This is a genomic window from Pedobacter sp. AK017 (assembly GCF_014200825.1).
Classification (GTDB): Bacteria; Bacteroidota; Bacteroidia; order Sphingobacteriales; family Sphingobacteriaceae; genus Pedobacter; species Pedobacter heparinus.
Map to the genome: position 1 here is coordinate 288,358 of NZ_JACHCW010000004.1, position 57,671 is coordinate 346,028.

Below are 57,671 nucleotides of genomic sequence, written 5' to 3' on the forward strand. Positions count from 1 at the left end.
CATCGGCCAGCTCCTGGTAATCGGTTACTTTATAGTTTTTTGTACCGCAAGTAGCCGCTGCCGCCAGTGCGAGGTTCTCTATGCCGGCCTGCTGAGGGCTATAATTCATTACCCCACCCCTGAAGTACATGCTCATGCTGACCGTTTCTTTTTGCGTTTGCCTGAGAATAACTTTTAGTCCGTTTACCTCAAATGAAACAGCTTTGTGCTGTGCTTTAACGTTGAATAGGAAAAAGATAAGGCAAATAGATAATATATAGAATTTTGTCATGGGTTTAATTGGTTGATTTAAAGAATTCCTGGGGCTTCACCGTAACAGCATTGTTTTTATGGATCAATAACCCTGCACAGTAAGGTTTGTCCTTGATATACCTTTTAACGTAATCGAGCAGGTCTTTTCGGGTAACTTTGTTTAAATTTTCTTCGTAATGCGTATAATAATCTATAGAAGCAGATGCCCACCAGAAAGAAAGAGTATGCGCATAATCTGCAGCTACTTCACGGCGTTCTATTGCATCAATGGAAAGCAGGCGTTTTGCACGCTCTATCTGAAGGTCGGAAAGGTAATCGTCTTCATCCCAAAGTGCAATCTGTTTTAAAGCTTCTTCATAACAGTCTTTGACTCTGGCTGGGTTGGGGCTAATCATCAAGCTGATGGGACCGGTATATTTTTGTGTATAATAGTTTACCTCTGCTACCTGTGCCAGGCCTGAATTGATCAATGCTTGTTTCAGTTTTGAACCATTCTGGTTTACAATGAAGGAGAATACATCGGCAATATAGGTTCCGGGGATATCATTTCTGGTATCTGGCCCATGCCAGCTGAACAGCATATAGGGCACCTGGGTCTTATCTGTTTCGAGGATGTAATAATCGTTTTTAAGGATAGGCTTAAATTCAGGGATAGGCCATTTTTTAAAAGGATCGAATGGAGAGGCTTTCCAGCTGCTGAAGATTTCATCTACTGCGTTAAAAGTTTCGTTAACTTTTACATCGCCGACTATAACCAGTACAGCGTTGTTGGGCCAGTAATATTTATTTTTAATGGAATCCATTTTGGATGGTGTGGCCGACAGGATCACATCGTGGTTCCCGATTATGTTTTTCCGTGAATAATCGGCACCCCACATGTGTTTTTTGTTGGCATCTATTAGTGCAAACATTGGATTTGACTCCTGGCGTGTAAATTCAGCATTTACCACTTCATTCTCCATCTGCATATCTTCTTTATTAAATTTAGGATAACGGATGGCTGAATTCATAAATTTTAATCCCGGTTTCAGATTGGCAGAGGGAAGGGTAAAAAAGTAATTGACCACTTCTTCACGTGTAGTTGCATTTGAGTTAATATCCAGTTCATTGCTCTTTTTGTCGAAACTTTGATAATCCGGATAATCTTTATTGGCCTTAAAGAAGAGGTGTTCATAAAGATGGCTTAAGCCATTGAATTGGTTAGTTTCAGTAAATGAACCATTTCTGCAGGCAATTTCGATGGTCGCCATAGGGATGGTATTGTCTACCACCACTAATACCTCAAGTCCGTTTGGTAATTTCTTGAAGTACATGTTCTCATCAAGTTTCTGTTGGGGGAAGACTGTGATGGAATGCAGGAGCAGAGCCAGTATAAAAAACGGTGTAGTGCGCATCATATAGTTGCTGAAGTTTGTTTGGTTATACAAATAAGCGCTATTTTTTTATTTAAGCAAATAAAAATTGGCAATGATGAAATAATATTTCATCATTTGGAATATTGTATGGTTACTTTGTTTTATTTTGAGCTTATTGTCGGATTATTTGTATTGTTTGTAAACTTTAGTTTGGGCTTTCTAAATTTGGATCGTATTAATTAGCTGTGTAATTATAAGGAAAAGGTAATAAATAATTCATTGCACAGCGTTAAGCTATAAACTTGTCATTTCTAGGTGGATATGATAAAAATTAAGTTTAAAGTTTTAATCGGGACAATCTGGATAGATGTCCCGATTTATGTATAGCTTAAGATTCGTGCAGTCGCAATTGTTTTTTGAGATCCCGGATTTCTTCCTGCATCTGGTTGACCTTTTGGAGCAGGTGAAGGATGGCATCTATGCCTTCGATATTGATCTGAAGGTCATAATGAAAATGGACATACTTTTCCAGTTCGTTAAGCTGTGCTAAACTGATGTATTTTTCGGTATTGATAATGGTAAGGGTAATGATACCCGATTCTTCCAGCAGGTTAATAAAGGTAGGTTCAATATTGTAATTGATACAGTACTCTGTTATGGTGATGAATTCAGTTTCCATAGCTGCTTATTTTTGATCCAGGTTTTGTAATTCTTTAAACAGTTCTTTTTGCTTTTCGGTAAGTTGTGTGGGAATTTTTATGGTATAGGTAATAAAGAGATTGCCGAATTCGCCATCCTTTTTATATAAGGGAAAGCCTTTGTTTTTTAACCTGACTTTAGTTCCGTTTTGTGTTCCGGCGGGCACTTTTAATTTTACTTTTCCATCAAAGGTTGTTGTTGTTACCTCGCCACCAAGCACAGCTGTATACAGGTCTAATTCCTGGTTGGCATACAGGTCATTGTTCAACCTTTTGAAAACGGGGTGTTCAGCAATATTAAAGGTAATGTACAGATCGCCGTTGGGGCCGCCGTTTTTACCCGGGCCGCCCTGTCCCCCCAACTTGATTACCTGTCCGTCTGCTATACCTGCCGGAATGGTGATGCGCAGATTTTTACCATTTACAGTTAAGGTTTGCTTGTGGGTTTTGTATGCATCTGTAAGATTAAGCTTCAGTTCGGCCTGATAATCCTGTCCTTTATACTTGATGTCAGTCCGGTTTTGCCGGCCCCCGCTTCTACCAAACATGGATTCAAAGAATTCAGAAAAATCGCCTCCACCAAAATCTTCCGCAGTGTAAGCTCCAGAACCAGCTCCGCCAAAAGGATTTTGGGATCCCTGATAACTATGTTGTTGCGACCGGGACTGTTTTGCCTGTTCATATTGATCGGCGTGTTTCCAGTTTTCGCCATATTCATCGTATTTTTTTCGCTTCTCGGGATCACTTAGCGCTTCGTTAGCCTCGTTGATCTGCTGAAAAAGTTTATTTGCCTCCTTGTCGTTGGGATTTAGATCGGGGTGGTATTTCCTGGCCAGCTTACGGTAGGCTTTTTTAATCTCATCCTGAGATGCTGTTTTATCTATGCCGAGTGTTTTGTAGTAATCGATGAATGCCATAGTAAGATAAACGTGTTTAAAATAATATGAATGTTAAAAGAAGACACATAAAATAGGAAAATATCGCTGTTGTATTTGTTATTTTAATGTTTAATAGCTCTAATATTAAAATATAAATTTATTAAGTATTAATAATTATTATGTTTTTTATATTATTATAATAAATTTGAAAAAGATAAAATTTGTTACCGTACACGATTTAAGTGTTCTGGCAATTTGATTTGATTTATCAATTTTATTTAATATTACAGTCTATATAGCCAGATTGTTTTACTCTTACTGAGTATTAAATAAAAATTATGATTAAACCTGAATATACACACAAATCATATATGAAACCTAACCAACCAAACTCACGAAGAGATTTTATTAAAAAGACTGCGGTAGGAGTGGCCGCATTTACCATTGTTCCCCGTTACGTTCTTGGCGGACAGGGGTTTATTGCCCCAAGTGACAAGTTGACCAAGGCCGTTATAGGTGTTGGCAGCATGGGTCGTAACCATTTTGCCTATGACGGCACACAGGTAGTGGCCATCTGCGATGTAGATAAACGACATATTGCCAAAGCATTGCCTATGTTGGATAAAGGTGTAAAAACCTTTAGTGATTACCGTGAATTGATTAAGCTGCCGGAAGTGGATATTGTACACATCGCAACTCCGCCACACTGGCATGGTATTATGGCCGTTGATGCTGCAAATGCAGGTAAAGATATCTGGTGTGAAAAGCCAATGACGCATACCATCGGCGAGGGAAAAAGGGTAATGGAGGCGGTACAACAAAATGGGCGGATCTTCCGTCTGAATACCTGGTTCCGTTTTAAAGATAATTTTTATGGTTTGGGAACTACCGTAAAACCGGTTAAGAAATTGGTTGACAGTGGTTTGTTAGGTTGGCCATTAAAAGTTACGGTGAGCCGGCATACCGGGTACGACTGGAAATTTTTCTGGGTAGGCAAAGATAATTTACCTCCGGAACCAGTTCCGGCAGAGCTGGATTACAATGCATGGCTGGGTCCTGCGCCTTATAAACCTTATAGTACACACAGGGTGCACCAGACTTTCAGGGGATATTGGGATTATGATGGTGGGGGGTTGAGTGACATGGGGCAACATTATATTGATCCCATTCAGTACTTTTTAGGAAAGGATGACACCAGTCCGGTCTCTGTTGAAATTGATGCCCCTCAACAACATCCCGATGCCGTAGGGACATGGCGTAAAATAACTTATACGTATGCTGATGGTTGCCAGATTGTTTTAGATGGTGAGGCGAAAGATGCCAACGTAGCTTATATAGAAGGACCGAAGGGTAAATTGTATCCTGGATTCAAATCTGATATTCCGGATCTGGAACGTAAACTGGCAGCATTTCCTGATCCTGCCCCACAAATGACGGATTTTAGTGAGGCCGTAAGAACCAGACAGCAATTTGCTTTAAATGAGCAAAATGGACACCGTTCCTGTAACATCATTAATATTGGCCTTGCGGCTTTACGTTTGGGCCGTAACCTGAAATTTGATCCAATTAAGCAGGAATTTATTGATGATGAGGGTGCAAACAGATTAATTAATCCGGTAATGCGTGCCCCTTTTACCATTTAACTTCTTTTAAAATAATTTAAATAACATCTTATTCTTACTATAATGATCAAAAAGATATTCTTTATTCTGATTGCTGCGGTAATGCTGCAAAGTGCTGCTTTTGCACAGGATAAAACAGACCAGCGTACCGTTACGACCAGGATTGCAGATTTGCTGGCGCAATTACCTGCAAGGGATGCCAAGCAATTGAAGGCCAATATGCTGGAAATTGCGCAGATAGGTGAGGATGGTTATGTAAGCCTGATTACCGGGCTTACTGCTCCGGGTAAGGGCAATAACGCCTTGCTGGAATATGCGATAGGCGGATTTTCAGGCTATGTTAGCCAGACGGGACAGGAAGCCTGGAGAAAAATGAGTGTAAATGCTTATTGTAAGGCATTAAGCAAAATAACCGATAAACAAAATAAATCATTTGTGATCAGCCAGCTTGAACTGGTTGGTAAAGATGATGCCATAGCTTGTCTGGAGCCTTATTTAACAGATGCACAGCTGGCTGATCCTGCTGCACGTGCCCTGGTAAAAATCAATTCAGCTGCGGCCAAAGCGGCCTTATTAGCGGCATTGACTAAAACCAGCGGCACCGCTAAACTTTCAGTAGTAGAGGCGCTTGGAGACATCAGGGCTAAAGATGCCGCAAAACCTATTGCTGCTTTAACAACAGGTGACAATGACCTGGCCAAAATGTCTTTATACGCCCTGGCTTATATTGCCGATCCTGCTTCTGAAGTTGTAATGGCTGCAGCCGCCGAAAAAAGTGGATTTAAGTATGAAAATACAAATGCTGTTGCGGCTTACCTGATCTATGCTGAACAGCTGATGAAAAATGGTAATAAGGAGCTTGCCAATAATATTGCAAAAAAGATACTTGAAAAAGCAACTGCCGACGAGCAGGTACATGTGCGTACAGCTGCGTTGAAGATTGTTTCCGGTTTTAGTGAAGCCCAAAGTAATGAATATTTACTGGGCGCAATGGATGATAAAAACTTTGAATACCGTGCTGCTGCATTAAAATTTGCTTTACCAACCCTTACTCCTGCAACAGCTGAGCTTTGGGCCGGAAAAGTTACCAAAGCTGATCCTGCTACTCAGGTGGCCATTATCAATATGCTGGGCAAGAGCAAAACTCTTTCGGTACTACCTTCAATAACTAAATTGTTTAAAAATAAGGACCAGGGGGTAAGAGCAGCTGCAATTGCAGCTGCCGGCAACATTGGCCAGGAACAGGCACTGGAAGATTTGCTTAAAATAATGGGAAAAGGTGATGCAAATGATATTGCTGCAGTTTCCAATGCAATTTTAAGAATGAAAGGAGAGGGTATCAATGCAAAAATTGCCGCTTTTATCCCCAAAGCAAAACCAGAGGTTCAGGTAGCTCTGATCAATGTGCTCGCTTCGAAATCGGCAAATGGACAGTTAAACACCATATATAGCTTGCTGAAAAGTAAAAAGCCTGAAGTTAGGCAGGCTGCTTTTGCTGCTTTAAAGCAAACGGTGGCCAGCGATAACCTGCCGCAGTTGTTTACTTTACTGAATGAGACAAAGGATCAGACGGCCCTGGTTAATGTACAGGAGGCAATTATCTCAGCCCTGAAAGGCAGTAAAAATAAAGATGAACAAGCTGATATGGTATTACAGCAAATGGCTGCTGCTCCTGGAGATAAAAAAGATCTTTTTTATAAAATACTGGGCAGCATAGGTGGTAACAAATCATTAAAAGCAGTTTCTGAAGCGTTTAATACCGGTAATGAAGAAACTAAAAAGGCTGCAATTGTGGCTTTGTCGTCATGGACAGATACCGGTTCAATACCTGAACTGATCAGGATCAGTCGCCAGCCCAGCAATGTTGCTTACCTTGATCAGGCAATTGAGGGCTACCTGAATTTGGTAAGGGCTGCAAAATATAAACCTGAGCAGCGCTTGTTGGTGCTGCGCGAAGCCATGATCGTAGCTAAAACACCAGTACAGCAACAGCAAATATTAAAAGATGCCGAGCAGGCAAAGTGTTTCAATACTTTATTATTTGCGGGTAGATACCTTGACAACCAGACTTTGCAGCAGGCCGCTGCCAATACTGTAATGAATGTTGCGCTGGCTGATAAATCATACAGGGGAACCATTGTAAAAGACCTGCTGAATAAAGCGATTGGTACAATAAAAGGAGGTGACAGCGAGTATCAGAAGGAAGCCATGCGTAAATACCTTGCAGAAATGCCTGCAGGAGAAGGTTTTGTATCGATGTTTAACGGAACTGACCTGAGCGGATGGAAAGGTTTGGTGGAGAATCCGATAAAAAGATCGAAAATGGATGCCAAGACCCTGGCCGATGCACAGGTAAAGGCTGACGCCGAAGCAAAAGAAAGCTGGAAACCGATGAGTGGTGAACTGCATTTTATGAGCCATGGAAATAACCTGGCCACTGTAAAGCAATATGGTGATTTTGAAATGCTGGTAGACTGGAAAATTATAGATGACAAAAAAGGTAACGGAGATGCTGGTATCTATCTTCGTGGTTCGCCGCAAGTACAGATCTGGGATACTGCCAGGGTAAAATCCGGAGCACAGGTAGGTTCCGGTGGATTATACAACAATAAAGTATATGAGAGCAAACCCCTTAAGGTTGCCGACAATAAGCTGGATGAATGGAATACCTTCCGTATTTTAATGAAAGGTGATAGGGTTACCGTTTATTTAAACGGAGAACTGGTAACGGACAATGTGATTTTGGAGAATTACTGGGACAGAAATCTTCCAATCTTTGCAGAAGAACAGATAGAACTGCAGGCACATGGATCGCCTGTGGCCTATCGTGACATATACATCAGGGAAATTCCCCGTGTAAAACCTTTTGAATTGAGTGCCCAGGAGAAGAAAGAAGGTTATAAAGTACTGTTTGATGGTACCAATATGCACAACTGGACCGGAAATACAACAGATTATATCATTGAAGATGGAAACATTTCCATTCGCCCGAGACCAGGAAAAGGATCTGGAGGTAATTTATTTACCAAGGAAGAATTCAGTGATTTTATATTCCGCTTTGAATTTCAGTTAACACCTGGTGCAAACAATGGGTTGGGGATCAGGGCACCACTGACAGGGGATGCTGCTTATCAAGGTATGGAGCTGCAGATACTTGACAATGAGGCACCGATGTATAAAAACCTGCATGTTTATCAGTACCACGGTTCTGTTTATGGAACTCTCCCTGCAAAAAGAGGTTTTCTGAAACCTGTTGGCGAGTGGAATTATGAAGAAGTTGTAGTGAATGGGCCTAAAATTAAGGTGATCCTGAATGGAACTGTGATTTTGGACGGGGACATTACTGATGCAAGAAAAAATGGTGCGGCTGATGGAAAGCCACATCCGGGTTTGTTACGTGAAAGCGGACATATCGGTTTTCTGGGACATGGTTCACCGGTACAGTTTAAAAACATCAGGATTAAGGACCTGAGTAAAAAGAAATAATAAATATTGTAATTATAAACAGATTATGACTGTAGATAAAAAAGATTTAACAGCAGGTAATTCAAGACGAAATTTTATCAAGACCACTGCACTGGCGGCAGCAGGATTTATGATTGTGCCCCGGCATGTATTGGGTGGTAAGGGTTTTTTAGCGCCCAGTGACAGGTTAATGGTTGCAGCTGTTGGTGTTGGAGGAAAGGGACAAAGTAATATTGCCAAAATTTATAATGGGGGTAAATCTGAAATTGCATTTCTATGTGATGTAGACGATGCAAGGGCTGCTACTACGGTTAAGAACTTTCCAAAAGCGAAATACTATAAAGATTACAGGGAAATGCTGGACAAAGAAGGAAAGCGTATTGATGCTGTAGTAGTTTCTACTCCGGACCATAACCATGCCCTGATTGCGATGGCTGCAATGCAGCTGGGCAAGCATGTTTATGTGGAAAAACCTTTGACACATGATATTTATGAAGCGCGTAAACTGAGAGAAGCTGCTGAACGGTATAAGGTAGTTACACAAATGGGAAACCAGGGTTCATCTGGTGAAGGTGTGCGTCAGCTTCAGGAATGGCTTGATGCCGGTGTAATCGGTAAAGTACATACAGTTTATTGCTGGACCAACCGCCCAACATGGCCTCAGGGTTTACTTTGGCCATCTACACCTGGTGTAATTCCTTCAACACTGGACTGGGACCTGTGGCTGGGGACTGCGCCGTTTAAACCTTATATAGAAAAGCTTGTTCCGTTTAACTGGAGGGGCTGGTGGGATTATGGTACCGGTGCAATAGGAGATATGGGCGCGCACCTTGTTGAACCTCCTGTTAAGGTACTGGGGCTGGGTACTCCGCTGGATGTACAATGCAGCGTGGGAACCCTGTATCTGGACGAATTTAAGAGAGGTTATTATCCGGATAGCTGCCCTCCTTCAAGTCATGTGATCATGAACTTTGAGAAAACAAAAAAAACAAAAGGTAACCTTAAACTGCACTGGATGGATGGTGGCATTAAACCTGAAAGGCCCGAAGAGCTGTCGCCAAACGAAACATTTGGCGACAACGGGGTGCTTTTTGAAGGTACTAAAGGAAAAATGATGTGTGGGGTATATGGGGCAAACCCTAAATTATTGCCGTTATCACGCAACGATAAGGTTCATACCAAAAAGACACTTGCACGTGTTCCGGGCGATGTTGATGGGCATTATACACAATGGGCCGAAGCGGCTATTGCCGGTTATGGTAAAATAGAGCTAAGTTCTCCGTTTGATATTGCCGGGCCACTCACAGAAACCCTTTTGATTGCCAATCTGGCTATCAGGGGTACTGACGTTCCCAGGCCAAAAGCTGATGGTAAAATTGCTTATCCGGGCAGGGACATTAAGCTGATCTGGGATAAAGAAAATTTAAAGGTTACAAATTTTGATGAAGTAAACCAGTACGTGAAACGCGAATATCGTAAGGGCTGGAGTTTAGGTATATAACTGTTATTTAGAAGAAATGTCGTTAGAAACAAAAAGCCTTAGGGTGCTGGTAGTAGGATGTGGAAATATGGGTGCGTCCCATGCCACTGCATATCATTCACTCGAAGGATTTGAAATATGTGGTATTGTATCAACTGGGAACAGCAAGGTGGTACTGAATGAAAAACTTGGAGGTGGTTATCCGCTGTTCAGTGATTATTATGAGGCTTTGGCACATACCAAACCAGATGCTGTTTGTATTTCTACTTATCCGGATACGCATGAAGCTTTTGCCATCAAGGCGATGGAAAGTGGGGCTCATGTATTTATAGAAAAACCATTGGCAGACTCTGTTGAAGGTTCTCAACGTGTGGCAGATGCGGCTAAAAAATATGGCAGAAAATTACTTGTAGGTTATATTTTACGGTATCACCCGTCATGGGAGCGTTTTATAGAACTTTCATCAGGTATGGGCAAGCCCCTGGTGATGCGGATGAACCTGAACCAGCAAAGTCAGGGTGCCAAATGGATGGTGCACCGTAACCTGATGAAGAGCCTGAGCCCGATAGTAGATTGTGGTGTACATTATATTGATGTGATGTGCCAGATGACGCGCTCAAAGCCGGTTCAGGTTAGCGCTGTAGGCGCAAGGCTGACGAATGATATTCCGGAATGGAATTATAACTACGGACAGCTGCAGATTCGTTTTGAGGATGGTTCTGTAGGCTGGTATGAAGCGGGTTGGGGGCCAATGATGAGCGAGACCGCCTTTTTTGTGAAAGATGTGATCGGGCCGAAAGGTTCAGTTTCTATTGTAGCTAAAGAAGCAGGAGCAGCGGGAAAATCGGATGAAGTAGATGCACATACGAAAACAGAATCTATCAAAGTTCATTATGCAGGTCTGGATAGCGAAGGAGGTTTTGCAAAACCTGATAGCTGGGTTGACCTGAAAGATGAGCCGGACCATCAGGAGCTCTGTAACAGGGAGCAGCGGTATTTTCTGAAAGCAATTCTTGAAGATATTGATCTGACCAATCCTACAGATGATGCCATAAACAGTTTAAAGATTGCTTTTGCCTGTGATGAGTCGGTAAAAACGGGTAAGATTGTACAGCTCTGATAATTTTGAATATCCATAAACTTAATCCCCGGCTTTTAATTAAAGCCGGGGATTTTTATGTAAGACTTAATGAATTCTTAACAGGGAGTTAGGGTTAAGGTTATCGATTTAAGCTAGGTTTGCAACATAAAAAAATAAAGGTTTTAAATTATTTTTCTTAATATTGATATGCTGTTTAAAACCAATGAAACTAACCAGATTTACTTAGCAGTAACATTGTTTTACATAAACTAATGAATGATGTTTAAAGACTCAGATAGAAATTTATGGACTTCATTCATTGATGGTGATGCGAATGCTTTGAATTTGCTGTATAAACAGTTTGCAGATGCTCTGTATGCTTTCGGTCTTAGGTTCACAGAGGATACCGAGCTGGTTAAAGATGGTATTCAGGATTTGTTTGTAGACCTTTTTAAATACCGGAAGACACTTGCCCCCGAAGTAAATGTAAAATCATATCTCTTTACCTCATTAAAGCGTAAAATTTGTTTGGTATTGAAAAAGAAGGCAGCAGAAGCAAATCATAGTTTTGAAGTGCCTTTTTTACTTTCTTCCAGTATTGAAGAGCAGATCATAAGTGATGAGCAGCAGTCTGAACTTTTGTTAAAACTAAACAAACAGCTGGAATTGCTGCCCAGCCGCCAAAAGGAAGCTTTGTACCTTAGGTTTAATGCAGAGCTGGACTATGAGGAAATTGCTGTGGTTATGAATGTTTCCTTAGAGACCTGCCGTACACTTGTATATAGGGGGGTAAAACAATTACGGGAACGCATGGTTGTGAACCATCTTTATAAAATACTGGCATAAAGTCTTTTAAATATTATTTGCATTATTTTTAATTTACGCGTCTATAAAATATAAGTTCTTCACTCTGTAAGATACTATTGAAAGTATAAATGGATTCGAAGAATAATTATAAAGCCGAGGATTTTTTGTCAGACCGTGTTCCGGAAGATCAGCAAAAATTCATTTCCGACAGTGAACGTGAGCTTGCCCATGAAATAAAAGCTACTGTGAAGGCTGCGGGCCGGGAAAAAATACCTGCATTAGAGGCTGCCCAGCTTTGGGAGCGGATTGAGGAGCAGACGGCTGCCAGACCTAAAATATACAATTGGAAAAAGTTTCTGCAGGCAGCAGCGGCGTTGCTATTTGTGCTGGGCATAGGCGTATGGCAGTATGAAAAGAATACACCTACCCATAGATTACTGGATTTTGCAGCACAGAATGTGAGCAAAAAGAATGCAGGCAGTGGTAAGCGGTCTTTACAACAGCATACCCCTGGTCTGGAGTCAGCTGTAAATGAGGAAGAAAATATCATTACCGCAAATGATTTCAATACACTTGTAGTTGGCAATGCCCAACGCTCGGTAATTAAACTCCCGGACGGTACGAAAGTATGGCTGAACTCCGGATCCAGATTAATTTATCCGGTTGCATTTTCTGGCGATAAGAGAGAAGTTTATCTAGAAGGAGAAGCTTATTTTGATGTTACGCACGATAAGGAACACCCGTTTTTTGTACATGCAGACAAAATGGACATTAAGGTGCTGGGAACTGAATTTTATGTAAGCTCCAATACGGACAGCACCGATAATTACGCAGTGCTGGTTCATGGAAGTATTGCTTTTTCGACTGGAAACTGGCTAAATAAGGTAGAACGTAAACTGGTTCCGGGCCAACGGATCAATTACGACCTTAAAGCCAATAAACTTTCAATATCGGAAGTTAAGACGGGGGAGTTCCAATCCTGGAAAGATGGTTTTGTGAATGTGAACAGTGAACCTTTAGATGTGATCGTACAGCGGGTAGCCAGGTATTACAATATAGCGATCAGCACACAGGGGCTGGATCTGTCTGATGAAAAATTTACCGGACCACTTTATTTTCAGCGCAGTGCTGATGACGTATTGAATATTTTATGTGAGGGAACACCATATATATACAACGGTGTAGAAAGGAGGTTGGAACTGAAGAAACGCTAACTATGGAACAAAAAAGGAGATGCGCCAACATCTCCTTCAAACAATAACCAATTCAAGCTATTATTTAACTCATTAACAAAAATATGAAAAAACTTCATGTATGTGAACCTCATGCATCGTATTTAAGGCTCAAAACTAAAATAATAAGAACTATGAAAGTTACGGTGGTTTTATTATGGATGGGAATGATGACCACTTATGCAAATACATACGCTCAGCTCCGGATGAATATAGATCTTATAAAAGGCAACTTACCTGAGCTGTTTCAACAAATTCAGAAGCAAAGTGATTATCTCATCATTTATAAAGATGATTTCATTAAATTAAATAAGTATGAAGAGCTGAACCTGAAACTAAACAACAAGACTGTTAAAGAAATTTTAGATAAAGCACTTAAGGATAGTGGTTTGTCGTATACCATTTCGGGGAGACAGATTGTTATCGTTTCCAAAGAAAGGGGGGAGAGCAATGTTCAGGATAGTTTATTAACCATTCGGGGGCGTGTATATGATACACATGAACCACCAAGCGCACTACCAGGGGTAAGCATCCGGATTAAAGGCTCTACTACCGGTACTTCGACAGATGGTGACGGCTATTTTACCATTCAGGCAAAGAAAAACGATATACTTGTTTTTTCTATGATCAGCTTTTTAAGCTATGAATATACCGTTTTAAAAACAGACCGAAGCCTTAATATATCATTGAAGGAGAATGTTTCGGCCCTCAATGAGATTGTTGTGGTTGGTTTAAATGAACAGCAGAAGAAGCATATAGCAAGTTCTGTTGCTTCATTAAATGTAAAATCGAATATAGAAGGGAAACCGATCACCACTTTGTCCCAGTCTTTACAGGGAGGAGTTACAGGTTTAAATGTAACCCAGGCATCGGGCTTGCCCGGTGGTGACGCAGCAGCCATTAAGATCCGTGGGATCAGTACATTAGGCAATTCAGATCCATTGGTGCTGGTGGATGGTATCCCTATGGACATGAACCATATTGATCCGGTTACTGTAGAGAGTGTTACAGTATTGAAAGATGCTGCCGCTGCTTCAAGCTATGGCTCAAGAGGTGCAAATGGGGTAATTGTTGTGACTACAAAACGAGGGGTTGCAGGAAAGGTATCTGTAGTTTATGATGGTTATTATGGTGTACAGCATGCATCGGCATTGCCCAACACCGTAGATGCACCTACTTATATGCGCATGTATAATGAGGCCAGCTATAACAATAACCCTACCAATGCTTTGCCATTTACGCAGGAACAGATAGACAATACCAGGAACGGAATGGACCCGGTAGCCAATAATGGTAAAGCTTTTGCCAATACCAACTGGCTGGATATGCTGATTGATGATGCCGCACCCATTACCAGTAACTCCATTTCTTTAAGCGGGGGAAGCAGTGTTGCCCGTTTTGCATTAACCGGAAATTATACGTATCAAAAAGGGATCATTCCTTTAAGTAACATGAAACGCTTTAATATCCGTGCAAATACGACGATCTCTTTGAGTGATAAGTTTCAGGTGAACCTGGATCTTCTTGCCATAAAAAGAGACACCCAGCAGCCAAACAGGTTAAGCGCAAGTGGAAATACAGGCAACAGGCTTTTAGAGGATATGTACAGGGTTCCGCCTACAATAATCCCTAAGTTTCCAGTAAAGGATGGCCGTACTTTTTACGGACAACATGTGGATATCGTAAATCCCTTGGCCTATACAGAAGTTGGAGGTAAAAGAGCTGCTGAATTTGGACAGACCAGTATCAATTTACAGCCAAAATGGGAAATGTTTAAAAATTTTAACCTGAAAGGGCAGTTTAGTTTCCGTTTGAACAGTGATGTGACGCGGGATACCCGGGAGAATTTTAACCATTTTGATTATTTTACAGGTAACCTGCTTAGAACATGGGCGCTGCAAAGAACTACTACCATGGCAAGAACTACCTATTATTATGCCGGATTAACCGCAGACTATACCCTTAACCTAAACGATCACAGGATATTTGCATTGGCAGGTTATTCACAGGAAGAAAATAACAGTGGTGCCTGGGATGTGTTTTCTATTATGTCTGGCTATGCAAAACTGAATTATTCCTATAAAGACCGGTACCTGCTGGAAGGTACTGTACGTACAGATGGTTCTTCCCGTTTTGGGCCAGGTAATAAATTTGGTGTGTTCCCTTCTGTAGCTTTGGGCTGGAACCTTCATAATGAAAATTTCCTGAAGGATAGCCGTTTGATCAATAACCTTAAAATCCGTGGATCTTATGGTAAGCTCGGTAATGACAATATAGGTTTATACCGTTACCAGACACTTATTAACAACTCCAGTGGTGTAGAGACAACATATGGTAATCCAAACATTACCTGGGAGTCTGTAAATATGCTGGACATTGGATTGGACCTGGGCCTGCTCAAAAACAACAGACTGGAACTAACCTTTGACTACTATGATAAGTTAACAAAAGATATTATTCTGTTACCTACATTGCCACTTATTGGTGGTTTTGAATCAGATGTTCCGGTTAATGCAGGTGAAGTAAAAAACAAAGGCTGGGAGCTATCGTTAAACTATAACGATAGAATAGGGCAATATGTAAATATATCATTCAGACCTGGTCTTTCTTATAATAAAAATGAAGTGCAAAAACTTCAGGGTGGTGATATTGTAACCACAACTACAATTTCCAGAGTTGGTGGCCCAATTAATGGTATTTTTGGTTACAGAACAGATGGTTTGCTGCAGATTAGCGATTTTGATGGTAGTGGTAACCCGCTGATACCCATTTTGCCAAATGCCAAACCAGGCGATATCAAATATCTTGATGTGGATGGAGATAAAGTAATTGGCCTGGGCGACCAGGGACTGATCGGGAACCCTGTGCCACGTTTAAATTATTTTGCCAATTTCAGGGTAGCTTACAAGAACTTTGATATTGAAGCCTTGTTGCAAGGTACAGGGAAATCTGATGCAGTATTGTATGGAATGTTTGCTTATCCACTTGATTTCAGCGCTGACGGGGGGATTCCAACAACCTATTATGCGGATCATTACTGGACCCCTGAGCGGACAGATGCACGTTTTCCACGTTTAAACGTAGCACCGGTCAATAATAAAGTTTCCTCTGATTTCTGGTTTCAGAACGGTGCTTATTTAAGGGTTAAATATGTTCAGCTGGGTTATAACTTCAATACCCCTTTTGTAAAAAAACTTGGTGTAAATTCTATCAGGGCCTATTTTAATGCTCAGAACCCGATAACTTTTACTTCGGTAAAGATTACAGATCCGGAAAGCAGGGGGTACCAGTGGACTTATGGACTGGTTAAATTATATACTATAGGTTTCAGCGTTAAATTTTAATTCTAAAGAGTATGAAAAAGATATATTATTTATTGTTCCCTGTTTTGCTGATAACATTGGGGGGATGCGAAAAATTTTTAACCCATGACAATCCTACAGATGTATATGATGACATTTGGTGGAATACGGAAGCCAATGTTGCTGCGGCACTAAATTCTATCTACGTAGGTATTCCAGACGGTTCTTCAGGCAGACAGCTGATGTTCCTTGATGCATTAAGTGATAATGCTGTTGCAAGGCAAAGTTTAAGGGGTGATTATGAATCCTATGTAAAAGGGCTACAGGGACCAAACTGGGGAGTAGGGACCGGTATCTGGGACGATGATTACAGGGATATCAGGAGGGCTAACCGTTTTCTGGAAAACATAGACAGGGCATATATGCCAGTTGAAACACTTAAAAAGCAATATATTTATGAAGCAAGGGCATTACGGGCCTATTATCATATGGAGCTTTTTATGTTTTTTGGCCGGATTACAATTATGAAACAATCTGTAACACCGGATAACAGCTATTTACCACGTAATTCTGAACAGGAGATTTACGATTTCATCATTTCTGAACTTACTGAATGTGCAAATAATCTGCCCGACAAATATACTGTGAATGTGGATTTAAAAAGAATGTCGGCAGCTACTTGCTGGGGACTGGTTTCTAAACTGGCACTTTATTACAAAAAATATGATGTGGCAAGAGATGCAGCCAAAAAGATAATAGACATGAATGCCTATAGTCTGCGTAAAAGTACCACATTGAAAAACAGCTATGCAGATTTGTTTCTGTATGTTGGTGAAGTTAATGATGAGCGCATTTTTTTTAGGGAAATAACAAGTGGAGGTAACCAATGGAATACTTTTGCCCCTCAGGGTACAGGCGGAAAAACTGTCGTTTCGCCTTCGGCATCAATGGTGAACGCTTATGAGACCAGACAGGGGAAAACTTTAACTGAGTTGGGACCTGATTCTATGGCTATTTATGCAAAAGACCCTAATTACCGGAACAATAGAGACCCGAGAATGATCGCTTCTATCATTTTACCTGGAAGCACTTATACTGGGGTTGCATTAAAGCCATTTGAAGCCGGTCTGGATAAACTCGGAGATCAGAATTCAACTTCAACAGGTTTTTGGATAAATAAATACCTGGATCCAAAAGATAAAACGGGTACAAGAACACTCGACTTTATGATCATGCGCTATGCAGAAGTATTGTTAAATTATGTAGAGGCGCTGGTTGAACTGGACGACTACAATAACCCTGATGTGGTTAAATACCTGAACGAGATCAGGAGCAGGGCTACTATGCCTAATGTAAATACTAACGTTTACAATACTAAGGATAAATTACGCGAACTGGTAAGGCGTGAACGTAGAGTTGAACTGGCATTTGAAGGTGTACGTTATTATGACATCAGGAGATGGGGTATATTTGAGCAGGTGATGAACGGGCAGGTTACAGGGGCTATTGACCCTTCAACCAATCAGCCTGTGAATGTAGAGGTGAGATCGGCCAAAGCTAACCGGGATATGATATGGCCCGTTCCTCAAAAGGAACTGCTGGCGAATCCTAAAATGGATCAGAACCCAAATTATAATTAAGGTTTAATCTTTGCCTATATAAGCCAGGGAGGCAGCTAATTTTTAGCTGCCTCTTTTTTGTATTGTAACCTTATCGTATAAGATCTTTTAAAAAAACAGCATAAAATTTTATTCTAAATCAGGGCTGGAAAAAAACCCTTAAGCCAATAATATATGGTATTTAAACTTTAAAACCGTGAAATGAGCTGAAATTGTTCAGAATGACAGATATGTAATTTTTGCATGCGAACTTTGTTAAAAAAAGGTATTTATGTTTTGTTGAAAATTATTATGAAACGATTTACAATATCACCTTCAATTGCGAAAAGAGATTCGGATGTGGTAGAAAGCTATTTAAGTGAGATTGGAAGGATTAGTTTGACAGATTCTAAAGAAGAGGTCAGGTTGGTGTCAGCGATCCGTAACGGAGATCAGGAGGCGTTGCACAGGCTTATAAAGGGGAACCTCCGTTTTGTTGTGTCTGTAGCAAAAAAATATCAGAATAAAGGACTAAAGCTGGCTGATCTGATCAACGAAGGTAATATCGGACTGATCAAAGCTGCACATCGCTTTGATGCAACCAGAGGTTTTAAGTTTATTACTTTTGCCGTATGGTGGGTTCGTCAGGCAATTTTGCAGGCCATTGCTGAACAGCGACGCCTGATCCGGTTACCCGGCAATCAGCTGCTGGGGATAAGCAGGCTTAATCAGGCTGCATTAAAACTGGAGCAGCAGCTGGAGAGAATGCCTACAGTTGAAGAACTGGCAGTTTATACGGGATTTACAGTGGACAAAGTAATGGATTATACGGTTAATGCCGCCTTTACTTATTCGTTAGATAATGTAATTAAGGAGGAATCCGGAAGTACATTAATGGAAGTAATTGCAGACGAAGCTACACATCAAACCGATCATTTTACATTGGCCGCATCCCTATCAACGGATCTGAACAGGGCATTGGACATTTTATCAAAAAGGGAACGAAAGATCATTATTTTATTTTATGGACTGAACGGATATCCGCAAACTGCAATTGAGGATATGCAGGCGATTTTTAAACTTAGTAAAGAACGAATCAGACAGCTCAAAGACAAAGCGCATAAAACACTGGGTTTAAATTGTAGTGTGATGCTGAACGATTATTTTTCAAGGAATGTTTAAACAAAAAATGATGTTCATAAATATTCATTTGGGAGAAATCCAATAATTATTAACTTTAGAGCGTTATATCATATATTTTAAAATCTTAAACGAAAGAAAAACATGGAAAAATTTTCAAAACTTAAACAATTAATCGCTGGCGTAGAGGCTGATGCAGACAAATTTTATAATTCAGGTAATGGTGCCGCTGGTACCAGGGTACGTAAAGCAATGCAGGATTTAAAAGGTCTTGCACAAGAAATCCGTGCTGAAGTAACTGAGAAAAAGAATGCCAAGTAATATTCTTTAATTGTTATGGAAAGGCCTGCTATGCTGCAGGCCTTTTTTGTTTAATATTGTTTTATGCGCAAAATCATTCATATTGATATGGATTCGTTCTATGCTTCAGTGGAGCAGAGGGATCATCCTGACCTTATGGGGAAGGCCATTGCCGTGGGTGGTTCTCCTGAAGGAAGGGGTGGGGTTGTAGCAACTGCAAGTTATGAGGCCAGAAAATTTGGTGTACACTCTGCAATGCCTTCCAAACAGGCATTGAAATTGTGCCCTCATCTAATTTTTGTATATCCCCGCTTTGCAGTTTACAAGGAGGTATCTAAACAGATCAGGACAATCTTTCAGCGTTATACAGATTTGATAGAACCTTTGTCGTTAGACGAAGCTTATCTGGATGTAACGAATGATAAACTTGGTATAGGTTCAGCAATTGATATTGCAAGGCAAATTAAGCAGGCCATAAAAGATGAGCTTAAATTAACTGCTTCAGCAGGTATTTCAATAAACAAGTTTGTATCCAAAATAGCATCAGGTATGAATAAGCCGGATGGATTAACTTTTGTAGGGCCATCAGGAATTGAAAGGTTTATAGCGCAATTGCCGGTTGAAAAATTTCATGGTGTTGGCAAGGTTACAGCAGGAAAAATGAAGTTACGTGGCTTACATAAAGGTGCAGACCTGAAAAAATTAACTGAAACTGAACTGATCAATTTATTTGGAAAGAGTGGCAGGTTTTTTTATAATATAGTTAGGGGTATAGATAACAGACCTGTGGAGCCGAACCAGGAAACAAAATCTATCAGCGCTGAAGATACCTTTTCCTATGATCTGACAAAGTTTGAAGAAATGAACCCTGAAATAGAAAAGATTGCAAACGTGGTATTTAAGCGGATGAAACAATATGGCCTGGCAGGAAGAACGGTAACCCTGAAGGTTAAGTTTAGTGATTTTAAACAAATAACGAGAAGTAAATCATCTGCTGAGGGGATAAGTGAACTTAATGTCATCCTGGATATTGCCAGATCTTTACTGGCAGGCATCGATTTCACATCAAGAAGTGTAAGGCTACTGGGACTTTCCCTTTCTAATTTCGGGCATTTAGGGGGAAGGACAGCTGAAGTGTACCAACCCAGACTGTTTCCCTGACAATATCTGTTTTTTAATTTATCTTTACACCGAGGAAAAGAAAATTATGGGGTTGCCGATGCGCATTACGTATAAAGATACAGACTATGTATATGAAATATTAAATAGTTCTGCAATAACTAAAGCTACAACTGAGTTGCATATAGGCTTTAATGGGCATGATATTATTTTAGTCAAAGATGAAAAGAATGTATGGGTGCAGAATGCAGGGGCTTTTATGGTAGAACCTGAACTGGCCCAGGCTCTGGGAAGATCTGTTTCGTTGCGGTTTAGGATGTAAGCTGTTAATTATCAGTTGTTAAGTAATTGAATGTTTTTTTTTTATAAACTCGTTACAATATGCTAAATTGTATAATATTACCTGATATGGTAACGGTTTAATAATTGAATCAGACAATTTTAAAAAGAACACTATGAAAAAATTACTTTCACTAATTGCTGTTTTAAGCTTCTGTGTAAGCTTAAGTATGGCACAAACTGCTGCAGTTACCAGCGCTAAAAAAGAAACTGCCAAGGCTAAGGCAGATGCAAAAAAAGAAGCTGCCAAAGTTAAGGCAGATGCAAAAAAAGCCGAAGATAAACAGAAAGCAACAGCTGTAAAGCTAAAAAAAGATGGTACACCTGATAAAAGGTATACAAATAGTGCTGCAGCGGCGAAAGAAGTAAAAACGACAACCAAGAAAGCTGTAGCCAAAGAAGCTGCAAAGGTACCTGGTATGAAAAAAGATGGTACTCCTGATAAACGTTATACGGCTAATAAAGAGAAGGCTGAAGCTCCTGTAGCAGCAGCAAAAAAAGAAGCTGCTACGGTTAAAAAAACAACTACAACTGCGGTTACCAATGCTAAGGATTATAAGCCAACTGTAGACAGAAGTTTAAAAGGACCTAATGGTGAGCAAATTTTAACCGGTCCGCGTGGAGGAAAATATTATATCAATAAGAACGGAAATAAAACGTACGTAAAAAGAGAAGCTGAATGAAAATGAATCAGGAATGTTTTATTTTATTGTACTTAAACTTTCCCTTGATAAAATAATTAAAATATCTTCCCTTTGAACCAGCAGCCTTAAGCATATTGAAAACTTCCTCTGGCACATTTTTGTATTTATATCTTATGCCCGATACAAAAGTTATTTTTAAAGCTTTTGCATCCGGATCATAACTAAAATGATGGATTACACTTGAGGGCATAATTAATGTTTCTAAAAATTAATGAAAAAAGGTTATCTGGCCTTTTTTCATTAATTTTATTTAAGAGACCTTGTCTCTAAGAGATTTTATCTGATCATGTGATGTTTTCAGTTCCGTTTTCTGATCTGAAATTAATGACCTGAGATTGGCAGATAGCCCATCTTCTTCAAGTGCCATTTTATAGGCTTTTTGGGCGGCATCTTCGCCGAATTCACAATTGTTTAATACCGTTTCCCGGTCATGTCCGGTGAAAATTGCCTTAATGTCCATCCAGGTGCGGTAAATTTTTCCTGAAGTAGTAGTTCCACTTTCAGGTTCTTTTCCCAATACCTGAACCTCTTTTACCAATGCTGCTTTGTGCCTGTGACTCTGCCTTACCATTTCAACAAATAGGGATTTAAGATCTGTGTCCTCTACGTGCAACTCTTCTATTGCTTTCTGATAGCCTTCAACCCTGTCGTTGCTGATTTGAATAAGGTCGTTTAAAATTTCTGCGTTTACTGAATTGTTTTCCATTTTCATAAGTTTTGATGTGCTATAAAAACATCCTTTACTGGTAATGGTTTTATAATCATCCGATTTTTTGTGTATTTATTGCAAAGGAAGCTATTGAAAAAACAATTGGTAATCCTTTTTCCTTATATTAATCTCAATTATATTTTTAAATAAAAGCAGATGACAGGTAATCAAATTACAGCAATTACGGAATTAGACAGATCCCATTACAAAACTAAGGTTTACTCGGGCGGACACTTCATCTATTCAGATGAACCTGAGGATCTAGGGGGAACAGATGAAGGAATGGCCCCGGCAGCTTTATTACTGGCAAGTTTAGGGAGCTGCACTGCAATTACGATCAGGATGTATGCGGATAGGAAGAACTTAAAGCTTGATCATATCAAAATTGAGCTTGCTATATGTAAAGAAGAAGAAATGAATAAGGAAACCACGATAAGTAGAAAAATAATCTTTACAGGCGATTTAACCGAAGATGAACGGAAAAGACTATTGGTAATAGCAGATAAGTGTCCGATACATAAGATATTGAGTAATCCGATTAAGATTGAAACTTCCTGAGGATGCCGATTACTATCCTATACAATTTAATTGCATTATTATATTAATTAGTACACTTTAGGATTAAACTGCCAGTTGGGCTTTAACTTTTTTTACCAGGTTATCGATGTCAAAAGGTTTCGAAAGAAAATCGTTTGGTGAGCCTGGCATCTTTAACAGATTTTGTAAATTATGGCTTGCAGATATCATAACGATAGGAATGTACTTAAAAATTGCATGAGATTTTATGGTCCTGCAAATTTCTCTGCCATCCATTCCTCCCAGCATAACATCTAAAAGAATGAGATCAGGTCTTAAAGAAGTAATTACATTTAATACATTTTTTCCATTTGTTAACGTAGAAACTTCGTATCCTTCATCCTCAAGTATGATCTTGATTACTTCAACTATCTCACGATCATCATCTACCGCTAATATTTTTTTAGACATTTATCATTTCTTTTGTTATCTATCTATTTACCATTTGCATGCCACATATAAAAAATCTACTCAAAAATAGTTAACAAATCAATTATTTTAATTTTGTTACTAAAATTATTAGCATATTTGAACTGTTTAACCATGTAAAGTCAATTGTTAATGTTGTATGCAGTAGTAGATATTGAAACCACTGGTGGTTTTGCTTCCGGGAATGGCATTACGGAAATTTCTATCCTGGTACATGATGGGCGGGAGGTTGTAGAAGCTTATGAAACACTGATTAATCCCGGTCAGGAAATCCCGGCTTATATAGAGACACTTACTGGTATCAGTAATGAAATGGTGGTAACTGCTCCTTTATTTGGAGCTGTAGCTGCCGAAATTTATGCAATGTTGCACGATAAAATATTTGTTGCACATAATGTGAATTTCGATTTTTCATTTATAAAACACCATTTAAGCTTATCCGGTTATGACCTTCGCTGTAAAAAACTATGCACGGTTAGGCTGAGCAGGAAGTTGTTTCCTGGCTATAGTTCTTATAGTTTGGGTAAACTGTGTAATGCGTTAAATATAGCCATTCATGACCGACATAGAGCCGGTGGGGACGCCAGGGCGACAGCCGAACTTTTAACACTATTGTTAAAGACTGATCTGGAGGGGATTATAGTCCAGACTTTAAGCCGTGCTTCAAAAGAGCAGGTTTTGCCACCTCATCTTTCCAGGACCCAGATAGATAAGCTTCCTCAGGTACCCGGTGTTTACTATTTTAGAGACCAAAAGGGAATTGTTGTTTACGTTGGTAAGGCTAAAAATATTCTGAAAAGGGTTTGTTCCCATTTTACCGGTAATAATTCGGGAAAACAGCGTCAGGAATTTCTTAAAAATATCCACAGCATTGATTTTGAGATTTGCGGGACGGAGCTTATGGCTTTTATCCTTGAAGCGGCCGAGATCAAGCGGTTATGGCCCGAAAATAACCGTGCTTTGAAGCGTTATGAACAGAAATATGGATTGTATGTTTTTGAAGACCAAAAGGGTTATATGAGACTTGGGATTGATACCTACAAAAAACGTGTGCCTGTACTATATAGCTTTAATTCCTTGCTCGAGGGGCATAATTTATTGAGGAGGTTGATCAAGGAACACAAGCTCTGTGAAAAACTGTGCTTCATTCAAAAAAACAGAGATGCATGTACCGGCCATAACGAAGGAAAATGTAGTGGAGCCTGTCTTGGCAAAGAGTCTGCCGCCTCCTATAACGTAAGGGTAAAATATGCCATTGAATATTTAAGTTCAATCCTTCCTACCTTTGCTGTGATAGATAAGGGGAGGACTGAAGAAGAGCAAAGTTGTCTTTTGGTAGAGCAGGGTAAATTTTACGGGATGGGCTATATTTCTTACCATACTGATATTGCGGGCCCGGAAATGCTGAAGTCTGTGTTACAGCCTTATCCCTCTGATGATTACATTTTAAATCTGATCAGTAGCCATACGACCCAGTTTCCACAAAAGAAAATAGCAATTTAAATTTGCGTGTTTACTTCTTAACGGCTATCTTTGCCGCTCCTAACGGGAGATGCCTTGGTAGCTCAGCTGGATAGAGCAACGGTTTTCTAAACCGTGGGTCAGGGGTTCGAATCCCTTCCAGGGTACACTTGAAGCCTTTAGCGTAAAGCTAGAGGCTTTTTATTTTCGGCCTGAGGTGATATTTCTTGTATTTGGCGCGCATCTGGCGCGCAAGTTTGTAAAATCTGTTAGTTAATCAAAGATAGGAGGTTTACATCATACCTTCATCAGCGAAACTATAAAATGCGTCCTTACTTACTATAAGATGATCTAATATCAATATGTCCAAGAGTCGTGCTCCTTGTTGTAACTTCCTTGTTAGGTCTACATCTGCTTTACCTGGTTGCAGTTCTTCACTCGGATGATTATGGCACAATATGATGCCACTTGCACCACTCTTTAAAGCAATTGCAAATATGACCTTTGGGTCTGCAAGTGTCTCTGTAACTCCACCCATAGATATATCTACTATCCCCAACACCCTGTTCCTCCTGTTAAGAAGTAGTATTTTAAACTCTTCAATAAGTTCGATCTTGCCGAGCGACCAATGAGCAATAAAGACCTCATGGGCTTGCTTAGAGGTGCTGATCTGAGGTCGTTCAGATGGTTTGTACTTAGGCTTATAGGTGAGTTCCACCTCTGCCACTTTGAATAATGTGTTATGTACCATAGTTTTATTAATTATGGTAACCAGACCAAGCTTTCTAACCAACTAAGCAAAGAAGCAACGCATATAAATGGATTGTGCGAGGGCTATCGAGCGTTTATGCCGGAACTTCTTTGTACGTGTCGCTAGGACAGGCTTACCTTTGTGGTGTTAATTAATATACTACCCACTCCATTTCTTTGCTATCCTACATCAACGTCATTTTATCTAACTGCTAAAACGGTAGATCGTCTTCCTCACCAGGAGCCTGAAACACTATTGCATTTGATTGTTTCTCTTTCCTAAACTCAAACAAATTCTGATTAGACAGCATCCAGCTTTCTCCTGTCGCAGTTAACCTGCAGCAGAAATACTCGTTGTTGTTGTAGTCACTATCCTTAAAAGTCTCGATCATATCTTTCTTTGATAGCGTCCTAAACGCTATGCTAGTAGCAATATCGGTATATCCTGCTTTCCCCATTTCACTTTGTAGGGTGTAAAGTGCAATTGAGTCATCAGGAGTAAGTACACTTTGCATTATTAATATAAGTAAAGCAACTTCATGACTTGTCAATCCCTCGGTGGCTACAACAGGCATTTGATTCAGAGTTTTGACCTTACCTTCCGTTTGTTGGAAGGCAATAATTTTATTTGTTATCGCTTCACCTAACGTGTTAAAGTCACTAGTCGACCCGGTATTATACCTTATTATTTGTCTATGTCTTATATCAAACGGGAACGGCCCCTGTCTTTCATTACTACAGACAAGTATCACATCTTTTCCACTAGCGATAGCATAGCCTAACTCATACCAAACATTAGGGTTGTCTGTTGTAATCTCGGCAAAACAGATGATAGAATCGGCAATACCCTTTTCGATGTCCTCGATTGGGATCTTTACACTTAAGTCCTGATCAATCCGATAAGGTTTTAAGCCTGCCTTAGTAATAGCGGGTGAGAATATGTCGTCGTACCTTTTGTCAAACTTATCATTATCAAAGGGTTGTATCACAAAGCATTTGTCCATAACTACGTTAATTAAGATGAGTGTAAAGATATTAAAATCTGGTAAGTACAGAAACAGAACTGATTTACAACCTACACTTTTTCTATAAACCGGGTTACTACACCCTATTTATAAACTGTAGGTTTTATACCTTTAGTGGATGGCGTTAGCCTACATGCGCTTCATTACTGTTGTTGGTAACTACGTATTTATATGGCAAAATGTGCGGCACGAAAATGCTGATACATCCATTCTTTGATGGGAGAAATTTGTCAATAACGTTGAAACACTTCGATGTGATAAGTCCAACCCTTATGTTATAAAAGGTAGATAGCTACCCTTTCCAGTCGGGTGCTCTACCTTTTAAAAGAACACGAACTACTTACTAATCAATTGAAATACAGTGAGTTTTTTTTATATAGTAACCCCACCTACATAGACAAAGAATCTATCTAGACCTAATAAAAGGATGGAATGAATAGGTGATAATTTAGGCTTTCCTAAAGTAGTCGATCAACTTATTAAAATTAAAACCTATTCCTGCTACATTCGGCTCAAGAATAAGGGCATCTACTATAGCACCTCCAACACCTTTCTTTTTTTGTTTAATTACATCAAACTCTTTCAAATCCTTACCTGCTTTGATCAATGCAAATATTCTCTGTATGAGCGAAACAACTTCTGTGGTATTATCGCAATGTCTCTTAAGAGGAAACAGCATCAACTTTAAATTATCCTCAACGTCTTGGGAATTACCCCTTTCTTTAAATTCCAATGGGTGTCTGTTCGTAACCAAAATAGCAGGTAGCAAATCTTCTTTATCTGCGTCGTCTCCATTGATACTGTGCCATGATAAAATCTCATCACTAAAATGAGTTCCCACTACTGATGGCATTATAACAACAGCATTTTCTTGTTCCGAAGCTAATGTTGCCATTCTACTATAATTCGCTGTTAAAGTATTACCAAGAGGCTCATTCCATCCGTAATCAAGCAAGTATATATAGTAATCCCTGTGATGCCCTTTTGGCAATCCTTCTAAACTATGTATCATTAATCCCATGCTATTCTGTTCTAATAATTTATGTTAATGTTGTTATCTGATAAAACCTGAAACTGTGCTTTCTTGAATGATAGCCGATGGATTATATGTATTAACAAGTGCCTCGATAATAGCTCTGTCGCCTGCTAAAAGTTTCGGGCTGAGGCAAATTTTCATGTTTTGAAAAGCTTGTTTTCTGATTTCTAAAAAGTAGGTATCTAATGGTGGCGGTGTTTGAATAGATAACAGCCTACTATAGCTATTACCAACTTCAAGCGGTTCTATATTTCGATCTATTGGCATTATTATCAATTGATATCTGTACTCTTGTTCAATTTTCCACACTGACCTCTTATATTGAGATAAAGCCTTTAGAAATAACCCGTCTTCGAGTTTAATCGATGGGGTTAATAAACTTTCATCATTAGTATAGATAATCTCTACCGGGGTGTTTTCGGCACTAGCAATGAAGTATCCTTCTTTATAATTAATAAAATTATTAGCATCAACTAATGAGTTGTTGATATCCTTACGTATCGAAAAAGTCGGAAAAAGCGGTAATTCTAATTCAATCCTAACGCCCCTCATTAAAGGGGTGTACATATTCCACAATGCAAAGTCCTCTAAACTATTAGATGTCCAACTAGAAATGAAGAAGTATTGCGCCATGGAGTGAAAATCGCTAGACAAGCCTTCTGTTGGATCATTAACTTTATCTAGTCTCCCTAGCCGAATTGATTTGGATTGTAATATAAGAGCAAGGCTATTAATACTGGTGTAGTGGTAAAGCTTCTCAACTGGTTTTGACACATTCATTATAATCTTCGTAGTTATGATTGTTTGGGAACTATCAATCCGGTTCAATTGGTAAGCCTATCAAATCGTAGTTTAATTTAATTGTATAATCTTTCATTTAATGACGTTAATAGATCTAGTATTTGCGTTAGCTTGTTGTAAGTGGTAAGTATTTGAACATGAACAACGCTAATACAGGTATTAAAAGAAATCCTAATAAACTCACATACAGACTTCCTAGTTTCTTTTCAATCAGGCGACCAACAAATGCGCTACTAATAATTCCGATAACAAGGACTGCAATTGCAGTATACCAGTTAGTTCTATACCACAATAATCCTATATAGGCAATCGAGGTTAAACGACTAAGGAGCACATAAGTATTTAAACCGAATAGTATTAATTGGCTCTCTCCTCTAAAAACTTTAAGATGTATAGTTTGATTATAATGAAACCAATGAAAGAAACAGTAAAGGAATGTAGACAACGAGAGTATTTGATCCATATTAACGTTAAACTTAATGATTTTAATATATACGGCATTAGTGCTTAATCACCATATGGTTTAGTTTAGTTGACGCAAATGTATGCTAAATATAGCAATATCTCCAATGTTACGCTTCCATACCGCTCACCGCCTGCTCAAGGAAAGAAGGTCAATGGAGTAAAGCTACATTTGTAGCTGTATTATGATATGTTTCTGTATATACCCAAGATTGTAAGTCTTCGCCACTCGGGATGCTGACCTTTTAAACGAACAGAAACAACTAGCTAATCAATCGTAACACTACCGTAAATTCCTCCATCCATAGCATTACCATCTTCATCAAGAAAGACACCATCTACCATAACGGAATAGTATTGCATTAGAGGCTTAAAAGATGCTTTCGCTTCTCTGGGTTTAAGTTCAATTAGGTTGCTTAACAAACTGCTATCTTTAGTTTTCATAAGCTCTACCACTAGCCTTCTACCTCCTATGTCATTAACAATGGCACCAAAGAGGTTGCCACTTTTCCAGTCATTAGGTTCGTGAACAACTATCCTTATATGTGTTCCTTTCATAATTGCTATCAAACTTACATACTAAATAAGAAAGGATGCTTATCTATTACGACTTGCACCCAACCCTCTAATGGCGAACCTAAAAATAAATTATGTAACCTATACTTGGCATACCAATACCTAATGTCAAACAGTTATATATTATTTACCAAACTTGGCTCTCAACTCTTCCAACATATCATTAGTGGATACTTTGGAGGATATAACATTGTGTTCCTCCTTTTCAGCCACATCTTGTTTTAAATCGCCTAGGCTAATTAGTTTAGATCTAAGCTCATCAAAGCTTTTCCATCCTTCACTTTTTTCCATCTTAAGAACCTTTGCTACCTCTCTGGCAATGATATGCTTTGAGGTAGTACCCAAAGTAGCTTTTTGGAGCTGCTCAACTTCATCATAATCTTTGAATGAAGCTTTCATAGTTGTCTCGAAGTCTACACCAAAAACACAATAGCCATCACTAATCGCCCAGTCCTTTGTGCCAATTATGTTTGCGAGTTCCTCATCAGCAATTCCAATAGCCTTTAGAGAATCTGTTCTTTGATTACCTTGTTTATCATGCTTGTCATCATTATCAAAACAAACAAAAGTGGGTATACCATATAACGTAAACAAACGCCACCATTTCGCCAGATTGCCTTTTCCTTGTACACCGAGAATTTCTATCCCCTCCCTGTTAACATCTAAACCAACTCTTTCAAGATAAATTGGGAGTGCTAATTCCTCAGTTAACCCCTCAACCAACACGATCTTCTTTGCAAAGAAGCCATTGAGGATATGTGTTGTAGAATGATTTGCATAAAATGGAACCACCGTTTCTTCTTTAGTTCTTTCTGAATTTGCACCAGTAGCTATACAATGTTTGTAAAGGGATGCTGCAGAATGATTTGTTACCGTTGTTGCTTGTCCATCTTTCCTTAACAGGTACAGCCCCTCTATATTAAGGAGATCGATGAAGTTTGCACTGTGAGTTGTAATCACTATTTGTAATCCATCAGAAGCCATTTTTGTTATCATTCTCGATAACCATTTCTGGGCTAAAGGATGTAGGTGTGATTCTGGTTCATCAAGGATAAGAATTATATCTCCATTAATAAAAGACTTGCAATACGCGTGTGCGAATGCCAGTGCCAAAAGCTGTTGTTGCCCAGTACCTAACTCTTCGAAACTTCTAGCTTCAATGCCCTCAACAGGGTTCACCCTTAGTGATTTAAAGTAGTTACTTGGATCATAGGCTGAGAAATCTATTTGCAGCATGTAAGACATATTAGCCAGAATCTGCCCCGAAATTGATGACATACTGCCTTTAAATCCTTTAAACTCGGGTACTTCATCGAATGTGTTTTGTATCTCTAGATACAGAGCTTTTAGTCGCTCTACTCTCTTCTCATCGCTTACTAAGCTTTTATGTAAAACCTTCATTACTTTAGAAAGCAGAGTGTACTTAGAAGTATAACTCAGTTGGTAAGCAAGGTTATGTTCTGCATTAACAATAATCGAAGTTAGCTCTCCCCTAAGGTCATTACTGATGTAAGTAGAATTAGTGTTGTCTTCTAGAATCGCAACATACTCGCTTTCAGCACCTTTGACGGACTTAAATTTAAAAGCATTTAAACGCTGTGGTGGATTACGACCTAATTGACCTTGATAGCCACTTACCTCAGTACTAATTACAATAGCTGTTTGAGAATCCCTACCATGATGATCAAAATGCTCAATATCTTTATACTTTGGATGAAACTCACCGAACAAAACATCTAGTGCTCTAATTACATTGCTCTTTCCACAATTGTTTTCTCCAATTAGAACAATAGGTTTATTGTCGGGGAACCGAAGTGTCACTTCATCCCGAATCGACCTAAAGCCTTCGATTGATATAGATTTTATCTTTGCCATAATTATTTTATATGAAGGTTGGCAAACGAGAGCTAACCTAAACAGTGTAATCAAATATAGGTTTAATCTAAAATACTACCATACTTATATTAGATTAATAATCTGCTCACCGCCTGCGAATGGAACGAAGGTCACTGGAGTAAAGCTACAACGTAGCGGTACGGTGATATGTTTTCAGCATGAAAACACAAGGTTTGGCGGAATTGTTGATTTGTTGGCCTAGAGCGTTGCTCTTTCAACAATTGTGACAAAACGAAGCCTGAGAGACCCGCAGGTGAGCCACACTGAGAAAAGTGGTGGATTTATTAATTGCGAAGCGTTTAATAAAGACAGTAAAGCTTTTCATGAACTGCGCCGCTTGCTGATAGCCAAAAATGATGACAGATTATCTGTGGATGGGCTAAGACAGGCTGAATAAGCCTAGCTGTGAGTGTTGGGCATCTGGCGTTATTTTATGGCCAGCTTAGTAGCAGCGAATACCGATTTTCCGGCGACTAGCGTTTATGTTTGCACAACCCTTCCCTAAGTACGAATGGTTCGCATAAGCCGCTGTAAATGGTACTACATGATGTTTACCTTATAAACGAATGACTGGACTTAGGCTTCGCCTCAGTTGAGCCACCCCCTTTGAGCGAAGCCTGAGAATAGGAATGAATGTGGATAATTATATTTCGAATCATCAAGTATCCACTGTATGTTTATTGTTGCAAAAGGAATTATGGAGAACAGTAAAGATTATCTAATAGGCTTATTGAAGGACAAGTATGATTACGAGTTGGTAAGGAAAAATGATCTAGATGCAGCGCTTAACATCCCAATCACTATACTTACTGCGTTACTTGCGGGGCTTTATGTTGTGGCAAGTGATTCCTCATTAAGAAGTGCTTCGTGCCATATCAATACCATCAAATGGCTATTATTCATTTTACTCTTTTTAAGTTGCGCTACCACTATCTTTTTACTGTTTAAGGTCTACTTTGGCTATAAACGAAGTTATTGCGCCTTCCCTGAGAGTAATACCGTCTACAATGTTGATTTTAAGTACTTAGAGGAACACAACAGGGAACACAATGCCGACACCTATGACGAGACATTAACCGATCATTTGAAAGACTATGTTGTTAAATGGTATTTAGATTGCAATAACAATAATACCCCAGTCAATGACCGGCGAGGTGATGCGATGTTCTATGCGAGGTTAGGTCTTTGTATATCAATCAGCTTGGGCTTAGTACTTTTAATCCTAGTATGTTATATTAAATCATTATAGAATGGCAAAACAAGAAACACCTAAGTTACCTAAAGCACCCGAAAGGCCTCCAAGTCCAGTAAGAGAACAGAGAAACCTACCCAATACACCTAAACCTCCTTTAAAAACACCCATAAAATCACGATAGTATATGAGCAAAGATTCGAAACCAGCTGCCCCTAAGCCAGCTCCAGCACCTCCTTCGCCAGTTCGGAGAGAAAAGACAGAACAAACACCTGTTAAAACAAAGTAAGGTATGGTCGGTCATAGATGAGATCATCTATGACTTATCAAACTTATTATAATAAGGTAAATAGAAAAGAGCCACACGTTGTGCAGCTCTGTAATGATATTCTGTTTTGGCTGTTACTTGCACTCGTAAGTAAACCTGTATTCTGATGTGTGACCACCAGTACTTACCATTTTAGCCGAAGATAGCTTACCTGTAGCATCGTTGGTGTAGGTAAAGTCAACTACTGTCTGATTAGCTCCCGGTTCGTAAATGATCTTACTTGGTAGGTTCTTGGATAGCTTGCCGATGTAAGGAGTGACACGATACCCGATCTCGTCAAAATCCAGTACCTCACCAAATAGCCAACCGTAAACAACATTGTTACTGGCTTCCATAATGTTGTAGGTAATGTTAACCCAAGCTTGATTGTTGTAGGCAGAGGTAGACAGATTACCGTTTAAATAGGTTAAGGTCTGCTTATCGGTGCCGATTCCTGCTTCGATCAGTTGACCATCAGTGTTATACTTAAAGTTCAGTACGTCACTTCCTTGATTGGCACTTGTGATTTTGCCGTTAGCATCTAAGTTGAAAACCTCTGTATCTCCTCCTACACCTTTCCACGTTACTTTATTACTCCCGTAGGTAAAGGTTTCGTACTCGCTTGACTGTGCTGTACCATAATCGACCCTTGTTATTCTTCCATCACCGTCATAACTGTAATAGTACTTATCTGTAACATTCGCATTGCCATCTTTGTAGATGTGTTCCACCAGTTTAATCTTACAGGCTGTTTTTTGTTCCGGTTCAGTTTTGCTTTTGGAGCATGAGGCTACGATCAACAGGCAAGCTGCTGAGAGCATTGATAATAGTTGTTTGTTCATCTGATTTGTTTATTGGATTTAAGATTTGGCTTTGTCGCACCAGTAGATGTTTAAGACTATTAAAGCAAGGGTACCGAGTCCGAAAATAGCTCTGAGGATCATTGACCACTCGTCTATATCAACATTCCATGCTATAAAAGCACAGATACCATAAAGGATTGCTGTCATTATCGCCCAGAGTAGGCAAAAGTAAGTTGTGTTTGACACGTTAATAATTGGTTACTGCTGACAGTCCCAAATCAGCCTTTAAATACAATAAGCATTGGGACTGGCATCTAAACTGTCCATTGGAGCCCCTAGGAAGGCATCGTGAAACAGAGTAGCACCAGCCCAATGCTTATTGCATGGGCGGGCAACTAACTTCTGTCTTGACACGATTGTTCTGATTTCCTAGGTCTTCCAATGCAAGATCAAATAGCTAACGCTTATATATTAAATATGTAATTCTTTGTTAATGGGTATACTGTCTGGTTTAGTCCTCCTCTTTTGTTAGTGATTACTACAAAGCTAATGAACTTAAACGAAACTAATGTAGCTACCAGTTGCATTTATTCAGTTGAAGGCGTTGGTTCATCTATAATAAAGGCTACGTTGTCGTTTTCCCCCTCTGCAAGTCTTCGATAGAAGAACCCACGTATGTCTTTAGTATTGGCATCCACTCTGATGCAGGATTCTATGTCTACAGTGGTCTGTTCTTTCATGGTGAGCTTCATCACCTGACGAATGAATTGATTGTGTATCATCGTACCAAACCTAGAAACAGCCTCGCTATCAAACCCAATGTAGATCAATAGCAAAGAGTTGCGATTGCGGGTCAGGGTGATATTAAAGAAGTAGCTGATGTACTCCTGCACCAGATTGTTATTCGGATTTGGTAGGTGATTGACAAGCACACTGGTTCTGTATTTCCTAGTCTCGAAGTTGGAGACCACAGCCCGTGCCGCTTCTGTTAGTTGGGTAAATACGCTAAGCACTGCATTGTTTTGCTGTTGTTCGGCTGTAAACTGTTGGTCTACTGTTGTTGCTTTCTTGGCTTTCATGTTTGTATGATTATGTAGGTAAAACTGTGATTCGTATTGTTATAAAAGGTAGTTGTGTTGTTTGCCACTCTCGTTGACCAGTGTACCTTTTAAAGTCATAAAGGCTAGCCGTTGTGTACTGGCTAACCCTATGCGGATGATTAAAGATGTGTGATGAACCTGTCCGGCTGACAGGCTAAGCAGTTACGGAAGAATGTTTGGTAGTCGGGATTCTTGACCACTTCGGTACTATAGCTTCTGACAGCAAATTTGTTTATCAGAGCGTTTATCTCCCGTTCAAACTCGCAGTGATGATATAGGTATTCGATACGGTACTGGTTAGTGATCGAACACTCCAAATAGAAGAAAAATGACGGTGTCATTAAAGTAAAGAGCCCATGACTATCGGTTGGGTCAACTTCATTGTTAATCTCGATGACGATTCGTTCATCCTTGTCCGGTAAGCTACTGTAAAGCTGCTTTACTAGTTTCACGATTACATGGTACATGTCTGCGATTACTGGGTTCATCGTCTTCTGTGAGGTTGTACCATACTGTTTGGCACGTTGGTGGTTCTTGTAAATGGACTTAGTCGAAGCTAGACGAGCTTCTATTTGCTCGAGTGCTGCTTCGTTTTTTGCAATTTGTGAATTGCGGGTTATTTCTGCTTTCATTTCTGTTCTTTTAAAAGGTAAACTGTTTGTATTGACTACTGTAGGAAAAGCTGTTTCACAGTACCAGGTAAGACTTGTATATACTATTTGCTTCCCTATCTTAATCATGCCCGGGGTGTGGTCGAACCTACTGCACTGAGGCCTACATACAGTCAGAATCTCACTTAGGCACTCCTTATAATAAGCTATCAAGGCTGTTTACCTTTTATAGGATATGTATGATATGGTAAGATCGGGAGAGCCTCACAGCTCGCAACACTTGTACCGGATTGATTTATCAATGACCTTGGTAGAGGGGGCAAGATCGACACAAAAATATATTTTGTATTTGTAAACAGATAGCTACCTTAGTGCAATGCTCCAACATTATAAGTACCCTTTCCGAGTATGGCTTACCAGTGTAATACTCGGAGCGACTTTATATTACATATACGATTTGATTACCTCTATTAACTATCGAAGTGAGTATATGGTTGGAAGTGATCCATTCTTTTTAGTTCTTATATTAGGAATGAGCTTGGTATTCTCACTACCTTGTTTAATCATCTTTGTAGTAATCTATAATTACCTGATGGGGCTGAGACTAACTGTATCTGGGATAAAGTTGATCCTGTTTATAATTAGTGAGGTTGCTATCTTCCTTTGGATGTATATCTTGATTGATGGAAGTGCGAATCATTCTGTATTCGACTACCTAGGCCTAATCACGCCGTTTGCTTTCGTCATTGGAGGCTCCATATGGTTCTACAAGATAAAAATGATTAATGCGTCGTAGCTTTGTATACCCCCTTAAGGTTTGGATAACGAGTGTGCTTGTAAGCCCCTTACTTTATCTACTCATTATTAAGATGGGAGGGTACAGAGGCCAGTACGCAGCCTTGTTCAGTGGTTGGGGCTACTATGCTGTAGCTGTAATGGTGGGTGCTTTATTCTCAATCCCAAATTGGCTACTCCTGTGGGTTTGTTATTACTTCATCAGTAAAACAACCTGGCCACTGATTAGAAAGAAAATCCTTCTACTGACTGTCAGTTTACTACTTACAGTCATTCTGTTTGTATTCTATATAGGTGGACAGGAAATAATCAGTACGGGAGATTACGTTACTGCTGTTTCTTATATGCTGACTGTTACATTTGGCTGTTTGGTATATAAAGTAAATCTATCGAGTGTTTAAACCTAAGTAAACAAATAATAGGTTGCTCTACCAAAAAAGACTTGCTGTATAACAAGTCTCCTGCCATTCCCACAAAATCGAGTGTTTTTTACATTTCTCCCCTATAGAGGCTTTATATGCAGTTTTTAAGGATTCTGTGGGAACCGACCTCAACTGCATTCACCTGCAGCTCCATCTAAGTTAAACAGCTTTTTAGCAATACTATACATGCGTGGCTCATTTACGTCTTTCTTTTCTCGGGCATCCTTAAGCCTAAACCAACCTTCCCGTTCAAAGTCAACTAGGTGTGCTGTTTGCGGTTTGTCTGGATTCTTAATATCCTTTAATCCCACTTTGCTATATAAATACTGTAGCCGATCGGTTAGGTTATTTTTTGAGAACTTCTCGTCTCCAACTTCAAACTCTTTATCTAGCAGGGGTAACAGCTTAACTTTTGCAGCTTTGTTATGCAACTTAGTCAATTCCTTGTTGATTGCTTTTTCGTCATAGTCCAACTCATGTATACAATCTATCCCTAACGTATGGTAAGCTTCAAATGCTAACGGTGATTCAGCTTGGATTTCTTTAAGCCTCTTGGATGCATATCCCTTCATATACCCCTCCCGATTGGTCTCTAAATCGTGTATCAGGTTTATTAGCTGTCTAAAGTGATTCTTCTTCAAAGGCTTCTTCTTGAAATCTAACCCAGGTATACTTCTATGTATCGTAACTGATACCTCATATTTACCTCGTTTCCATGCGTTTATGATAAATTGTAGATCGTTAAATTCTTCATTGCAAACCAGTTCGTTAATTACTTGATCTAGCTTGTTCTGACTGAAGGTAGCTATGTAAGTGTCCTCATCAATATCTGTAAACCCCTTGATCGGTTCCTGATGGCTTTTAAAAGGCTTAACTGCACAACTGTTACATTTTTCTACATACTGATTGTATGGTACGATGATAGTCTTGTGCAGGTCGTATTCTTGTTTAAATTCTTCTCTTGACTTCATTTTTTTGATGCTCCTGTGGTTGGTAATGTGTACGATCATGTGCGGTTTATCATGTTCTCCGCCATTATCACGTATACGGCCAACTGCTTGCACGCCTTTATTCGATATGCCAACCCTTGTATGTGGTTTTGTTGTGTCAGTTACTAAAATGATCGTTGCGTTCTCGGCCATAAGGTCGAAGCATTCAAAGTACCTTGTGGTGAAGAAGTTGATCTTTGCATACTTCTCTGTTTCGGGGTCTCGTCTGAATACTTCAAGTTGATCAGGTAACTTATCATAGTTGTCGCCCTTATCTGCACAATATATATGACAATCTTTTAAGCCGTTTCTTTTAATTGCTTCTGCGATCTCTGTAACCGAGTTATAAAAGAAAAACAGGTTACCCGGTAGATTAGGAGCGTTAGCGATGTGAGCGTCAACGCACTCACTGATTTCAAAAGGCTTACACTCAACAATATTCACTTTACCGACATGTGGCTCATGGAACGCAATCCTGTAATTCTGTAAAGCAAGGAAGTTAGGATCGTTAATCTCGCATGGGGTTGCTGTAATAAAGCTCTTATTCTTAAACTCCCATATCCACTTGAAGGGTGCCAATACGTTTGGCCTCCATGCTTCGGTTACGGCAGTATGTACTTCGTCATAAAGTACAAAATAATCGCTATGTAGCTTATCTAGGCCAATACTATCCTTTGCCGCTTCTATGATCTTCCAGAAGCTATCTGGTGTAACAAATAACTTGCGGTATCCTGTTGCTTTCTTTAACTCCGGTACAATATCCTTTGGCTTTATCTTACCGTGAATAGGAAAGATGCTTGGGTTGTCTTTTGCCTTACCTATGATACCGCCAAGTGTACATACGATAAAGATGCTATGTCTTTTAGATTTAATTTCCAGGGTTGTGCCACCTATACCGCATCTACCTTTATCGATGTTAGCGTTTGAGGGTAACACTGTGAATGCCCTGTCTAAATGGTCTTTAACATGAAGTTTGGTAACAATGGTCTTAGCACCGTTTGGTTCGCTGTCTTTATAGCAGTAGTTATAGAAGGTCTTGCTTTCTATAACGCTTTGAAGTATAGTTGACAATGCTACTTTGGTATCTGAATGTCTAGTGTTCATCTTATCTTTTGCCGGAGGGATTTAACTCCGTTGATGCAAAAGTGCTGATGGCTAGATGCCTGGAAGGCAATGCTTTTTAATGCGTTTAGATAAGTTTTATAACCCTGTTTGTCAGTTGGTTGTGTTTGGTTGTGGGGCATAAAAAAAGGAGCACTGTGGGTGCTCCAAATCAGCAGAAGGACTAATGCAGTCTAGTACGCTGCTTCGTCATCAATGCCATAGTCTATAGAGTCGTCATCTGCATCAACAGCATCCAATCCTTCAAATAAACTATTTCCTAATGCTTCATCACCTGATGCCAGTAAATTGTTCAGTGCATCTAAAGAGATTGACTTGATTGGTAGTAACTCCCACTCGACAATAAAACTACCAGTGCTGTCATTATTCTTCGCAGCACTTTTAACATGAATGACTCTGTCGGTCAAATCCTCTTCCTGTAGCTTTGAAGAACCCGGATAGGGATTTCTTTTAAAGGACTCTAGTTGGATTCTAGTTTCAAAACTAGTGTCAAACTCATCATCTGCATTTAGTTTCCAATGTACCACCACTCCTTCAAGCGTATGCTTGGGGATAAGGACTTTACATCTTCGGAGTACTTTGTAATAACCAATTCTTGGTGCGAACTGATTTGTTCCTTTTGGCTCGAGTTCCAAGTACGTTTGGTAGGTCGACTTCCGACTGAGGTGAATTTCTGCTTTCATAACATTTCTTAGTCACCCGCTTCATTGCTGATGATGATACAAATGTCATGGTAGCTCAGTTGGATAGAGGCAATACTACTTATATAATAAGTATAAGTAGTATAACCTTGTTCGTCAAGACTTTACCTTGGTTGGGTTCCTTAACATAGTATGGATGTAGTCTTTAGGTTCAGACGCTATTTTGTCTCTATCCACATATCTGATCAGTTCCAGTATGTCGAAGAAGAGGTTTGCCTGTGCATCGGAGAGAAGAACGTTATCCGGTACAGTCAGGCTTGTATGTTTTATAAGGTAGACTTGTAAGTGTAAACAGAACTCTACCAGTAATCTTTTCACTCGTACAGTTGGTTTGCGTGGGCTTAACGATGCCGTAGCTTTTAACCTTTCCATTGAAATTGTTGCATTAGTGTCAAAGTCGAAGTCGTCACCAAACAAGTTAAACAGTATCTTCTCGCCAAAGATGCCCAAAGGCATTTTTCTAGCTTCAATGGCTTTGTATATCTGTTCACACATCCATTTTGCTATTACACTGTCTTTAACTGCCACGCTTCCTGTAACAGGCTTGGCTACTAGCTGAAAGTGTTGATTAGGTTTTGATTCCTTATAAGCTAACAGGAACTTTGCAACCTCCCTGGAGGTGAGGTCATCATTATAATTTTGCCAGTAGGCGTCATAACGTACCCTAATCTGTTCGTTCTTCTGTAAGATCAGGTATAGTAATTCCTCATAATGGTCTTGTATACCATAGGTCTCTGTAGCTACTTTTAGCCCTTCTGAGAAACGCAAATAACCAACCTCACTCATGTATTCTAAGTTTATAGGAACACCTCCTGCCTCCTGTATGGTTGTTATGTCGGCATCGGTAATGTTAGGTATATACTCTTTAATTCTATTGAAGTTGGGGTTGAGTGTGGTCTCGTACATGGTTATCTTTTTAAGCGGAGTAGTTACCCACTCCGCTGTAAAGATATTGAACTGATATGAAGATGCAAGGGGGCTATAGGCTCGGAGCTGCATTTTTGAGCTCATCAATATCTACCTGACCTAAGCTTCTTAAGTACTTTTGGGTGACACCGATTGAACCGTGCCCCATAAGTTTCTGTAATAGGTATATATCTTTTGTTCGTTTGTATATTTCGATGGCTGCCGAATGCCTAAACGAGTATATAGTCTGCCCATCTTCGATAAGCTTGTCTTTAATGAGTGTGCTTCTAAGCCTCTTCCATTTAGTCGTAAAAAAGTGCTTGTTTAGAACTCCATTACCACCGGAGAATATATTGGTATCTGGTTCGAGGTCGGAGAGGAGAGGTTCTAAATCCTTCCTAACGTAGTCCGGTACGTATACTACCCTAATCTTTCCACCCTTGTTCTCTTTGCCTGCAAGGTGTATCTCTGTACAGTTATTCTTGAACTGCCTTTTTGTTAAAGACAAGACCTCTACATGTGGCCTGAGCCAACAACCGTATGTAAGTAAACAGCATAGGTATAGGGGAGGACTTTTCTTTTTTATAAAATTGAGGAGAGCTTTCATCTTTGCTTTGTCATACGCCTTATGTAATGTGGCTTTGCTTCTTTCCGTATGGGTGTTCCTTGCGACAGAGGCGGTATTCGTTAATTTTGCACCTAGAGAGAATAGAATGCTCAAATCACTTCTCTTCTTCATATAGTAAGTGCCGGAAGAACTGAACTTAGATAAGAACTCTTCCAATATGGCGACTCGTAATGAAACAAACGGCATTGATGATGTCTCGATAGTCAAGAACTCTAAGAACTGCTTGCAGATGAGCTGCAAGTCAGATTTGTATTGTGGGCTTAACTTCATCTTTAGCTTTGCCGCTAAGGCAGCCTCTAGCGTTTCCTTAACAGAGTATATTCTTTCTTGTTCAGTTTTACTTACTGCTGCTCTTGCAGGGTAATTGCCTGCCTTTAGATGCTTCAGTAGTTCTAGTTTCAGTTCGTAAAGCAATTCCAATCTTTGGTCAGGACTTTCAGCACTATTGGGTTCGATGTTCATTAGAATGTTGTTCCCTGTGTATTCTCTAATCCGTTTCCCATCTAGATAGAATTCTATGTACGCTCTTCCGTTAGGATCTTTTGGGACTTTAATTTTTAAATCAGTATTCATTTTGGCGCTCTATTGGCGCGCTAGCTGACGCGAAATACAGAATACCGACTCTATGACCTAATAGGAGGCTTTGCCTTACCTTTTTCTAAACCGTGGGTCAGGGGTTCGAGTCCCTTCCAGGGTACAAAGGGGATTGGTTCCCGAAATTTGAAAGGACTGTTCGTAAAAGATCAGTCCTTTCTTTTTGATTATCAGTGTCTTATCTTTAAATATAGGGTCGATGTAAGGTGTTCTAAATATACCGCCACCGTAAGCAAGATTATCTTTGAACACCGCACGAATAATAGCATGCTTTTATAGATATCACCCAATACGATCTTCCGCAATAAATAGATATCAATGTTTTGTGAAACCTTCTTAGAACTTATATAACGGGCATGGTGAAAAAGCGCTTCCGCGGAATACTCAGGTAAGTATAGCATAAGTAATCACATTTAGCTACATTTGAAAAACAGAAATTATTTGTTCAAATTCAATCTAGATGAAGGCTGAAATACAAACGCTCCACAATGTCTGGGCTGCTCATAGATCAATAAACGTAACGGACGGCCACCAAATCTCTTTTAATGAATTAACTAATTCCATTGTAAGTACGGGCCCGATTTCTTTTTTCATCATCGATTTCTATGATATGTCTATTTCCCATGTCAGTGACTCGGTTTATGAAATTCATGGCCTGAACCCTGGGAGCATCACAATTAATGACATATTGTGTTTGCTCCATCCGGACGATATCAAATTTGTTATAAAAGCAGAAGAATTTTTAACCACGTTCTTTATAAACAAGGTTGGCAGAGATAAGCTAATGAGCTATAAGATTAGTTACAATTATAGAGTCAGGTTAAAAAACGGAAATTATGTTTTATTTAACCATCAGGCACTGATGCTTACTTTAGATAAAACTGGGGGGTATGGGAAGTCGCTAATTATCAATACCCGGATTGACCATCTTGGTCATACACCCAACTATAAGATTTCACTTATTGGTTTACATGGCGAACCCTCATTTATGAATTTGAGTATTGACGAAAATACGGAAGTGCCGATTTCATTCTCAAAAAGGGAGATCGATATCATTAAAAATATTTCTAAAGGTCTGAACAGTGGAGAAATAGCCGATAAATTATTTATCGCTGAATCAACGGTGAAACAGCACCGGAAAAATATTTTAACCAAGGCAGAATGCAAAAACACTGCGCAATTGGTTAAAACCTGTATTCTGCATGGCTTAATTTAGTAACACCCATTTTAGTTATTATAAAATCTATGCTCCGGCAACTGGTGGAATTAGCACCACAAAAGATGAGAATGTCCGGTATACCGATACGAAACCCTATTAGTTACATAAAAGAATATGTATAAAAGTGTTTTTCGGCCCAGTAGATGTCTTTGAGTTCATCTATAAAAAAATCCTGTTTTTGATTTTGTTGCCATATTTTAAGTTTTTCGTAGATAAATATTTAATGATTTGCTGTATTATAACCAATTGCGGGTAAATAACCAGCGATAGAAAAAATTGAGACCTATCATCTACGTTTAGTTCGATTGTAGTGGCGGTCTGCTGTTTTCTCGATTAAATGGCCAAAGGACTAGCCGGAGAATTTTAAAAAATAATAAACCGGAATTCTACTTGAATGTTTTATAACGAGCCCACCGGATCTTCCTTAGAGACGCAGTGGAAGTGAATATCAAAAATAGAACAGGACTTCAATTTAAACAATTACTATGGAAAATCAACAGAATCCCTTAGAGAATCCAGCAGAAAAATATCCTAAACCTCCTTTTCCAAAGCAGGACCAACCAGCTCCCGGAACAGAGGGGCGGCTCCGTCCACAGGCAGATCATGGAGAAGAATCCTATAAGGGCAGTGGCAAGCTGGAGGGAAAGAAGGCTATAATAACTGGTGGTGATTCAGGCATAGGCCGTGCGGTGGCAATTGCTTTTGCCAGGGAAGGAGCGGATGTTTTGATCAGTTATCTTGATGATGTGGAAGATGAGGACGCCAATATTACTGCAGGACTAGTGGAAGCAGCCGGCAAAAAGGCAATTTTAGTGAAAGGGGACATACAGGATGAAGCTCATTGCCAACACATTATTGATACGGCTGTAAAAGAATTCGGTGGACTGGATATCCTGGTCAATAATGCAGCTTTTCAGATGGCAAGAAAAACAATGGCTGATATTCCAACTGAAGAATGGGAGCGTACTTTCCGCACCAATATCACTGCGATGTTCTTTTTATGTAAAGCGGCAGAGCCTCACCTTAAACCTGGCAGTAGCATTATCAATACGACTTCAGTAAATGCTTATTCACCAAGTGAGCAATTACTTCCTTATGCGGCCACAAAAGGGGCTATTCAGAATTTTACGGCTAATCTGAGCCAGATTTTGTTGATGGATGGTAAAGGCATTCGGGTAAATGCAGTGGCGCCGGGGCCTATATGGACACCGTTAATCCCTTCTACTATGCCAGAGCACGAAGAATTTGGTAAGGATACGCCTATGAAAAGGGCTGGTCAACCTGCTGAGGTGGCGCCTGCATATGTTTTCCTGGCTTCCCAAGATGCGAGCTATATAGCAGGGGCTACCATACCTGTTACCGGAGGACGGATTACAATTTGATCAACATAGCAGGGGGGACCAAATCAAAAAGCTTTCCTCCGGGTACCTATGGAAAAAACTTGTGCACCACAATTATGATGGTTTAAAAATTAATCTAACCTATAAAAATATGGAAACTAATAAGCTAACCAACGATCCAGGGGCGTCACATGTTCCGCCTCAACAAATCGGATCAGAAATGAATGCGGTGGAAAAGATTGAGCTTTCTTCTGAGGCAGAGGCCGTACATTTTTTTAATATTGTAAAGGAACGTTTACTTGACGTGAACCGCTGGAGGCAGCTTGCGGGTGGGGTAATGTCGGATTTTTTTCTCACCGACGGTGCAGGAAATCCCGTGCAGCGCAAGGCTACCGGCGGGGATCACATCAGAATTGATATACCTGGTCCAGGTTCCCTGGCGGGTGAGGGGTATGATTGGGTCACCATTGAAGAGATCAAATCCGAAATGCTGGATGATGCTGAAGTGCTGAGTATGACGGCCAGACCGTCTGCCAATCCATTGGGTGATAGCAAGGATACTGCGCATTTTTTGACCGATCAGGCTACTTCTACTTTCCAGGTGAAGCGTATTGGTCATACGATTTATGCTGAAGAACATGGCCGTAACGAAGTGCCCAATACAGATACAGATCTTTCCCTGGATAATGTCCGCAATACTTTTGTAGGATGGGGTGCTAAGGTAGGGTTTTCTTATCCACAGTGGAAGGTATTGGTAAAAGGTCTATTGAATACCACTAATATTTATGATGATGGAAAGTAATAAGGATGATTTTTCTTTAAGAGATAGCGCAAGTGTGAGCCCCTGGCAGAAGGGTTTTGGGAGTTTTTCGGATAAATTAAGTTCTGCTGTTATCGATGTGGAGAAGGTTTACGATTGTCTAATCATTGGTGCTGGCATCACCGGAATTACCACAGCACTGCTTTTACAGCGCGGAGGGAAGAACTGCGTGATTGTTGAAGCGCAGCAGCCGGGATTTGGAACGACCGGAGGTACGTCGGCGCATTTGAATACTTTTTTTGATGCGACCTACCTGGAGGTGGAAAGTGATTTTGGCGAACAATCGGCAAAGCTACTGGCTCAGGCTGGAAAAGAGGCATTTGGTATGATCGAAGGCTTTGTAAAGGAGCTAGATATGGATTGTGACCTGGAAACTAAATCTGCCTGGCTTTTCGCAGAGGATGAGAAGCAGAGTAAGCAGCTGCAGGAGATTCTGGAAGCATCAGTTAGAGCCGGAGTTTCAGTAGAGGCTACCAGTGAAAATATTGTTCCGGTTCCTTTTGATTCGGTAATCAGATTTGAGCAGCAGGGCCAATTCCATCCTTTGAAATATATTCGTGGGTTATTGAAAGATTTTGTTGATCTGGGTGGTGTGCTGTTGGAGCAGACCCTGATCAGAGAAAATAGTTTTGAGGATGGTATTTATATCGTAAAATCAGATTCTTTGTCGATAAAGGCGAAAAAGCTGGTGCATGCAACGCATATACCGCCTGGAGTAAATCTGATGAGTTTTGAAAACGCGCCTTACCGAAGTTATGTGCTTGGCCTGAAGTTAAAGGATGGAAATTATCCTGATGGCCTGGCTTATGATATGCAGGAACCGTATCATTATTTCAGGACTCATGTAGTAGATGGTCAGCAGTATTTGATCATTGGTGGTGAAGATCATAAGACAGGTCACCAGGATCCGGAACTGGCATTCGAAAATTTAAGAAATTATGCCAGCCGGTATTATGCCGTTGAATCTATTGCTTTCCAGTGGTCTGCCCAGTATTATGTTCCTGTGGATGGTTTGCCTTATATTGGTCAATTACCAGGCGCTGCTGATGGCACTTATGTAGCAACAGGTTTCAATGGAAATGGGATGATGTTTGGAACACTTTCTGCAAAGATCATCTCGGATCTGGTTTTGGGAAATGATAATGCGTATGCCGCTTTATTCAGTCCTTCCAGAATAAAGCCTGTGGCTGGATTTACAGATTTTGTGAAAGAAAACGCGGATGTGGCCTGGCATTTTGTTAAGGACAGGTTTTCTTCGGAAGAATTACAGCAGGTGCATGAGCTGAAAGCTGGTGAAGGCAAACTAGTGAAATTCCAGGGAAAAAAGTTGGCTGTTTACAAAGATGAGGCAGGAAAGGTGACGGCATTAAATCCAAACTGTACACATGCGGGTTGCACGGTCCAGTTTAATGCTGTTGAACGAAGTTGGGATTGTCCTTGTCATGGCGGAAGGTTTGATGTTTCCGGCAAGGTACTTACAGGACCTCCGACTACAGATCTGGAAAAGATCATGATAAGCTATGAGTTGCAGCCTTAGAGTGAATGTATTGCTGTTAATTTAATATTGATGCGCTAATTATTTAACTAGAGTTAGGGTCAAAAAAAGAATTATAGACTAATGAAGACTAAAGCACAAAACAAATTTGAAAATATAGCCACCAAGATTACCTGCTGGACGGGAAGTTCCCTGGCATTTGGAATTGCAGTAGGAGTGGTACTCACCTGGATCATATCCGGGCCTTTTTTAGGTATTCTGATACCTGGCAACTGGTGATCAATACAGGTACAACCATCGTTACTTTTCTGATGGTCTTTTTGATCCAGAAATCGCAGAATAAGGATGGTAAGCCATACAAAAAGACAAGTTATGAATGGCAATGGTACCGCTAAAGCTTAACGATAATATAATATCAATTCTTACATAATCCCCAAACTAATTGCGCTCCATATTGTTGATAGTTAGTAATCTAAAATGTTGAACTATGAAAAATTACTGGAAGAGTTTGCTACCGGTTTGTATATTTATTGGATTACAATCCTGTGGCAATGCTGAAAGAAAAGACCGCGATGAAACTGCAACATCGATAATTGATTCTTTGAGTGACACTACCCAAAGAGCTCATGCAGCTACGGCTGATGTGGAGCTGAATGGCGACGGAAAAGTATTTGTATTGAGCGCTGCAACTGGTGTGATGATGGAGCTGGAAGTTGCTGTGGTGGCAAATAAGAAAAGTAAGAATAAAGCGGTTAAGGATTTTGCTGCGCGTATGTTGAAGGATTATGGTCTGGCAGATCAAGAGCTAAATCAGATCTCATCGGATAAGGGAATTTTATTGCCCAAAACGCTGCCGAAAGAACTGGCTGGATCTGTGGCTGGGCTGAAAGGTTTGGCCAATCGTGCATTTGATCTGCAATATATTCGTATGATGATTGGCGACCACCAGAAAACGGTGCAGTTCTATACTGATGGCGCAAAGTTGACTGATTCTCAGTTGAGGGCTTTTGCTGTTAAAATGCTCCCCATTATGAAAAAGCATTATCAATCTGCTGTAGAGATTGGCAAAAGTTTAAATATGAACAATGTCAATAACGGTGATGATGTGCTTGGTATAAGTCCTGCTAAGGTTGAAAAAAAATAAATATAACCATAGCCTGCCGCTGAGTGACTCAACCCCGGTAAGCCCCAGGGATGGGAAGGACAAATACCGGAAGTTCCTCGGAAGATTTTGAGGATAAGGATTAAATTTTGTCAGATAACCTAATTAAAAACATATAAAACTCAATTTATGGATCCTTTTAATATCATTATCAGAGTTGACGGAGCACAGGTAGACCTCAACATTCATCCCCAGGAAGCTGGCACTTATAAAATTGTATACCACGGTGCTTTAATCGGGGAAATCTTTATGGGAAGTGATGGTGAAAACTGGGAGGCGATAACTGCTGATGAATTGCAGCCTGGCGGGTTCCCGATATATGAATATGATGAAACCTCAGGACACCAGGATATCTTGCTTGATGAGGCTACCGTGCAGGAAATAGGCAGGCAGATTAATAGCCAGAAAGAAGGATAGCCTAGCTTTTGCAGTGATACATGCGTTTAGTCCGATAACGGGTTATTTTAAACTTATAAATCATAATGAATTTAAATAATCCATGTCAGATCCCGAAACAGGTATCTATGGTCAGGGTGATACGTCTGATGCAGTAATTAAATCCTGGCGATCGGCGCTTCAGGCACGTTTCGATAAACTACACGGTGATGAGCTAAAAGACTAATGTTATGGAAAATCAAAAAAACATTTTAATGGTGCTCACTTCCCACTCACAAATGGAGGGAACTAATAGTAAAACAGGTGTATGGCTTGGGGAATTTACCGATCCATATTATGAGTTTATTGATGCCGGATACCGTGTGACTCTGGCCAGTCCGCTTGGGGGAAGACCGCCGGTTGATCCTATGAGTGAGCTGACTGAAAATATTACCGGTGCTAACCGCAGGTTTCAAGATGATGAAATCGCAAAGACCGCTTTTGAACGCACGAATTTACTCAGTCTGATGAAGGCTGGTGATTATGATGCGGTATTTTACCCGGGAGGACATGGCCCGATATGGGATCTGGCGGCTGATCAAAGCAGTGGTCGCTTAATCCTTGACTTTTATCATGCAGATAAGCCGGTCGGCGCAGTATGTCATGGGCCGGCTGCATTGATCAAGGCGGCAGAACTGGAGCCTGGATTTTTGATTGGTAAGAATGTATCAGCGTTTACCAATACCGAGGAGGCTTTGGTGGGAAGGGGAAATAACGTTCCCTATAAACTGGAAACCAGGCTAAAGGATCTGGGTGCTAAGCTGCATTCAGCATTGGTTCCTTTTATGAGCCATGTGAAAAGAGATGGTATGCTAATCACCGGGCAAAATCCGTTATCCGCCGGGCCAACAGCTAAGGCGTTGATCAAAGTATTGGAGCAGGAATGAATTCAAATTTATGGTTATGAAAAAACAGACTGCTAAACCTGAAAAAAAGACTCAATAATTGATAATTACAGCTCATAAAAAGGATGCTGAAAGTAAGCGGTAAGTGGATTAGATCGTACCAAAAAGTGGCAGATATAGAACAAGTTGCTCGCAAAATCGCTTGATTTTATCAGTTACGGCTGGCCAGCCTTTAGCCAGCCGTGGTCATTACTCAATTATGGCTTTTTTCCAGGCTGTTGTGCCTGCTGAAGGAACTTTGATCTGGGTTGGGTCTTTTCGTTTATTAGTAGGTCCTTGTAAATGCTCAGCATGATTGCGGGCGGTTTTTCGGATGTCCTCAATTAAGTGTTCTTCAAGCTCATTCCCTTCGCCATGTTGGGTGAAATTGAGTTTTTCTGTCAATAGTTTTCTGGATTCACGCCCTGATCTTGGGGCAAATAATACAGCTATTGCAGCACCTGCTGCAAGTCCCGCTAATAGTGCAAAGGCAGCCAGGCTGGTGTCCTGCCTGCTTTGAACCGCAGTTCTGATGAGTTTTTTGTAGTTCATAAGAGTGATTTTATAATGTTATGCTTTGTGGCTTAACCAGCCAATTGCTATAGGTAATTCTGTTAGTTTGTAGCCTTTTGCCTCTCCGGGGCTGAGATAGCTGAAAATGTCCGTGAATTTTTCTACGGCCTTCTGATCGGTGACGATCGCCATTTTTTTCCACTCGGTGAGGTGTTTTATCCCGGCAATCAGGTCCTGTACCCAGGCTCCGGCTGTAAAATTTCGTACATCAGTTTCCAGTACCAGCAGGTAATAGATTTCTTTGTACTGCTCGCTTAGCTTTTCAAGGCCGGGTAGTAATACCTGCTGCAAGTCGTCTTTGGTGACCTCGCCACTAGCGCGCAGGCCGAATATATGATCTGGTAGATCAGGAATAATTGTTAGCATATTCTTAAGGTTTTATAGCATAACAAGATAAGCAGGATATGGTTTTATAATTTTAGACTGGTTTTTTGAAATACAGTTATAGTTCTTTTATTCGTTTTTACCCTGCCAAAAACTGCGGATGAGAATGGAATTCAGGCGAGTTACAACGATGGAATAACATGCCGTCTCAACGCTCACGTCCAATTACCTGGACACTTCTGCACTTCACTATTTTTTTATGAGTTTAACTATAGATCCCATAATTATGATAAAAGATTTATTGGTTTTATTAGTGGTTTTACGGCATTTTCACTTTTGAAGTGTATAACAACATGCGCTGGGGCAGAATTGTTTGGAATTAAATTTTCTTGTTGTTTAAAGCTAAAAAATAGTCATTTTGGGCGGTTTTGGTATATGTTTTGCCAATTGTCGTGCTGAAGAGATTTTAATTTTTAACTACATCATTTACCCCTATGAGTACGATTAATCTAAACAATGAAATCTGCAATCACCGCTCTTGCCTGGAAGCCTTTGCAATGAAGTTCACTGCAGATACCGAAGATGCCAATGATCTGGTACAAGATACGATCATTAAAGCGATCCGTTATCATAACTTATATCGTGAAGGAACTAATCTCCGTGGATGGTTGTATACCATTATGAAAAACACTTTTATCAATGAATATCGCAGAACAGGCCGTAGAAGGAGTGTCCTTACAGTAACTGATGACCTGAGTGCCCAGCAGTTGAAAAAAAGTGCAGCTCACAATCTGGGAGAAGGTAAATTTGTTATGGAAGATATTAATAAGGCTATGGAAAAGCTGCAGCCTGAATACTCGTTCCCATTTTTAAGATATTTTGAGGGGTATAAGTATCATGAGATTGCCCAGGAGTTAGGCATTCCAATAGGAACGGTTAAAACCCGGATTCATATGGCCAGACAGGTATTGAAACATCAACTTAAGATGTATGCTAAACAATTATCTGCTGTAACTAGCTAGGAATAAAACTGGTTTTTAATTAGGAATCATACTGCTAACTGGCCTTCAATCTGTTAAAGTGGATTGATTGCCGGTTGCTTTTGTCAATGTAATGGCATTTGTACTTTTTTTATTTTAATTTCCGCTTTACAGCTGGATGAGGTATTGAAGGAAATTGTACGCAACAGAAGCTTGTGTGCTAACGGTAAAGACTATCATTGCAGATAACCTTTTACTTTATTGTTCTTTGGTTTTAGCATAATCACTCCACTGGATTATCCCTTCCTGCTCCGCTTTTTTTACTTCCTGGCTTTTTTCTTTACTGAGATGCTGGTTTAACTGCTCGGTTTCTTCCAATTCTTTTTCCATTGGTTCCGGTAATTCCGAAAGGCCTTTGGTGTCTTTGACATGTTGTAATGGATTTTCAATGTAATCCAAGTCTTTGCCCATGCCCGGTATTTCTCCCTGATTCCAGGGGCCTCTTGCACTTTTATCTGGGGAAAGTTTGAAGTACTGCTGGGTAAATCTTGGGTCATGCTGCAATACTGATCGTCGGTAAATTTTATCAGGTGTTCATAAACCAGCTTTGCCCTGGATTCTGAGGCGAGGTTACTACGGAGATATACGGTAAGGTATGGGAAAAACACCCTTTTATTGTCGCAATTGCACCTCACTGAGGTATAGCCTTACTGTTTAAATTTGGTTAACAATTAGATGAATAGAAATAAGATGAGGAAGATCAGAATTTTCGAACATATCTCGCTTGACGGAGTGATCGAGCACGATGGGGACTACACCTATGGGGCATGGACAACACCTTATCGAAGTCCTGAGGGGGCGACAATGCTCTTTGAAGCTTACGGACCGAACTTTGATTTGCTGCTTGGCCGCCATACCTACGATATATTTAGTGGCTTTTGGCCTAATGCCGGAGATTTTCCGATGGCAAATGCGATCAATGCTGCCACCAAGTATATCGCAACACATAGACCCGAAAGCCTGCAGTGGGGACCGGTGCAGGACCTGGATGGGGAGCTTAGTGGTGCCATTAGCGATCTCAAGCTAACTGAAGGGCCCGACCTGATCGTGATTGGAAGTTCAACGCTAACCGCTGTATTGCTTGACAAGGGACTGGCCGACGAAGTGATACTGATTACCTACCCGGTTCTGCTTGGCAGGGGTAAACGCTTACTCTCGGACAGTATTGATGCACGAGAACTTACTTTTGTGGATTCCAAGACCACGCCCACTGGTTTGCTCATCAACACATACAGGCACCTTGGGCCGTTAAAAAAATGATTTACTTTTAGGTGTGTTGCCCTTCATGGACACCCTCTGCGAATTCTTCTACCATTTTGTCATTGAAGGCAGGAAGGTCATCCGGGCTACGGCTGGTAACCAAGCCCTTGTCAACCACAACTTCCTGGTCATACCAATCTGCTCCGGCATTGAGCAGGTCAATTCTTACGGTTTTTGTCGAGGTCAGTTCTCTGCCTTTTACTACTTCAGCTGTGATCAAAACCTGTGGCCCGTGACAGATCGCTGCTACTGGTTTTCCTGCCTCAAAGAATGCTTTCACAAAGGCGATGGTATCATCATTCTTCCTCAATGCATCCGGATTCAAAACCCCACCTGGAATGACTAAGCCCTGATAATCTTCGGCATTGGCTTCACTGATGGTCTTATCTACATCAACTTCTATGGTCCACTGATGATCGCCCTTCATGGCCTGTATCTTTCCTGCTGTAGAGGAAATGATATGAACAGTTGCACCTTCCTCCTTTAGCCTTTGCACTGGGCTAGTCAATTCTGTTTCTTCAAAACCGCTTTCTGATAAAACGGCAATGGTTCGATTGCTTAATTGTCCCATAATTACTGTTTTAATGTTCAACTTTAAGTTCTCTGTATACTATACAATGCCAATTTAAACTCTGGATTCTTGCTCTTTTGATTCCTTGCCTTTTTAAAAACAGCTAGGATTTAAAAAAGTTCTTTAATTGTTCGATCTGCATAAAGCTATTTTTATTGGTTTTGTTTAATAAAATCGTATATTTATTAAGCAAATTATAAATGGGCTTATGGAAACCATTATTGTACAAGATACTGATGCCGCCATTTTGGATGTGCTTACAGAAGCTTTAACGATGGAAGGCTTTGATGTTTTGCCGGTGGCAGATATTGAAGGTGATTTTCTCTCCTTGATAGATCAGCACAGGCCTCACGTGGTAATGCTGGATTACAGATTAAATGGCGAGGCCTGTAAGCAAACCTGCTTTCAAATTAAGCAGCGATATCCGCACCTTCCCGTGATTGCAATGAGCTGCAATTACAATATCGACCGTCTATATGGGGCTAATGGTTTCGATGGTTATATACGTAAGCCTTTTGACCTGGATTTGCTGTACACTATACTCAGAAGACATATTCCGGAGCAACAAAGGAAGGACCAGTAATAATACAGACATTTGGCCAGGAATTTCTACAGCCTTTATGTATTAGGCGGCTCTTCGGATTACGCCGAGGACGACTGCTATGATTGCGATAACGATCAGGATATGAATAATTCCGCCGGTATAGAATCCACCGAAAAAACTGATGGCCCAGATGATGACCAATATGACTGCGATTGTATAAAGTAGATTTCCCATGATGTTGTTTTTTAAGGTTTATGTATACTTATAACACTTGCTGAACGTATTTTGTTTGCCTATAAAGCCAGTCCTGCATATTGTTTGAAATCGTTTTCCTCTGCATAGGTTTTAAAACGTTGAATGTCCTGGCGGATCATGCGTTCAAATATACCGTTGAAAAGCGAAGCGATGCCTCTGCCAACACTACCTGCTGGAGGGAAGTAATCGATTTCTATGTGCAGTTCAGTTCCTGTCCCGTTTAAGGTTTCCCGGAATTCTATCTTCCCTGCATTGTCGATCATCGAACCTTCCAATGACTGCCAGCCCAGATAGGATCCCTTTTCTTCCCTGGTAATTTCGGCATTCCAGTTCATATCAGTCAATCCTCCGGGGGTATTGGCTGTCCAAAAGGATATTTTCTCACTGACTTCTTCGACGCTTTTCAGGTGTTCCATGAATTTAGGGAGATTGGAAAATTCCCGCCAGAAAGCATAAACTTTGTCTATCGGGGCATTGACTACAATATCCTCGGTAATGTTGATGGCCTGGGGATCGGTAGTGTCCTTTCCAAGTTGTTGGTAGACCGGGCATATACCTGTAGCGCCGCGATAAAGCATGAGTCCACCTGCAGCTACTCCCTGCAGTCCGAGAAAGGGGTGTTTACCGATTTTTTTCAGGCTCTTGTACAATAGCCAGCTTCCACCCAACAGGGAAACGATCCGTTCCCCCTGGTCGATGTTTTCTTTTCCATTAGTAGGAAGGCTTAAGGTGCACAGATGTTCCATAATTTGGTTATTCAATTTGTTTTTCATGTGTAGATGATTAAGGGTATGCTTTCGATTTGGCATCTGCCTATTGAACAATGTTACTGGACTTTGGTTTTAGCGTTATTAAAATTTGTTGAAAGTATTGTTCTCCATTCTTTTTTGTCAGGTAACTAATTTTAAACTTATAAAACTCAATTTATGAATCCTTTTAATATCATTGGGAAGCTATTACAGCAGATGAGCTGGAACCCTGAGGGTATCCTGTGTATGAGTATGACGAGAATTCCGGCCATGAGGAAATATTATTGAAATTTTAAACAGAATGCCATTGTTGTTGTTCTTTATACACAAATATAATATACTATGGAAACAAACAGAGAGATCATCAGCGACCTGAAAGGATTGGTCAATATTGTCAATGACGGGAAAGAAGGTTATGCCACTGCAAGCGAAGCTACAGACAGCGGCGAACTGAAAACTGTATTTTTGAAATATGCTGCGCAGCGTGCGGATTTTGCAGACGAACTTAAGGAACACATTGCTCAGCATGGGGGCGATTCGGATAATCAGGAAGGTGGCATTTTAGGTGCATTGCATCGGACCTGGATTGACATTAAGCAGGCTTTAAATAGTAAGGAAGATGCAGCTATTTTAAGTGCAATTGAGACCGGGGAGAAGGCTGCTATTGAAAAATATGATAAAGTGTTGGAGAACTATGGTTCACATTTAGATCATATTGTATTGTTGCAGCGTCAGCGTACCGGTATTCTGGAAGCTTTGAAAGAAATTGAGACCTATCATCTGCGCTTGGTACGATAACAGGTTATTTTAACCCAGGTTCACTATTCTACTATGGCTTTTTTCAGGCTACTGTGCCGGCGGAAGGGACTTTGATTTGGATAGAATCTTTTCGTTTACTGCTGATGCATAAGTGGGTTTGCTGGGATTTAAACTATGATTCTGGTTCTTTTTTAATGGTCTGCATGGATTCCAGTTCAAAGCTAAGGTTGACTGAGCGCTCGCCTTTAGGCCTGGTGCGGTGCAGTACGTTGGCGGGGATGGTGTAAAGCTGTCCGGGGCTGAGTTCGATAAGCTGATCCTGGAGTTCTATAATCAGCTGGCCTTCCAGGCAGAGGAAATTTTCATCTGAATTGGGATGGTAATGCCAATAATAAGGCAGGGTCATGATGCTTATTCTGATGATGTGGTCGTTTACCATATTCAGGGGCAGATTGTGGTATTTGCCGCTCACTGTTTTGCTGATCTGATTTAGGTCGATTAAGGTTAGTGCTTCCATATCCATGAAACATTTTTCTGGTTGATTATGTTTAACCTCTGCAAGGTTGGTTTTAATCCAACCTGCTACTAAAAGTAGGAGCGAGTAATTTTTTTGAAAATAAATTTGTGCAACTGATCGGTTGCTTTTATATTTGCAACCAATTGGTTTACTATTTAAATAAATTACAATGAAGAAAAGGATAATTTTTGTTTTATGTCTGCTCACTGGCCTGATGTTTATTAATACGGGATTGGATAAATTCTTTCATTATATGCCGATACCAAAGGAAATGCCTGAAAAAATGGTGCAAGCCGGAAAAGCGTTTATGGAGATAGGCTGGCTTATGCCGTTGGTTGGTTCCATTGAAATACTCGGAGGTTTATTATTGATCTTTGACAGAACAAGGGCTCTTGGTGCGATAGTAATTTTACCTGTTTTAACAGGTATTCTTCTTGCCAACATCAATATGGCACCATCGGGTTTGCCTATCGTATTTGTATTGATCGGCATTATCCTGTGGGTGATTATTGACAATAGGGAAAAATACCTGCCAATGATCAAAGGATAAGTTTAACTATTCAAGATCATAATCAATGAGAAGAGATATTTTTCAAGCGGTAGCTGATCCAACCAGAAGGGCCATTATTGCGTTAATTGCATTACAAGCAATGACACCCAGTGCCCTTGCCGAGCATTTTGACACCACCAGGCAAGCCATATCAAAACATTTAAAAATATTGACTGAATGTGAATTAGTGAAACAGGAACACCAGGGACGGGAAATTCATTATCAGCTTGAAATTGATAAAATGAAAGAAATAGACAGCTGGCTGGAACAATTCCGTAAGATCTGGGAGACCCGTTTCCAACAACTAGACGATCTTTTATTAACCATTAAAAAGAAAAAATAATGAAACACAACCTACAATTCGACTTCATTGCTGAGAAGGCAAAAAATACGCTGACCATCAGGCGTGAATTTTTAGCTGACCGACAACTGGTTTGGGACTGTTATACCAAGGCCGAACTGCTGAACCAATGGTTCGCTCCAAAACCATTAACTACAAAGACAAAGTCAATGGACTTTCGCGAAGGCGGTTTATGGCATTACGCAATGGTAGAACCCAATGGCACTGAATATTGGGGTTTGACAGAATACCTGAAGATTAAACCGATAGATTTTTATACAGCCTTAGACGCTTTCTCTAATGCAGAAGGTGAAATAAATGAAGACTTACCCCGCGCAGAGTGGCTGGTAAATTTTATGGACAAGGATGACAATGCTCTTGTAGAAACCAAAGTAACCTACAAATCCCTTGCCGACCTGGAAACGGTTATACAAATGGGAATGGAACAAGGTATGATTGCAACTCTTGAAAAATTAGATGAATTATTGTCGATCTTAAAAAAATAAAATTAATGATAATTTATTTCTTTAAACAGGCTTTGAATATAATTCAAAGCCTGTTTTTATTGGTAAGTGCCTGAATTGTTTAGTTAACTATTTACCGGTTTCCAGGTGCGGGGAATCGACAGGTTTTGATTCCGGAGAGCCTTTCTGTCGAAGGTAAATGGTTAAAAATACAATAGAAGCTACGGATAGGAATTCGCTTTGCCAGTTCTGAAAGGTCTCAAACCAGAATTCAGGTTGTCCCAGGTAGTCCATGACACTTGATGTGGGTAAGTGTTTGGTGATTTGCTCTACATTGTGGTTCTGCCAGCTTCCATAGAAATGTAATCCCCAGCTGGCAAAGAACAGGGTCCCGAAGCAGATCGATAGAGAATTGCTGTAGAGTTTCAGGATCCAGCCCCCTTGTTTGACTGGCCAGGGGGCATCATAATAAGCCTGTGGGGTGCGATCTACTTCTTCAGGCTCATCAAGTTGTTTGGATTCTGCTGAACCTATTTGTCGGAGTGATATGGTCAGAAGTACATATAGGGACATTTGCAGAAATTCGCTCTCGAAATTCTCGAAAGTAGCTGAGATGAAATGTCCGCTTTTCAGGTAACTGCCCAGTCCGATCTGTTGCGCATTGTTTTCTTTCAGATCCTGGTTGTGTTGTTTCCAGCCGGTCAATGCCTGCGCACCAAGTGTTACGATAAACAAAAGTAGAAAAACGATGGTGAGCCCGTTACGGTAGAAATAGGAGCGATTGGTAGGATTTGCTTTCATGTATTAAATTTATAAATATGAATTGTGATTGATTTGACGTTCCTGAGGCAATACAACCTCAAGAAATGTTTTTTGTTTAATTTATTTTAAAAAATATTTAACAATTGTATTAGTGTTGTTGATTTCCTGTTTTAGCTGGTCAATTTGTTTTTATGCTTTTTTCATCAGTATTTAAAACTTTTTGACCAATGTGGAAGTTAAAGGCTTGGTAGTTAACGCATCACTTAAACGCTATTATAATTATGGAAACCAGAAACAGCTTTAAAATTTTTGCTGTCCTGCTAAAGAATTGAACTTATGGGAAAA

General features: G+C 40.1%; 60 protein-coding genes, 1 tRNA gene and 1 pseudogene (2 of these 62 only partly in view). 34 read left to right on the plus strand and 28 right to left on the minus strand.

Features of this window, described 5'->3' with window-relative positions:
• The 4 genes from HDC92_RS07710 to HDC92_RS07725 all read right to left on the minus strand — a co-directional run.
• Positions 1-271 carry the 5' portion of a M16 family metallopeptidase gene (locus tag HDC92_RS07710; RefSeq protein WP_183873523.1) on the minus strand. The gene continues 1,016 nt to the left of window position 1, outside the view, so the window shows 271 of its 1,287 coding nt (coding positions 1-271); the start codon lies at positions 269-271; the stop codon falls past the left edge of the window.
• Positions 272-275: 4 nt separating this feature from the next.
• Positions 276-1,679 carry a M16 family metallopeptidase gene (locus HDC92_RS07715; RefSeq protein WP_255484481.1) on the minus strand — a complete coding sequence of 468 codons (1,404 nt, stop codon included), beginning with the start codon at positions 1,677-1,679 and terminating at the stop codon, positions 276-278.
• A gap of 316 nt (positions 1,680-1,995) precedes the next feature.
• Positions 1,996-2,286 (minus strand): chaperone modulator CbpM, encoded by a 291-nt coding sequence (locus HDC92_RS07720; RefSeq protein ID WP_183873525.1) that lies wholly within the window; start codon positions 2,284-2,286, stop codon positions 1,996-1,998.
• A 6-nt stretch (positions 2,287-2,292) separates the two neighbouring features.
• Entirely contained in the window at positions 2,293-3,222 is a 930-nt protein-coding gene (locus tag HDC92_RS07725; RefSeq protein ID WP_183873527.1) for a DnaJ C-terminal domain-containing protein, read from the minus strand.
• A 332-nt stretch (positions 3,223-3,554) separates the two neighbouring features.
• On the opposite strand from HDC92_RS07725, the gene HDC92_RS07730 reads away from it, so the two are divergent.
• From HDC92_RS07730 to HDC92_RS07790, 13 genes are all read left to right on the plus strand, one after another.
• Positions 3,555-4,826: a Gfo/Idh/MocA family oxidoreductase gene (locus HDC92_RS07730; RefSeq protein WP_015808485.1), complete on the plus strand. Its 1,272-nt coding sequence runs from the start codon at positions 3,555-3,557 to the stop codon at positions 4,824-4,826.
• Between the two features lie 42 nt (positions 4,827-4,868).
• Complete coding sequence (locus HDC92_RS07735) at positions 4,869-8,291, plus strand: family 16 glycoside hydrolase (protein WP_183873529.1); 3,423 nt, start codon at positions 4,869-4,871, stop codon at positions 8,289-8,291.
• 25 nt (positions 8,292-8,316) lie between these two features.
• On the plus strand, positions 8,317-9,771 hold the full coding sequence (locus HDC92_RS07740) for a Gfo/Idh/MocA family protein (RefSeq protein WP_183873531.1): 1,455 nt from the start codon (positions 8,317-8,319) through the stop codon (positions 9,769-9,771).
• Between the two features lie 16 nt (positions 9,772-9,787).
• Positions 9,788-10,870 carry a Gfo/Idh/MocA family protein gene (locus HDC92_RS07745; RefSeq protein ID WP_183873533.1) on the plus strand — a complete coding sequence of 361 codons (1,083 nt, stop codon included), beginning with the start codon at positions 9,788-9,790 and terminating at the stop codon, positions 10,868-10,870.
• Between the two features lie 237 nt (positions 10,871-11,107).
• Positions 11,108-11,677 (plus strand): RNA polymerase sigma factor, encoded by a 570-nt coding sequence (locus HDC92_RS07750; protein WP_015808481.1) that lies wholly within the window; start codon positions 11,108-11,110, stop codon positions 11,675-11,677.
• A gap of 89 nt (positions 11,678-11,766) precedes the next feature.
• Positions 11,767-12,852, plus strand: coding sequence for a FecR family protein (locus HDC92_RS07755; RefSeq protein WP_183873535.1), 1,086 nt, complete (start codon positions 11,767-11,769; stop codon positions 12,850-12,852).
• 152 nt (positions 12,853-13,004) lie between these two features.
• Positions 13,005-16,214 (plus strand): TonB-dependent receptor, encoded by a 3,210-nt coding sequence (locus HDC92_RS07760; RefSeq protein ID WP_255484482.1) that lies wholly within the window; start codon positions 13,005-13,007, stop codon positions 16,212-16,214.
• 11 nt (positions 16,215-16,225) lie between these two features.
• Positions 16,226-17,812, plus strand: coding sequence for a RagB/SusD family nutrient uptake outer membrane protein (locus tag HDC92_RS07765; RefSeq protein WP_183873539.1), 1,587 nt, complete (start codon positions 16,226-16,228; stop codon positions 17,810-17,812).
• Between the two features lie 270 nt (positions 17,813-18,082).
• Positions 18,083-18,952, plus strand: a complete 870-nt coding sequence (locus tag HDC92_RS07770) for an RNA polymerase sigma factor RpoD/SigA (RefSeq protein ID WP_183873541.1) — start codon at positions 18,083-18,085, stop codon at positions 18,950-18,952.
• Between the two features lie 102 nt (positions 18,953-19,054).
• Positions 19,055-19,231, plus strand: coding sequence for a hypothetical protein (locus tag HDC92_RS07775; protein ID WP_015808476.1), 177 nt, complete (start codon positions 19,055-19,057; stop codon positions 19,229-19,231).
• Positions 19,232-19,294: 63 nt separating this feature from the next.
• Entirely contained in the window at positions 19,295-20,371 is a 1,077-nt protein-coding gene (dinB, locus tag HDC92_RS07780; RefSeq protein ID WP_183873543.1) for a DNA polymerase IV, read from the plus strand.
• Positions 20,372-20,429: 58 nt separating this feature from the next.
• A complete protein-coding gene (locus tag HDC92_RS07785; RefSeq protein WP_238326474.1) occupies positions 20,430-20,651 on the plus strand; it encodes a hypothetical protein in 222 nt (73 codons plus the stop codon).
• 133 nt (positions 20,652-20,784) lie between these two features.
• Positions 20,785-21,351 (plus strand): hypothetical protein, encoded by a 567-nt coding sequence (locus HDC92_RS07790; protein ID WP_183873545.1) that lies wholly within the window; start codon positions 20,785-20,787, stop codon positions 21,349-21,351.
• A gap of 7 nt (positions 21,352-21,358) precedes the next feature.
• On the opposite strand, the gene HDC92_RS07795 is transcribed toward HDC92_RS07790, so the two are convergent.
• Positions 21,359-21,562 (minus strand): KTSC domain-containing protein, encoded by a 204-nt coding sequence (locus HDC92_RS07795; protein WP_183873547.1) that lies wholly within the window; start codon positions 21,560-21,562, stop codon positions 21,359-21,361.
• A 60-nt stretch (positions 21,563-21,622) separates the two neighbouring features.
• Positions 21,623-22,078: a PA2169 family four-helix-bundle protein gene (locus tag HDC92_RS07800; RefSeq protein ID WP_317618088.1), complete on the minus strand. Its 456-nt coding sequence runs from the start codon at positions 22,076-22,078 to the stop codon at positions 21,623-21,625.
• Positions 22,079-22,237: 159 nt separating this feature from the next.
• On the opposite strand from HDC92_RS07800, the gene HDC92_RS07805 reads away from it, so the two are divergent.
• Positions 22,238-22,639 carry an OsmC family protein gene (locus HDC92_RS07805; protein WP_015808470.1) on the plus strand — a complete coding sequence of 134 codons (402 nt, stop codon included), beginning with the start codon at positions 22,238-22,240 and terminating at the stop codon, positions 22,637-22,639.
• A 63-nt stretch (positions 22,640-22,702) separates the two neighbouring features.
• On the opposite strand, the gene HDC92_RS07810 is transcribed toward HDC92_RS07805, so the two are convergent.
• Entirely contained in the window at positions 22,703-23,068 is a 366-nt protein-coding gene (locus HDC92_RS07810) for a PleD family two-component system response regulator (RefSeq protein WP_015808469.1), read from the minus strand.
• A gap of 150 nt (positions 23,069-23,218) precedes the next feature.
• Between HDC92_RS07810 and HDC92_RS07815 the strand changes: the two genes are divergently transcribed.
• Entirely contained in the window at positions 23,219-24,589 is a 1,371-nt protein-coding gene (locus tag HDC92_RS07815; protein ID WP_183873551.1) for an exonuclease domain-containing protein, read from the plus strand.
• Between the two features lie 51 nt (positions 24,590-24,640).
• A tRNA-Arg gene (locus tag HDC92_RS07820) sits at positions 24,641-24,714 on the plus strand.
• A gap of 125 nt (positions 24,715-24,839) precedes the next feature.
• On the opposite strand, the gene HDC92_RS07825 is transcribed toward HDC92_RS07820, so the two are convergent.
• The 9 genes from HDC92_RS07825 to HDC92_RS07865 form a co-directional block, all read right to left on the minus strand.
• Positions 24,840-25,298, minus strand: a complete 459-nt coding sequence (locus HDC92_RS07825; protein ID WP_183873553.1) for a JAB domain-containing protein — start codon at positions 25,296-25,298, stop codon at positions 24,840-24,842.
• A 211-nt stretch (positions 25,299-25,509) separates the two neighbouring features.
• A complete protein-coding gene (locus HDC92_RS07830) occupies positions 25,510-26,301 on the minus strand; it encodes a hypothetical protein (RefSeq protein ID WP_183873555.1) in 792 nt (263 codons plus the stop codon).
• A 469-nt stretch (positions 26,302-26,770) separates the two neighbouring features.
• The gene (locus HDC92_RS07835) at positions 26,771-27,343 is read right to left on the minus strand and encodes a hypothetical protein (protein WP_183873557.1); all 573 of its coding nucleotides are present in this window, start codon (positions 27,341-27,343) and stop codon (positions 26,771-26,773) included.
• A gap of 33 nt (positions 27,344-27,376) precedes the next feature.
• On the minus strand, positions 27,377-28,138 hold the full coding sequence (locus HDC92_RS07840) for a DUF2971 domain-containing protein (RefSeq protein WP_183873559.1): 762 nt from the start codon (positions 28,136-28,138) through the stop codon (positions 27,377-27,379).
• Positions 28,139-28,888: 750 nt separating this feature from the next.
• Entirely contained in the window at positions 28,889-29,179 is a 291-nt protein-coding gene (locus HDC92_RS07845; protein ID WP_183873561.1) for a hypothetical protein, read from the minus strand.
• Between the two features lie 141 nt (positions 29,180-29,320).
• Positions 29,321-31,072, minus strand: a complete 1,752-nt coding sequence (locus HDC92_RS07850) for an ATP-dependent nuclease (protein ID WP_183873563.1) — start codon at positions 31,070-31,072, stop codon at positions 29,321-29,323.
• A 1,615-nt stretch (positions 31,073-32,687) separates the two neighbouring features.
• The gene (locus tag HDC92_RS07855; protein ID WP_183873565.1) at positions 32,688-33,434 is read right to left on the minus strand and encodes a DUF4595 domain-containing protein; all 747 of its coding nucleotides are present in this window, start codon (positions 33,432-33,434) and stop codon (positions 32,688-32,690) included.
• Positions 33,435-33,982: 548 nt separating this feature from the next.
• Positions 33,983-34,474 (minus strand): hypothetical protein, encoded by a 492-nt coding sequence (locus tag HDC92_RS07860; protein WP_183873566.1) that lies wholly within the window; start codon positions 34,472-34,474, stop codon positions 33,983-33,985.
• A gap of 140 nt (positions 34,475-34,614) precedes the next feature.
• Positions 34,615-35,127 (minus strand): hypothetical protein, encoded by a 513-nt coding sequence (locus HDC92_RS07865; protein ID WP_183873568.1) that lies wholly within the window; start codon positions 35,125-35,127, stop codon positions 34,615-34,617.
• Positions 35,128-35,975: 848 nt separating this feature from the next.
• Here HDC92_RS07865 and HDC92_RS07870 point away from each other — a divergent pair.
• Entirely contained in the window at positions 35,976-36,302 is a 327-nt protein-coding gene (locus HDC92_RS07870) for a hypothetical protein (protein ID WP_183873570.1), read from the plus strand.
• 149 nt (positions 36,303-36,451) lie between these two features.
• Here the strand turns inward: HDC92_RS07870 and HDC92_RS07875 are convergent, their stop codons facing one another.
• From HDC92_RS07875 to HDC92_RS07890, 4 genes are all read right to left on the minus strand, one after another.
• Positions 36,452-38,416 (minus strand): hypothetical protein, encoded by a 1,965-nt coding sequence (locus HDC92_RS07875; RefSeq protein ID WP_183873572.1) that lies wholly within the window; start codon positions 38,414-38,416, stop codon positions 36,452-36,454.
• Between the two features lie 191 nt (positions 38,417-38,607).
• Positions 38,608-39,117: a hypothetical protein gene (locus HDC92_RS07880; RefSeq protein ID WP_183873574.1), complete on the minus strand. Its 510-nt coding sequence runs from the start codon at positions 39,115-39,117 to the stop codon at positions 38,608-38,610.
• Positions 39,118-39,231: 114 nt separating this feature from the next.
• Entirely contained in the window at positions 39,232-40,041 is an 810-nt protein-coding gene (locus HDC92_RS07885) for a hypothetical protein (RefSeq protein ID WP_183873576.1), read from the minus strand.
• A 73-nt stretch (positions 40,042-40,114) separates the two neighbouring features.
• A complete protein-coding gene (locus HDC92_RS07890; protein WP_183873579.1) occupies positions 40,115-41,242 on the minus strand; it encodes a tyrosine-type recombinase/integrase in 1,128 nt (375 codons plus the stop codon).
• Positions 41,243-41,723: 481 nt separating this feature from the next.
• On the opposite strand from HDC92_RS07890, the gene HDC92_RS07895 reads away from it, so the two are divergent.
• From HDC92_RS07895 to HDC92_RS07930, 9 genes and pseudogenes are all read left to right on the plus strand, one after another.
• Positions 41,724-42,479, plus strand: coding sequence for a LuxR C-terminal-related transcriptional regulator (locus HDC92_RS07895; RefSeq protein WP_183873581.1), 756 nt, complete (start codon positions 41,724-41,726; stop codon positions 42,477-42,479).
• A 488-nt stretch (positions 42,480-42,967) separates the two neighbouring features.
• Positions 42,968-43,864 carry an SDR family oxidoreductase gene (locus HDC92_RS07900; RefSeq protein WP_183873583.1) on the plus strand — a complete coding sequence of 299 codons (897 nt, stop codon included), beginning with the start codon at positions 42,968-42,970 and terminating at the stop codon, positions 43,862-43,864.
• Between the two features lie 109 nt (positions 43,865-43,973).
• Entirely contained in the window at positions 43,974-44,624 is a 651-nt protein-coding gene (locus HDC92_RS07905; protein ID WP_183873585.1) for a hypothetical protein, read from the plus strand.
• Positions 44,608-46,179: an FAD-dependent oxidoreductase gene (locus tag HDC92_RS07910; RefSeq protein WP_183873587.1), complete on the plus strand. Its 1,572-nt coding sequence runs from the start codon at positions 44,608-44,610 to the stop codon at positions 46,177-46,179. The genes HDC92_RS07905 and HDC92_RS07910 overlap by 17 nt, the downstream gene beginning before the upstream one ends.
• Positions 46,180-46,260: 81 nt before the next feature.
• Positions 46,261-46,532, plus strand: a pseudogene (locus HDC92_RS07915) (low affinity iron permease family protein).
• Between the two features lie 92 nt (positions 46,533-46,624).
• Positions 46,625-47,281: a DUF4142 domain-containing protein gene (locus tag HDC92_RS07920; RefSeq protein WP_183873589.1), complete on the plus strand. Its 657-nt coding sequence runs from the start codon at positions 46,625-46,627 to the stop codon at positions 47,279-47,281.
• A gap of 147 nt (positions 47,282-47,428) precedes the next feature.
• A complete protein-coding gene (locus tag HDC92_RS07925; RefSeq protein WP_183873591.1) occupies positions 47,429-47,716 on the plus strand; it encodes a hypothetical protein in 288 nt (95 codons plus the stop codon).
• A gap of 82 nt (positions 47,717-47,798) precedes the next feature.
• A complete protein-coding gene (locus tag HDC92_RS25130) occupies positions 47,799-47,921 on the plus strand; it encodes a hypothetical protein (protein ID WP_255484483.1) in 123 nt (40 codons plus the stop codon).
• 4 nt (positions 47,922-47,925) lie between these two features.
• Positions 47,926-48,621 carry a type 1 glutamine amidotransferase domain-containing protein gene (locus HDC92_RS07930; protein WP_221270931.1) on the plus strand — a complete coding sequence of 232 codons (696 nt, stop codon included), beginning with the start codon at positions 47,926-47,928 and terminating at the stop codon, positions 48,619-48,621.
• Between the two features lie 207 nt (positions 48,622-48,828).
• Here the strand turns inward: HDC92_RS07930 and HDC92_RS07935 are convergent, their stop codons facing one another.
• Both HDC92_RS07935 and HDC92_RS07940 read right to left on the minus strand, forming a co-directional pair.
• The gene (locus HDC92_RS07935; RefSeq protein WP_183873593.1) at positions 48,829-49,170 is read right to left on the minus strand and encodes a YtxH domain-containing protein; all 342 of its coding nucleotides are present in this window, start codon (positions 49,168-49,170) and stop codon (positions 48,829-48,831) included.
• A gap of 18 nt (positions 49,171-49,188) precedes the next feature.
• A complete protein-coding gene (locus tag HDC92_RS07940; RefSeq protein WP_183873596.1) occupies positions 49,189-49,557 on the minus strand; it encodes an STAS/SEC14 domain-containing protein in 369 nt (122 codons plus the stop codon).
• A gap of 452 nt (positions 49,558-50,009) precedes the next feature.
• Between HDC92_RS07940 and HDC92_RS07945 the strand changes: the two genes are divergently transcribed.
• Positions 50,010-50,537 (plus strand): sigma-70 family RNA polymerase sigma factor, encoded by a 528-nt coding sequence (locus HDC92_RS07945; RefSeq protein ID WP_183873598.1) that lies wholly within the window; start codon positions 50,010-50,012, stop codon positions 50,535-50,537.
• A 216-nt stretch (positions 50,538-50,753) separates the two neighbouring features.
• Here the strand turns inward: HDC92_RS07945 and HDC92_RS07950 are convergent, their stop codons facing one another.
• Positions 50,754-51,059: a hypothetical protein gene (locus tag HDC92_RS07950; RefSeq protein ID WP_183873600.1), complete on the minus strand. Its 306-nt coding sequence runs from the start codon at positions 51,057-51,059 to the stop codon at positions 50,754-50,756.
• A gap of 186 nt (positions 51,060-51,245) precedes the next feature.
• Here HDC92_RS07950 and HDC92_RS07955 point away from each other — a divergent pair, with 186 nt between their 5' ends.
• A complete protein-coding gene (locus tag HDC92_RS07955; protein ID WP_183873602.1) occupies positions 51,246-51,815 on the plus strand; it encodes a dihydrofolate reductase family protein in 570 nt (189 codons plus the stop codon).
• Positions 51,816-51,822: 7 nt separating this feature from the next.
• On the opposite strand, the gene HDC92_RS07960 is transcribed toward HDC92_RS07955, so the two are convergent.
• Positions 51,823-52,386, minus strand: a complete 564-nt coding sequence (locus HDC92_RS07960; protein WP_183873604.1) for a type 1 glutamine amidotransferase domain-containing protein — start codon at positions 52,384-52,386, stop codon at positions 51,823-51,825.
• 208 nt (positions 52,387-52,594) lie between these two features.
• Between HDC92_RS07960 and HDC92_RS07965 the strand changes: the two genes are divergently transcribed.
• Complete coding sequence (locus HDC92_RS07965; protein WP_015808439.1) at positions 52,595-52,969, plus strand: response regulator; 375 nt, start codon at positions 52,595-52,597, stop codon at positions 52,967-52,969.
• Positions 52,970-53,011: 42 nt separating this feature from the next.
• Here HDC92_RS07965 and HDC92_RS07970 read toward each other — a convergent pair whose 3' ends face one another.
• Positions 53,012-53,164 (minus strand): lmo0937 family membrane protein, encoded by a 153-nt coding sequence (locus HDC92_RS07970; protein ID WP_015808438.1) that lies wholly within the window; start codon positions 53,162-53,164, stop codon positions 53,012-53,014.
• 59 nt (positions 53,165-53,223) lie between these two features.
• Positions 53,224-53,958: an SRPBCC family protein gene (locus HDC92_RS07975; protein ID WP_183873606.1), complete on the minus strand. Its 735-nt coding sequence runs from the start codon at positions 53,956-53,958 to the stop codon at positions 53,224-53,226.
• 318 nt (positions 53,959-54,276) lie between these two features.
• Between HDC92_RS07975 and HDC92_RS07980 the strand changes: the two genes are divergently transcribed.
• On the plus strand, positions 54,277-54,732 hold the full coding sequence (locus tag HDC92_RS07980) for a ferritin-like domain-containing protein (RefSeq protein WP_015808435.1): 456 nt from the start codon (positions 54,277-54,279) through the stop codon (positions 54,730-54,732).
• Positions 54,733-54,865: 133 nt separating this feature from the next.
• On the opposite strand, the gene HDC92_RS07985 is transcribed toward HDC92_RS07980, so the two are convergent.
• Entirely contained in the window at positions 54,866-55,210 is a 345-nt protein-coding gene (locus HDC92_RS07985; protein WP_221270933.1) for a cupin domain-containing protein, read from the minus strand.
• A gap of 169 nt (positions 55,211-55,379) precedes the next feature.
• On the opposite strand from HDC92_RS07985, the gene HDC92_RS07990 reads away from it, so the two are divergent.
• Genes HDC92_RS07990 through HDC92_RS08000 form a run of 3 tightly spaced genes read left to right on the plus strand, consistent with a single transcriptional unit; the run spans position 55,380 to position 56,606 of the window.
• On the plus strand, positions 55,380-55,760 hold the full coding sequence (locus HDC92_RS07990; protein WP_183873608.1) for a DoxX family membrane protein: 381 nt from the start codon (positions 55,380-55,382) through the stop codon (positions 55,758-55,760).
• Between the two features lie 25 nt (positions 55,761-55,785).
• Entirely contained in the window at positions 55,786-56,103 is a 318-nt protein-coding gene (locus HDC92_RS07995; RefSeq protein ID WP_015808432.1) for an ArsR/SmtB family transcription factor, read from the plus strand.
• A complete protein-coding gene (locus HDC92_RS08000; RefSeq protein WP_183873609.1) occupies positions 56,103-56,606 on the plus strand; it encodes an SRPBCC domain-containing protein in 504 nt (167 codons plus the stop codon). The genes HDC92_RS07995 and HDC92_RS08000 overlap by 1 nt, the downstream gene beginning before the upstream one ends.
• 87 nt (positions 56,607-56,693) lie before the next feature.
• Here HDC92_RS08000 and HDC92_RS08005 read toward each other — a convergent pair whose 3' ends face one another.
• Positions 56,694-57,365, minus strand: coding sequence for a DUF6766 family protein (locus HDC92_RS08005; protein ID WP_015808430.1), 672 nt, complete (start codon positions 57,363-57,365; stop codon positions 56,694-56,696).
• Between the two features lie 297 nt (positions 57,366-57,662).
• On the opposite strand from HDC92_RS08005, the gene HDC92_RS08010 reads away from it, so the two are divergent.
• On the plus strand, positions 57,663-57,671 hold the beginning of the coding sequence (locus HDC92_RS08010; RefSeq protein ID WP_183873610.1) for a hypothetical protein. 249 nt of this gene lie beyond the right edge of the window; 9 of the gene's 258 nt are visible here — the first part of the coding sequence; the start codon lies at positions 57,663-57,665; its stop codon lies off the right edge, out of view.

Coding starts and splice junctions, on each gene's coding strand:
- HDC92_RS07770 (WP_183873541.1), top strand. CDS start 18,083: ATGAAACGATTTACAATATCACCTTCAATTGCGAAAAGAGATTCGGAT.
- HDC92_RS07735 (WP_183873529.1), top strand. CDS start 4,869: ATGATCAAAAAGATATTCTTTATTCTGATTGCTGCGGTAATGCTGCAA.
- HDC92_RS07870 (WP_183873570.1), top strand. CDS start 35,976: ATGGGAGGGTACAGAGGCCAGTACGCAGCCTTGTTCAGTGGTTGGGGC.
- HDC92_RS07930 (WP_221270931.1), top strand. CDS start 47,926: ATGGAAAATCAAAAAAACATTTTAATGGTGCTCACTTCCCACTCACAA.
- HDC92_RS07905 (WP_183873585.1), top strand. CDS start 43,974: ATGGAAACTAATAAGCTAACCAACGATCCAGGGGCGTCACATGTTCCG.
- HDC92_RS07910 (WP_183873587.1), top strand. CDS start 44,608: ATGATGATGGAAAGTAATAAGGATGATTTTTCTTTAAGAGATAGCGCA.
- HDC92_RS07920 (WP_183873589.1), top strand. CDS start 46,625: ATGAAAAATTACTGGAAGAGTTTGCTACCGGTTTGTATATTTATTGGA.
- HDC92_RS07815 (WP_183873551.1), top strand. CDS start 23,219: ATGTTGTATGCAGTAGTAGATATTGAAACCACTGGTGGTTTTGCTTCC.
- HDC92_RS07740 (WP_183873531.1), top strand. CDS start 8,317: ATGACTGTAGATAAAAAAGATTTAACAGCAGGTAATTCAAGACGAAAT.
- HDC92_RS25130 (WP_255484483.1), top strand. CDS start 47,799: ATGTCAGATCCCGAAACAGGTATCTATGGTCAGGGTGATACGTCTGAT.
- HDC92_RS07990 (WP_183873608.1), top strand. CDS start 55,380: ATGAAGAAAAGGATAATTTTTGTTTTATGTCTGCTCACTGGCCTGATG.
- HDC92_RS07765 (WP_183873539.1), top strand. CDS start 16,226: ATGAAAAAGATATATTATTTATTGTTCCCTGTTTTGCTGATAACATTG.
- HDC92_RS08005 (WP_015808430.1), bottom strand. CDS start 57,365: ATGAAAGCAAATCCTACCAATCGCTCCTATTTCTACCGTAACGGGCTC.
- HDC92_RS07745 (WP_183873533.1), top strand. CDS start 9,788: ATGTCGTTAGAAACAAAAAGCCTTAGGGTGCTGGTAGTAGGATGTGGA.
- HDC92_RS07805 (WP_015808470.1), top strand. CDS start 22,238: ATGACAGGTAATCAAATTACAGCAATTACGGAATTAGACAGATCCCAT.
- HDC92_RS07890 (WP_183873579.1), bottom strand. CDS start 41,242: ATGAATACTGATTTAAAAATTAAAGTCCCAAAAGATCCTAACGGAAGA.
- dinB (WP_183873543.1), top strand. CDS start 19,295: ATGCGCAAAATCATTCATATTGATATGGATTCGTTCTATGCTTCAGTG.
- HDC92_RS07730 (WP_015808485.1), top strand. CDS start 3,555: ATGAAACCTAACCAACCAAACTCACGAAGAGATTTTATTAAAAAGACT.
- HDC92_RS07850 (WP_183873563.1), bottom strand. CDS start 31,072: ATGGCAAAGATAAAATCTATATCAATCGAAGGCTTTAGGTCGATTCGG.
- HDC92_RS07840 (WP_183873559.1), bottom strand. CDS start 28,138: ATGAATGTGTCAAAACCAGTTGAGAAGCTTTACCACTACACCAGTATT.
- HDC92_RS07785 (WP_238326474.1), top strand. CDS start 20,430: ATGCGCATTACGTATAAAGATACAGACTATGTATATGAAATATTAAAT.
- HDC92_RS07795 (WP_183873547.1), bottom strand. CDS start 21,562: ATGCCCTCAAGTGTAATCCATCATTTTAGTTATGATCCGGATGCAAAA.
- HDC92_RS07880 (WP_183873574.1), bottom strand. CDS start 39,117: ATGAAAGCAGAAATTCACCTCAGTCGGAAGTCGACCTACCAAACGTAC.
- HDC92_RS07925 (WP_183873591.1), top strand. CDS start 47,429: ATGGATCCTTTTAATATCATTATCAGAGTTGACGGAGCACAGGTAGAC.
- HDC92_RS07855 (WP_183873565.1), bottom strand. CDS start 33,434: ATGAACAAACAACTATTATCAATGCTCTCAGCAGCTTGCCTGTTGATC.
- HDC92_RS07865 (WP_183873568.1), bottom strand. CDS start 35,127: ATGAAAGCAGAAATAACCCGCAATTCACAAATTGCAAAAAACGAAGCA.
- HDC92_RS07995 (WP_015808432.1), top strand. CDS start 55,786: ATGAGAAGAGATATTTTTCAAGCGGTAGCTGATCCAACCAGAAGGGCC.
- HDC92_RS07830 (WP_183873555.1), bottom strand. CDS start 26,301: ATGGACAAATGCTTTGTGATACAACCCTTTGATAATGATAAGTTTGAC.
- HDC92_RS07965 (WP_015808439.1), top strand. CDS start 52,595: ATGGAAACCATTATTGTACAAGATACTGATGCCGCCATTTTGGATGTG.
- HDC92_RS07935 (WP_183873593.1), bottom strand. CDS start 49,170: ATGAACTACAAAAAACTCATCAGAACTGCGGTTCAAAGCAGGCAGGAC.
- HDC92_RS07885 (WP_183873576.1), bottom strand. CDS start 40,041: ATGTACGAGACCACACTCAACCCCAACTTCAATAGAATTAAAGAGTAT.
- HDC92_RS07755 (WP_183873535.1), top strand. CDS start 11,767: ATGGATTCGAAGAATAATTATAAAGCCGAGGATTTTTTGTCAGACCGT.
- HDC92_RS07725 (WP_183873527.1), bottom strand. CDS start 3,222: ATGGCATTCATCGATTACTACAAAACACTCGGCATAGATAAAACAGCA.
- HDC92_RS07980 (WP_015808435.1), top strand. CDS start 54,277: ATGGAAACAAACAGAGAGATCATCAGCGACCTGAAAGGATTGGTCAAT.
- HDC92_RS07760 (WP_255484482.1), top strand. CDS start 13,005: ATGAAAGTTACGGTGGTTTTATTATGGATGGGAATGATGACCACTTAT.
- HDC92_RS07775 (WP_015808476.1), top strand. CDS start 19,055: ATGGAAAAATTTTCAAAACTTAAACAATTAATCGCTGGCGTAGAGGCT.
- HDC92_RS07790 (WP_183873545.1), top strand. CDS start 20,785: ATGAAAAAATTACTTTCACTAATTGCTGTTTTAAGCTTCTGTGTAAGC.
- HDC92_RS07825 (WP_183873553.1), bottom strand. CDS start 25,298: ATGGTACATAACACATTATTCAAAGTGGCAGAGGTGGAACTCACCTAT.
- HDC92_RS07720 (WP_183873525.1), bottom strand. CDS start 2,286: ATGGAAACTGAATTCATCACCATAACAGAGTACTGTATCAATTACAAT.
- HDC92_RS07845 (WP_183873561.1), bottom strand. CDS start 29,179: ATGAAAGGAACACATATAAGGATAGTTGTTCACGAACCTAATGACTGG.
- HDC92_RS07750 (WP_015808481.1), top strand. CDS start 11,108: ATGATGTTTAAAGACTCAGATAGAAATTTATGGACTTCATTCATTGAT.
- HDC92_RS08000 (WP_183873609.1), top strand. CDS start 56,103: ATGAAACACAACCTACAATTCGACTTCATTGCTGAGAAGGCAAAAAAT.
- HDC92_RS07810 (WP_015808469.1), bottom strand. CDS start 23,068: ATGTCTAAAAAAATATTAGCGGTAGATGATGATCGTGAGATAGTTGAA.
- HDC92_RS07940 (WP_183873596.1), bottom strand. CDS start 49,557: ATGCTAACAATTATTCCTGATCTACCAGATCATATATTCGGCCTGCGC.
- HDC92_RS07875 (WP_183873572.1), bottom strand. CDS start 38,416: ATGAACACTAGACATTCAGATACCAAAGTAGCATTGTCAACTATACTT.
- HDC92_RS07860 (WP_183873566.1), bottom strand. CDS start 34,474: ATGAAAGCCAAGAAAGCAACAACAGTAGACCAACAGTTTACAGCCGAA.
- HDC92_RS07835 (WP_183873557.1), bottom strand. CDS start 27,343: ATGGGATTAATGATACATAGTTTAGAAGGATTGCCAAAAGGGCATCAC.
- HDC92_RS07945 (WP_183873598.1), top strand. CDS start 50,010: ATGAGTACGATTAATCTAAACAATGAAATCTGCAATCACCGCTCTTGC.
- HDC92_RS07985 (WP_221270933.1), bottom strand. CDS start 55,210: ATGGAAGCACTAACCTTAATCGACCTAAATCAGATCAGCAAAACAGTG.
- HDC92_RS07895 (WP_183873581.1), top strand. CDS start 41,724: ATGAAGGCTGAAATACAAACGCTCCACAATGTCTGGGCTGCTCATAGA.
- HDC92_RS07975 (WP_183873606.1), bottom strand. CDS start 53,958: ATGAAAAACAAATTGAATAACCAAATTATGGAACATCTGTGCACCTTA.
- HDC92_RS07970 (WP_015808438.1), bottom strand. CDS start 53,164: ATGGGAAATCTACTTTATACAATCGCAGTCATATTGGTCATCATCTGG.
- HDC92_RS07900 (WP_183873583.1), top strand. CDS start 42,968: ATGGAAAATCAACAGAATCCCTTAGAGAATCCAGCAGAAAAATATCCT.
- HDC92_RS07800 (WP_317618088.1), bottom strand. CDS start 22,078: ATGGAAAACAATTCAGTAAACGCAGAAATTTTAAACGACCTTATTCAA.
- HDC92_RS07955 (WP_183873602.1), top strand. CDS start 51,246: ATGAGGAAGATCAGAATTTTCGAACATATCTCGCTTGACGGAGTGATC.
- HDC92_RS07960 (WP_183873604.1), bottom strand. CDS start 52,386: ATGGGACAATTAAGCAATCGAACCATTGCCGTTTTATCAGAAAGCGGT.